Genomic DNA, 53,141 nt, shown 5'->3' with positions numbered 1-53,141 from the left:
TGACCCAAATTCGCGCCTTGCACTTCATCCCAAACGGGACTCGCTCGCACTCACGCCTATTTATGAAATGGGTTCTACTCAGGCCAGCCTGCTGGCTACGCGGCAAAGCCTTCCAGCACAATCTTCCCCTTCGCCTTGCCCGACTCCAGCAAGGCATGCGCACGCCGCAGGTTCTCCGCGCTGATGCGTCCGTAATGCTCCCCGGTAGTAGTACGCAACACGCCCTCATCCAGCAATTGCGACACTCGTTGCAGCAGCTCATGTTGACGGATCATGTCGGCGGTCTGGAACATCGAGCGGGTGAACATCAGCTCCCAATGCAGTGAAATACTCTTGCGCTTGAGCGGCACCGCATCCAGCGTGGCCGGGTCATCAATCAGCGCGAGCTGGCCTTGCGGGGCAAGCACGTCGATGATCTGCGCATAGTGCTCATCGGTGTGGGTCAGGCTGATGACGATATCGACCGCCGGGATGCCCAACTGCTCCAACTGCGGCTTGAAGGGCTGGCTGTGGTCGATCACGTGATGCGCGCCCAGCTCGCTCACCCATTGCGCCGTGTCCTTGCGCGAGGCGGTGCCGATCACGGTCAGTTGCGTGAGCTTGCGCGCCAGCTGGGTCAGGATCGAACCAACACCACCGGCCGCCCCGATGATGAGCAGGCGCCGTCCCTGCCCCGCTCCTTCGGCCACGCCCACGCGGTCGAACAACAGTTCCCAGGCGGTAATGGCGGTCAACGGGATGGCGGCGGCGTCAGCATGGTTCAGGCTGGCGGGCTTGCGGCCGACGATGCGTTCATCGACCACGTGCAATTCGCTGTTGGCGCCAGGACGGGTGATGTCGCCGGCATAGAAGACCTCATCGCCCGGCGCAAAGAGCGTAACCTTCGCACCGACCGCGCGCACCACGCCACTGACGTCCCAGCCCAGCACACGGGCTTGGCTGGCGCTGGCGCGGATCTTGGTATCGACCGGATTGACGGAGATGGCCTTGACCTCCACCAGCAGGTCATGCTCGCCGGGGACGGGATCGGGCAAGGTGGTCGCGGACAGGGAAGCAGGGTCGTTGATGGCCTGGGCTTGCGGGTTGGTGATGATGGCTTGCATGGAAAATCCTCTTAGATGAACCTAAAAAATGGGCACTGACTATGTACGCTGCTTTCAGCCTTTGCCATGACAGGGCGATATGAAGCTAGAACCCATTTCATCAATCTTAGGGACGAGTGTGCCAGCCAACCAGCCTTGGTCGGCAGAAAGAGTTTCATCGTGGAGACGAAAATACGGGATGTGTGCTGGCCTGCTCAGAAGCCAGCACACATCCCGAACATGGCGAACACTACGCAGTGCGCATATTGGCTCGGAATCAAGCTTGTTCTCTGTCTGGTCAAAGACCAAGCTCACTATGCGAGCCGAGTCGAACAAGCTGCAACGATTCCAGGTCCGGTTTTCGATAGATCAGTACCAAGTCCGGCTTGACGTGGCAATCGCGGTGGTCCCTCCAATCGCCCGTGAGGGCGTGATCATGATAGCGGGCGGCCAACGATTGATCTGTGGCGAGGGCTTTCACGACTGCCAACAGATCGACCTCGAGCGTCGCCCGATGCTGCCCCTTCACTTCGCGCTTGTAGTCCCGTTTGAACTGGCCAGTGCGCTCAATCCTCCGCATTCAGATCCGCCAGGAGTGAATCAAGGTTGTCGAAGCTCTTCAGGTTACCGGCCCGTGCTTCACGCATGGCGGCAATCGTCGTGTCATTCGGAACCAGAGGCTCAAACGGGAGGGCTTTCTCGCGAGCAATGCGAGTCAGCATGATGCGAAATGCGTCAGACACGGTGAGACCCATCGCGGCCAAGACGATAGATGCCTCTTCCTTGATGTGCCCGTCAATGCGAGCACGAACAACTGCGTTTTCAGCCATGATGTGCTTCTCCTGTTAATTGAGCTACATTGTAGCCCAAATGGGCCGCACGTACAGTCTCCATGCAGCCATCTTGGCGTTAGCAGCCGCCCCAACGTTCACGCAACGCCCGCCAAATGCGGCTTGATCACCGCCGCCAACTGGTCGAAGGCGCGCGCAATCTCATCATTGGGCACGCTCGCATAGCCCAGCAGCAATCCCCGCCGCGCTCCCCGTGCAGCCATGTAGTACCGCGACAGCGGACGCACGACGATGCCCGCCGCCAGCGCCTGTTCACAGATAAGCACATCGTCGCACTCCTGCGGCAAACCCAGCACCAGATGCAATCCGGCCTCGCCGCCGGTGATGGTCATCTTCTCGCCGAAATGACGATTGATGGCCTGCTGCAGCAGTTGCAGTCGCTCGGCATAGAGCACGCGCATCTTGCGGATGTGCGAAGCGAAGTGGCCCTCGGCCATGAAGTCGGCCAGCGTGGCCTGCAAAAATACCTGACCGTTGCGGTACAACTCCGCGATGCCGGTGGCAAACGCCTTGGCCAATGACTCCGGTACCACCAGAAAACCGATGCGCAGCCCCGGAAACATGATCTTGCTGAAGGTGCCCATGTACAGCACCCGGTCCTGCGTATCCATGCCCTGCAGCGAGGCCAGCGGACGGCCGCCGTATCGGAATTCGCTGTCGTAGTCATCCTCGATGATCCATACCTTGTGCGTGGCCGCGTACTCCAGCAGCATGCGCCGCCGCGACAGGCTCATCACCATGCCCAGCGGATACTGGTGCGAGGGGGTGGTGCAGATGAAGCGCGGAGGACGGCGCAGATTGGCCAGCCGCATGCGCATGCCCTCCTGATCCACCGCAATGGGCACCGACTGGATGCCCAGCGAATTGAGTACGCTGCGGGTGCCCCAGTAGCAAGGGTCTTCCACCCAGGCGGTATCACCATGCTCGCCCAGCAGCTTGACCACGATGTCGATGGACTGGTGGATGCCGGTGGTGATGAGCACCTGCGAGGGCGTGCAATTGACCGAGCGCGCCACGCGCAGGTACTCGGCGATCTGCTCGCGCAGGCCGGCATAACCGGCACCGGGGCCATAGGTCAGCAAGTCCGAACTGGAACGGCGCCAGTGCTTGTTCTGCAGGCGTCCCCAGATCTTGTGCGGCACACAGGTCACATCAGGCACGCCCGGCATGAAGGCGCCCCACTGGCGTTCGCCCACGCCGGCCTGGCGCGTGAGCAGGGCCCCGCGCGCCGAGAGTTCGGACTTGCCGGAAGGGTCGGTCAACGGCTCCTTGCGCTCCACCGCCTCGGGAATCTGGTCGGGTGCCGTATCGGCCACGAAGGTGCCGGACCCGGTGCGACTCTCCAGATACCCCTCGGCCAGCAACTGTTCATAGGCATAGGTCACCGTGTTGCGCGAGGTCCCCAGCTCCAGTGCCAGGTCACGCGAGGAGGGCAACTGCATCCCCGCAGGCAAGGTGTGGGCCAGGATGGCCTCACGGATCAACTGGTAGATCTGGCGATTGACGGGCATGCGTTCACTGCCGGATTTCCCGTTTTTAAGGGACTTCGCTGCGCCGCTTTCACGGCTGCTCGCGGCCTTGCCCTTGGCCGGTGCGGGCCTGACCGGCGAACGATTGATGCGCAGCAGCAGATAGTCGGACAAGGAGGCGAGTTTCAAGTGGCACCATCAGATATTTGAAATTGGCTCTATATTACAGTGCCACTGCGGTTTTATATTGTTTCCCGATTCAGCAATTTCCTGCCCATTTCTGCGCCCTGAGGCGCCATTCAACGAAGCAAGATCGGAGCAAGCCATGACCAGCAAGGCCACCAACCAAGCGCTGCAAGAACGAAAGAATGCCGCCACCCCGCGCGGCGTCGGCGTGATGTGCGACTTCTACGCCGAACGCGCGTCCAATGCCGAGCTGTGGGACGTGGAGGGCCGCCGCTTCATCGACTTCGCCGCCGGCATCGCCGTGCTCAACACCGGCCACCGCCATCCCAAGCTGCTCGACGCCATGCGCGCCCAGCTCGACAAGTTCACCCACACCGCCTACCAGATCGTGCCCTACGCCAGCTACGTGGAACTGGCCGAGCGCATCAACGCGGTGACCCCCGGCAACTATCCCAAGAAGACCGCCTTCTTCTCCACCGGCGCCGAGGCCGTGGAAAACGCCATCAAGATCGCCCGCGCCCACACCGGCCGCCCCGGCGTAATCGCCTTCGCCGGCGGTTTCCATGGCCGGACCATGATGGGCATGGCGCTCACCGGCAAGGTCGCGCCCTACAAACTGGGCTTCGGTCCCTTCCCCGGCGACGTCTTCCATGCCCCCTACCCCAGCGCCTTGCACGGCATCACCAGCGAGGATGCGCTGGAGGCCGTCAAGGGTCTCTTCAAGAGCGACATCGAAGCCAAACGCGTGGCCGCCATCATCCTGGAACCCGTGCAGGGCGAAGGTGGTTTCTATGCTGCCCCGGCCGACTTCATGCGCGGCCTGCGCGCCATCTGCGATGAGCACGGCATCCTCTTGATCGCTGATGAAGTGCAGTCCGGTTATGGCCGCACCGGCAAGCTGTTTGCGATGGAACATTACGATGTCCTGCCCGACCTGATGACCATGGCCAAGAGCCTGGCCGGTGGCATGCCGCTGTCGGCGGTGTGCGGTCGCGCCGAGATCATGGATGCACCCGCCGCCGGCGGCCTTGGCGGCACCTATGCGGGCAACCCGCTGGCCATTGCCTCGGCACTGGCGGTCTTGGATGTGATGGAAGAAGAAAAACTGGTGGCCCGTGGTCAGCGCCTGGGCGACAAGCTGCAGGAGCATCTGAAGGAACTGCGCTCGACCGTGCCGCAGATCGCCGAAGTGCGCGGCGTGGGTGCGATGGTGGCCGTGGAGTTTGCCGACCCCGCCACCGGAAAGCCGGATGCGGACTACACCAGGAAGGTCCAGCAGCATGCTCTGAACAATGGCTTGCTGCTGCTGTCCTGCGGCAGCTACGGCAACGTGATCCGCTTCTTGTTCCCGCTGACGATTCCCGATACCGTCATGGATGAGGCACTGGGCATCCTGTCCAAGGCGATCAAGCTGGCCTGAGTCTTGCATTGCAAGGCAGCTTTCAGCAGTGGGTTAGAAGGGCCGGACGAAGTATCCGGCCCTGAGGATAAGAGAGGATCGATGATGGCAGCTCATGCAATGAAGCAATCGGCGCAAGCACACGCGCCGGCCGCCGGCAGCGGCACTGACGTGCTGGTGCAGTTCTGCGGCGTGAAGAAAACCTACGATGGCGAAAACCTGATCGTCAAGAATCTGGATCTGGAGATTCGTCGCGGTGAATTCCTGACCCTGCTGGGCCCCTCCGGCTCCGGCAAGACCACCTGCCTGATGATGCTGGCCGGTTTCGAGTTCCCGACCGGCGGCGAGATCCGTCTCGATGGCCAGTTGCTCAACCGTGTGCCGCCCCACAAACGCAACATCGGCATGGTGTTCCAGAACTATGCGCTGTTCCCGCACATGACCATTGCACAGAACGTGGCCTATCCGCTGTCGGTGCGCAAGATGGACCGCGCCACCCGCGAAGCCAAGGTCAAGCAGGCGCTGGACATGGTGCAGATGGGCAAGTTCGGCGACCGCTATCCGACCCAGCTCTCCGGTGGCCAGCAGCAGCGCGTGGCGCTGGCGCGCACGCTGGTGTTCGATCCGCAACTGGTGTTGATGGACGAACCGCTGGGCGCGCTGGACAAGCAACTGCGCGAACACATGCAGCTCGAACTGAAGGCCCTGCACAAGCGCCTGGGCGTGACCTTCGTCTACGTCACCCACGACCAGAGCGAAGCACTCACCATGTCGGACCGCGTGGCCGTGTTCGACCAGGGCGTGATCCAGCAACTGGCCCCGGTGACCGAGCTCTACGAATATCCCGACAATCAGTTCGTCGCCAACTTCATCGGCGACAACAACCGCTTCACCGGCACCGTGGAATCCGTGCAGGGCGAACACTGCACGGTGCGCCTGGCCGATGGCACGGTGGTCACCGGACTGAACGTGCATCGCGCCCATGCCGGACAAACCATCGCCGCCTGCGTGCGTCCGGAACGCATCCGCCTGGCCGCCGGCGGCAGCGCCGAACCCAACAGCATTCGCGCCACCATCGCCGGGCTGATCTATTTTGGGGATCACGTGCGCGTGCGCTGCACGGTCACGGGGCAGGACGATTGCTTCGTCAAGCTCTCGCTGTCCGACCCGGCCCTGGCCGGACTGAGCGAAGGCAGCAGTGTGGTGCTGCACGTGGCGCAGGACCGTCTGCGCTGCTTCCTCTGATTTTCAGATACTCCCGTTTACTTAGTTTTTTGAGTTATTCCGTTTTTGTTCTTTTGTCGCACCTGATGTTCAGCAGTCCCGTTCGAAGAGCAAGGCAACCCAGAGTGCCGCTCGGTTTTTACCAAGTTCAACACCGTCAACACCGTCAACACAGTCAACACGCACGATAACCAACGAGGAACAACAATGAAACGCCTGACACCCGCCCTGCTGTCCCCGCTCTTCCTGGGCTTGCTGTTTTCCGGTACGGCTTCTGCCGCAGAACTGACCCTGGTCAACTTCGGTGGCGCCAATGGCAATGCGCAGAAGGTCGCCTACGTGGAGCCCTTCGAGAAGAGCACCGGCACCAAGGTCGTGACCGCCGAGTTCAACGGCGAACTGGCCAAGGTCAAGGCCATGGTCGAGACCAAGAAGGTCAGCTGGGACGTGGTGGAAATCGATGGCGGCGACTTGACCCGCGCCTGTGACGATGGCCTGATCGAAAAGCTGGACCTGGCCAAGACCATCAAGAAGAACGACTACATCCCCGAAGCCACCGTCAGCGAATGCGGCATGGGTGCCTTCGTCTGGTCCACCGTGCTGGCCTACAACGCCGACAAGCTCAAGACCGCGCCGACCAGCTGGGCCGATTTCTGGGATACCAAGAAATTCCCCGGCAAGCGCGGCATGAAGAAGAGCGCCCAGTACAACCTGGAGTTCGCGCTGATGGCCGATGGCGTGCCGGCCAAGGATGTCTACAAGGTGCTCTCCACCAAGGAAGGCGTGGATCGTGCCTTCAAGAAGCTGGACCAGTTGAAACCCAACATCCAGTGGTGGGATGCCGGCGCCCTGCCGGCGCAGTTCCTGGCCTCGGGTGACGTGGTCATGGCCAATGCCTACAACGGCCGTATCGACGCGGCCCAGCGCGAAGGCAAGAACCTCAAGGTGGTGTGGAACGGCAGCGTCTATACCCTGGATTACTGGGTGATCCCGAAGGGTTCGCCGAACAAGGCCCTGGCCGAGAAGTTCATCAGCTTTGCCAGCCAGCCGGAAAACCAGAAGGTCTACGCCGACAACATCGCCTACGGTCCCGTCAGCAAGGGGGCCTTGAAGCTGCTCGACGCCAAGACCCTGAGCAACCTGCCGACTTCTCCCAACAATGCCAAGGATGCGTTGAAACTGAGCCTGCAGTTCTGGACCGACCACGGCGAGGAACTTGAGCAGCGCTTCGCTTCCTGGATCGCGAAGTAAGCCTGCATGCTGCCCGACAGCGATCCCGCCTGCGCTGGCCGGATCGCTGTCTTGAATTCCGCTGCCACCGGACACCCGAGACATGACCACCATCGCCACCCGCTCCGCCGCCGCCATGCCCCTGGCCGAACCTGATCCGCAGCAACTCAAGCGCGACCTGCGCGCCGCCCAGACCCGCAAGCGCCTGGGCGCAATGGCCCTGATCGCACCGCTGGCGATCTTCCTGCTGCTGACCTTCGTGGCCCCCATCGTGGTCCTTCTGCAGCGCGCCATCGAGAATCCGGAAGTCGCCACCACCCTGCCACAGACCGTGGCGGTCCTGTCGAAGTGGGATCGACGCTCGGCCCTGCCCGACCAGGCCTATTCCGCCCTGGCAGAAGACCTGGCCCGTGCCAAGGAAGACACCACCGCCGGCAATCTGGCACGGCGCCTGAATATCGAATTTGCCGGTGCGCGCTCGCTGGTGATGGGTACGACACGTGCCATGCCGCTGCGCGATGCCGATGGCAAAGCCTTGAGCCCGGCTGCCGCGCGCGAGGCCATCATCGCCCTCAATGAACAGTGGGGCCAGCCCGAGGTATGGCGCGTGATTGCCCAGAACGGCTCGCTCTATTCTCCCTACTACCTGCTGGCTTCGCTGGACCTGCGCCAGAACGTCTTCGGTGATATCGAAGCTGTCGCCCCCGAATCGGCCATCTACCGCACCATCTTCGGCCGCACGCTGTGGATGAGCGCAGTGGTCACCATCATCACCCTGCTGCTGGCCTATCCGCTGGCCTACTGGCTCTCCACCATGCCGGAGCGCCGCGCCAACCTGCTGATGATCCTGGTGCTCATTCCCTTCTGGACCTCGATCCTGGTGCGCGTGGCCGCCTGGATCGTGCTGCTGCAATCGGAAGGACTGGTCAACAAGGCGCTGATGCTGACCGGTCTCACGCACTCGCCGCTGGAGCTGGTATTCAATCGCGTGGGGGTCTACATCTCGATGACCCACATCCTGCTGCCCTTCATGATCCTGCCGCTCTACAGCGTCATGAAGTCGGTGCCGCCCACCTATCTCAAGGCCGCCGTGTCGCTGGGCAGCCATCCCTTCGCCGCCTTCTGGCGCGTGTACGTGCCGCAGACCTATCCGGGCATCGGTGCGGGCGTGCTGCTGGTGTTCATCATGGCCGGTGGCTACTACATCACACCGGCGCTCCTGGGCGGACCGAATGAACAGATGGTGAGCTACTTCATCGCCTACTTCATCAACACCACCATCAACTGGGGCATGGCCTGTGCCCTGGGCAGCCTGTTGCTGGCGGCGACCCTGGTGCTGTACGGCGTCTATCGTCGCTTTGCCAAGGTCGATGTGGGCATGAGCTGAAGCCATTGAAGAATCCACCGAAGAATTCAGGAAATACACCATGAACAAACCCCCTCTGTTTCCGCCCTACACCTCGCTGGTGGAACGCGCCTGGTTCTTTGCCTCGCGCAGTTTCAACCTGCTGGTACTGCTGTTCCTGGTCTTGCCTATCCTGGTGATGATTCCGCTGTCCTTCTCCGACAGCAGTTTCCTGATGTATCCCATCCAGGGCTTCTCGCTGCGCTGGTACGAGAACCTGTTCACCTCCGACGAATGGGTGCGCGCCGCACAGAACAGCTTCATCGTCGCTCCGGCCGCGACCGTCATTGCCACCGTACTGGGCACGTTGGCGGCGGTCGGGCTGAACAAGGCCGATTTCCGTGGCAAGGGCATCGTCATGGCGATTCTGATTTCGCCCATGATCGTGCCGGTGGTCGTGGTGGGGGTGGGCGTGTATCTGTTCTTCGCGCGCATCGGTCTGGCCGACAGCTACCTCGGCCTGATCCTGGCCCATGCGGCGCTGGGCGCGCCCTTCGTGGTCACCACCGTGCTGGCCACGCTGCAGGGCTTCAATCACAACCTGGTACGCGCCAGCCTGAGCCTGGGGGCGAGCCCCTTGCGCACCTTCTTCCGCATCACCTTGCCGGTGATTGCGCCGGGCCTGATCTCGGGGGCTTTGTTCGCTTTTGCAACTTCCTTCGATGAAGTGGTTCTCACCCTGTTCGTGGCCGGGCCCGAGCAAGCCACCCTGCCGCGTCAGATGTTTGCCGGCATCAAGGACAATATCAGCCCGACCATCGCCGCCCTGGCGACGATCCTGATCGTGTTTTCGACCTGCCTGCTGCTGGCCCTGGAATGGCTGCGCGGGCGCAACAAGGCCGCAGCGCGCTTCTGAGCCCTGTACCTTCCCTGACGGAGAAACGACATGCTGCAACAACTCAACGATCCTTCCCTGCTGCGTCAGCAGGCCTATCTGAACGGCCAGTGGTGCGATGCCGACCAGGGTGCCAAGCTTGAGGTCCACAATCCGGCCAATGGCACCCTGCTGGGCAGCGTGCCCATGATGGGCGCGTCCGAAACCCGCCGCGCCATCGAAGCCGCCAACGCCGCCTGGCCGGCCTGGAAGAAGAAGACCGCCAAGGAGCGCAGCGCGATCCTGCGCCGCTGGTACGAACTGATGATGGCCAATGCCGACGACCTGGCCCTGATCATGACCGCCGAGCAAGGCAAGCCGCTGGCCGAGGCCAAGGGCGAGATCGGCTATGCCGCTTCCTTCATCGAGTGGTTTGCAGAAGAAGGCAAACGCACCTATGGCGATACCATTCCCTCGCCTTCGCCGTCCAATCGCATCGTCGTCATCAAGGAAGCCATCGGGGTCTGCGCGGCGATCACGCCGTGGAATTTCCCCGCTGCAATGATTACCCGCAAGGCCGGCCCGGCACTGGCCGCGGGTTGTCCGATGGTCTTGAAGCCCGCTGAAGCCACGCCCTTCTCCGCGTTGGCCCTGGCCGTGCTGGCCGAACGTGCCGGTGTGCCGGCGGGTGTGTTCAGCGTGGTCACCGGCACTCCCAAGGAGATCGGTGGCGAGATGACCTCCAACCCCATCGTGCGCAAGATCAGTTTCACCGGCTCCACGGGCGTGGGCAAGCTGCTGATGGAGCAAAGCGCATCGAGCATCAAGAAGCTCTCGCTGGAACTGGGCGGCAATGCGCCCTTCATCGTCTTTGACGATGCCGACCTGGATGCTGCCGTGGAAGGGGCGATTGCCTCCAAGTATCGCAACGCCGGTCAGACCTGCGTCTGTGCCAACCGGATTTACGTGCAGGATGGGGTGTATGACGCCTTCGCTGCCAAGCTGGTGGAAGCGGTCAAGAAACTGAAGGTCGGCGACGGCATGGAGAACGGTGTGACGCAAGGTCCGCTGATCAACGAGCAGGCCGTCAAGAAGGTGGAGCAGCACATCGCTGATGCAGTCGGCAAGGGCGCGCGCGTGCTGCTGGGCGGCAAGCGCCATGCGCTGGGCCACAGTTTCTTCGAGCCCACCGTGCTGGCCGATGTGACGCCGGCCATGCAGGTGGCCCGCGAAGAGACCTTTGGTCCGATGGCACCGCTGTTCCGTTTCAAGACCGATGAGGAAGCGGTGGCCCTGGCCAACGATACCGAATTCGGGCTGGCCAGCTATTTCTACTCACGCGACATCGGGCGCATCTGGCGTGTGGCCGAAGGACTGGAGTCGGGCATGGTGGGGATCAATACCGGGCTCATCTCCAATGAGGTCGCGCCGTTTGGCGGGGTCAAGCAGTCGGGATTGGGGCGTGAAGGGTCGCACTTCGGGATTGATGATTATCTGGTGGTGAAGTATTTGTGCATGGGGGGAATCTGAGCGGCCAGATGGCTCACCACATCCACTGACCCGCGCCGGTAGTTTTGCATTACCGGCTGCAAGCCGCCGCGCCGCTGTGACTGCAGCCGCGCGGCGCTTTTGTATCTGGCCTGTGCTCGCATAATCGGGAAAACTTGCGCAGCATTAAAGAGCAATATTGCTTTTTTAATGATAATGCGACCGGTTTGGCAGATAAAAGAGTGTTTTCACACTTTTAACTTGATTGCGGCATGAAAATTACGATAATAGAGCGATATCAAACGCTTAGGATGCACCATGAAAGTCACCTCGCCGCAAGAACTGGGCAGCGTATTGCGCGCCGTGCGGGTAGGCCTCAACGTGCCTCTGGCCGATCTGGCTGAGACATTGAACACCTCACAAACCTTGTTGCGACGGCAGGAGCAGGGCGAGGCGACGGTAGCCGTAGAAAAGCTGTTTTCAGCCATGCGAGAACTGGGCATTGAAGTGCACCTCTCGCTGCCTCCTCCGCTCGATGAACGCGCCATTGCTGCCTCAGCGCAGGATGGCAAGCGCAGGCGGGCACGCCCATGAATCGGCAGCTCGACGTCTTCATTGATGAGAAGCGGGTGGGCCAGCTTTTCGAGAACACGGGCGTGTGGTCCTTCCGATATGCGCAGGACTGGATCAACACCGGGCACGAACTCTCTCCCGGAATTCCGCTGACAGCCGGGCTGCATCAGGACGAAGGCACGATGCGTCCGGTGCAATGGTTCTTCGACAATCTACTGCCCGAAGAAGGCGCACGGCTGGAATTGATAGCCTTCATGAGGAAGGACGCCGCGCAGACGGTCGACGCCTGGTCCATGCTGGAACACTTCGGTGCCGAATCTGCCGGCGCAATCACCTTGCTGGCACCAGGTGCGACATTGCCGCCCTCGACACTGGTGCCGCTATCACACGAAGAGTTGGAAACGCGCATCCGTGCCATGCCGCGACAACCACTCTCGGCGACTGCACCGAAGAAAATGTCACTGGCCGGTGCCCAGCAGAAGATCGCGGTGGTGCTGCAGGAGGGCCAACTTTTCGAACCGACCGGCAGCCTGGCATCGACCCATATCCTCAAGCCCGATGTGCCGAGCGCCCACTATCCAAGCAGCGCGGTCAACGAATGGTTCTGTGCGAGGCTGGCGCAAGGACTGGGCTTGACGGTGCCGAAAGTTGAGCTGCGCTACGTCCCTTCACCCGTCTACATCGTGGAGCGCTTCGACCGCAAAATCGAGGCGGACCGGGTACGCCGCCTGCATACACTGGATGCGGCCCAGGTCCTGTCGCTCTCGGCCGCAGCCAAATACGCACATTCCGGCATAAGGGCACTGCTCGATATCCTGGAGAAATGCCGCACTCCGGCGACCGCTCGTACCGCATTGTTTCGGTGGACGCTCTTCAACATCCTGATCGGCAACAGCGATGCACACTTGAAGAATCTCTCGCTGTATGCCGGCACCGACGGCTACGAACTGGCACCGCATTACGATCTGCTCAGTATCGGCGCATGGGCGCGGCCGGAACTGCTAGGGCCGGGTGAAGCATGCTGGCCAGACATTCCGATGTCTTTCCCTGTGGCCGAAGCACGCCATTACAGCGAGCTCACGCTGACGCACTTGCAGACGTTCGCGCGGCAACTGGGCGTGGGCAACGTCAGCTTCCGGCGCGAAGTCTCGCGGATGATCAATCAGGTCGAAGCGACCTCGCTGGCATTGCAGGAAGAATTCGCCGCCCGCAGCGACGTTCCGGCACATCTTCGGGCGTCTCAGTTGCGCATGCTCGGCAGCATTCATCATCTGGCCATCAAGACCATGGCCAGGCAACTCGGGGCGGCGGCGCGCGGATAGTTGCGGCTTCTTCTGCGACGCTCATTCTGGTCGCGAAATCCCTGCACATGCGCAAGATTTAAGAAGGCCCGCTGCACAGAACACACATCGAAGGCCGCCGTCTTGGCGGCCCTTCTACCAGACGGTCTTGACATGCGGGTAGGCGCGAATTTTGTCATCCTTCGTGACAAGCGGGACCGAAAACTTTCGCGCCGTTGCCACGATCATCCGGTCAGCCGGATCCTTGTGAAATTCTCCTGGCAAGTTCACCGATTTCACGAGAATTTCCACATCCATCGGCACGATACGCACTGCATCGATTTCCGACACGGTATTCATCCAGCGCTCTACCTCCATGGACAGCACCAGTTTCTCGCGCTCCACGAGCATGGCGATTTCCCAGGCGGAAATAGCCGAGATGAGGATCTCGCCGTCCCCCATCTCCTTTTCAATCGTCTTGCGTGCTTTCCGGCTCAAGGTGGCATCGCCACTGACCCACCAGACCAAAGCATGCGTATCGAGAACGATCACTGGCCCGCCTCCCACGCCACATCGAGCGGCTCGGTAGGGTCTTCATAACGCAATACGGAGCCCGCCAGGATAGTCAGTGGCGCACGCTCGGCGTCCCGAAACGGACGGACTTCCACGGTGGGCTTGCCGTGGTCGGTCACCACTACGCTTTCCCCGGATGCTTCGACCTGGCGAAAATATTCCAGCGCTTTGGCCTTGAATTCCGTCTTGGATACCTGGTTGCCTTGCATGGATCACCTCTTCGTGAAACGACGATGGCCTGGATTAAGGACTTTTCACATCATGCAGCAAAAATGACTATCGTTACAAGTCATTTTGGTGGAAACATCGCTGTTCACAATGAGTGATCCCTGGCCGGCGCCGCACCCTCGTTCGCGTCTGTGGCTTTACGGGATGTTTACATCCCCACTCAAAAATACAACCCGCCGTTTACGTACCCCATCCTACATTGACGTCTCCTCCACTACGGACCGGCCGAAGCCCGTCCCCCGTTCATGAGACCGATCGCCATCCTCCAGCATGAAAGCACGCAGGGCCCTGGTGTCCTGCTCGATCATCTGGAACAACACGCCCTGCCCTATTGCCTGTTCCATCCCGCCGCCGAGGGCGATGCCCCGCGCGATGCCAGCCAGTTTTCCGGCATCGTCACGCTGGGCAGCGACCGTAGCGTCAATGAAGACCTGCCCTGGATTCATGCCGAACACGCCCTCCTGCAAGATGCTCTGGCCCGCGACGTGCCGGTGCTGGGCCACTGTTTCGGTGCCCAGCTGACGGCCCGCGCCATGGGCGCACGGGTCAGCCGCAACCTCTGCGCTAACATCGGCTGGAGCCCGGTCTGGGTCACGCCCCCGGCACAGCAACGTATGGGACTGGCACGTCAGGTGAGCATCTTCAACTGGCATTACGACACCTTCGAAATTCCCGTCGGCGCCGTGCGCACCATGTATGGCAGCCACTGCCTCAACAAGGGATTCATGCGCGGCAAGCAATGGGGTTTCCAGGGCCATCTCGAAGTGACCGAAGAGAGCGTGCGCAACTGGTGTGCGACCGGACGCGACGAACTGCTCTGTGCACACGGCCCGGCGGCACAAAGCCGGGAACAGATCCTCGATCAATTGCCGGAGCGCATCGCCGCCCTGCGCCTGGTCGCCGACCAGACCTACGCGGCATGGACGCGCCAACTGAACCGCCCCCTGCGTATTTCAGTGCGGGTACCAGCGTATTACGGATGAATCCCGCAGCGCTCAGTGGAACGCAGGATGCGCGCGCAGGCGGCTCACCGCCAGATCGATGAAGGCACGCACCTTGGCCGGGGAACGCCGCCCTTCCGGATAGAGCACGTGGATCGGCAGGGGCGGCTCTTCGAACTCGCTCATGACCCGCTGCAAGCGCCCGGCCTGGAGGTCGGCTGCCACCTGATAGGCCAGCACGCGCGTCAACCCCCAGCCCTGGCGGGCGGTGCTGATGGCGGCTTCATTGGTATTGGTCTGCAGGGCCGCGTCGATCACCACACGCTGGCCATCGGCAAAGCGCCATTCCGGCGAAGCCCAGGCGCTGGTGGACGTGACGATGCGATGTTGCTTCAGATCAGCGGGCGAGGTCGGCGTGCCATGCTGGCGCAGATAGTCGGGTGAGGCACAGATCACGCGGCTGACCGAACCGACCTGGATGGCCGTGAATCCGGAATCGGGCAGATGGCCGATACGCACCGCCACATCCATGCCCTCTTCCACGATGTTGACCGGACGATCCACGAAGAAAGTCCGCGCCCGCATGCCCGGATAGAGATCGAGGTATTCCGTGACGATGGGCAGCACATGCAGCTGCCCGAACAACAAGGCCGCCGTCACCGACAGCGTGCCCGAGGGCTGGTCGTAATGGCCGGCGGCGGCCGCTTCGGCTTCGGCGATTTCGGCCAGGATGCGGCGGCAGTCTTCCAGATAGCGAGCCCCGGCTTCGGTGGTCTTGACCGAGCGCGTGGTACGCACCAGCAGCCGTGCGCCGACCAGTTCTTCCAGTCCCGCCACGGTGCGGGTGACCACCGGCGCACTCAACTGCATCTGCCGCGCCGCCCTGGCGAAACTGGCGGTCTCGGCCACTTGCACGAAGATTCGCATTGCCAGCCATCGGTCCATGTGCCTTCCTTGCCTGCCTGTCGGAGAAGGTCGCATTATGCCCTCTTCAGCGGCATCCGGAGCGGGACTTTCCAAAGCCTTCATATCGCCCTCACAGCGCCAGCTCCAGGCGCTGCGCATCCGTGCCAGATGGCTTGGCCGGACGCGCACAGCACAGCAGCACCTCGCCTTCGCCCACGCTGGCCTGCGGCGGCTTGAGGTAAGTCACCTCGCCGGCCAGCAAACGGGTGCGGCAAGTACCGCAGTGGCCTTCGCGGCAACTGAACTCGGGCGACAGGCCGCGTGCTTCGGCCAGCTCCAGCAAGCTGCCAGAGTCAGGTGTCCAGCGGGCTTCCTTGAGGCTTTCCATGAAGATCACCGGGACGGCCGTGTCCGCCACCGGTGCCAGCGGCACCGCCGCCTCGACGGTGTTGCCGGTGCGGGTGAGCGAGGCCGGACCAAAGGCTTCGGCATGGATGCGCTCATCGCCGATGCCGAATCCGCGCAAGCCATCGTAGAGCCCCTGCATGAAGCCGCCCGGACCGCACAGGTAAAACTCGTAATCGCCAAACGGCAGGCTGCGCGAGAGCAGGTTCATGTCGATACGGCCAGCGGCGTCGAACGCGTCGCCCTCGCGGGCGCCGGTGGTATCGCTGAGCACGCGTACCAGCCTGACCGCGCCACGCGAGGCCGCCACCAGCTCGGCCAGCTCGGCGTCGAAGGCGCGCTCGCCCATTGTGCGTGCGGCGTAAAACAAGATGGCCGGGCGCATGCGCTGGCGGCGCAATCCTTCCTGGACCAGGTGGCGCAGCATGGCCATCATCGGCGTAATGCCCACGCCCGCGGCCAGCAGCACCATCGGCCTGTCGGTGGCGGTATCGAGCGTGAAATCCCCCGCCGGGGCGCGCGCCTCGATGCGGTCGCCCTCGCGCGACTGCGCATGCAGGTATTGCGATACCACGCCCTCGCGCTTGACGCTGATGCGGTAATGCCCCTCGTGCGGTGCCGAAGACAAGGTGTAGGTGCGGATCAACGGCGCGGCCCCGGCCTCGGTCTGCACCCGGATCGGCAGGTGCTGGCCCGGCAGCGCCGGCAGCAACCCGGCGCCATCGTCGGCCACCAGGTGGAAGGAGCGGATGGTCTCGCTTTCCTGCACGATGCGCGCCACCTTCAGGCTGCGCCACTGGCCCGAGAGGGCCTGGGCGCGCAGGCGCTCGGCGGCTTGCTGCCAGTCGCCCGTCATGAGCGCATAGGGCGAAAAGGCGTGTTCCTGGAACGCCCAGCGCAAGGCCAGTGCCGCACGGCGGCGCACGATGCGCTGCGGGCGGAAGGTCCACAGGCGCTCGGCACCCTCGAAGGCGGCGATCTCGGGGGAGTCGAGGATCACCTCAGCCTGCCCGGTCATCTGCAAGACATCGCCTGAGGCATAGTCCACAAAGAGCAAACCCGCATGGCCATTGAGCACGATGTTGCCCAGGGTCGAAAAGAACAGGTTGCCGTTGAAGTCCGGCACGGTCAGCATGCCCTCCTCATCGACCCGGACAAACCCCGGCTTGCCGCCCCGATGCGAGACATCCACCTGGCGCCGCCCTTCCAGGTCGGCATAGGTGGCCACGAAGAAGGCATCGGCGCCGGCGATCAGGGCACGGGCCGCTGCGTCCAGCGTGGACAGCATCTCGACCTGCCCGGTATGCGCCTCGGCGGGCTCACGGGCAAAGGAATAGTCGCGCAGCTGGATGTAGCGCGGGCAATTGCCGAAGCTCTGGTCCACCTGCACGCGCCATCCGTCGGCCAGCGGTGCGAGCACGCCATTCATGCGATTGCGGCGCCGCGTGTGCATCTCGATGCTCAGCAGGCCGACCGGCGCGCCTGCAGCCATGCCGGCGGCGGCCGGGTCGCCGGAGGCAGGACGGGCGTGCATGTCCAGCCGGGTCGGCGCAGGCGAGACCAGGAAGCCGGGATGGCCTTCGAGGAAGGTGGCCCACGCGTCGCCCGACGCATCGACACTGCCCAGCACGATGAAGGGCAGCTGGCCGTAGAAATCACGGTGCTGCTCGGGCATGAAGTCGCGCACCACGCGCTGCCCCACGGACTCCATCTTGTCGGCCACGCCGAGTTGCGCTTGCAGTTGCTTCTCACCGGCGTGCCAGGTCGGTAGCTTGGGGAAAGTGCTCATGACGGACCTCTCGAAAAGACAGTGCCAGCAATCGCCGTGACGGCGGCCTGGAAATGCGCCCGGACAATCAGGCCTGGGCAGCCCGCAGACCAGCGGCGGTGCGGGGGAAAGGCACGAAGCCCGGCAGGGCCTCGATGCGCTCCAGCAAGCCCAGCACGGCCGGATAGGCGCTGAGGTCGACGTTGCCCTCGGGCGCCCCGGCCAGGTAGCTGTAGACGGCCACATCGGCGATGGTCGGGTGATCGGCGGCCAGCCATTGGCGCGTGGCCAGGTGCTGCTCCATGCGGCCCAGCAGCAGGTGCGCGCGCTGGATCACTTCTTCCGGATTGAAACGGGCACCGAAGACGGTAATGAGGCGTGCGGCGGCCGGACCATAGGCCAGCTCACCGGCGGCCACCGACAGCCAGCGCTGCACGGCGGCGGCGCCCTGGGCATCCTCGGGCAGCCAGTCGGTGCGGCCGGCCTTCTTGGCCAGGTAGACCAGGATGGCGTTGGAGTCGGCGATGACGGCATCCCCATCTTCCAGCACCGGCACCTGACCAAAGGGATTCAAGGCGAGGAAGGCCGGCTGCTTGTGGGCGCCACCGGCCAGGTCCACGTGAATCAGCTCGGCCTCCAGGCCCAGCAGCGAAGCGAACAGGACGGCGCGATGAGCATGACCGGACAAGGGGAAATGATGGATCTTCATGGGAGGGCTCCTGGTGGATTGGGTCGGTCATGGAGTGTTCCTTGACCGTGACGCCAGTGTGGAGCCAAGCGCGGATGAAGAGAATCCGTGCCGTCGGCACTTCTTTATTGCACAGAGAGGAATAATGTGAAGAAAAATGTGAAGAAAAAAACGAGCCCTCAACGAGAATCCGGAAGCTTCGTTCAGTCTCGCCTTCACCAGCAACGTCGCTCATCCGCCCGGTAGCGCCCAGCTCGCTTGAAGAATCGCTGGCACGGGCGTTGGCGGCCCGCGCTTGCGAACGGGAAATGTTGCCTGACGGGATGTGTGAAGAAGCCTTCATTTCCTCCTGTACGCGCCCATGTCGCTTGGTTATGATCTTTCGCGGGGAGGGCCTGTTCAGGCCCTGAGGACAGGCGGATGGCAAAGCGCAAGGGGACGCTATGCATTATCAGATCGTGCACGCCTTCGGGGCTGGAGTGTATTGCGTCTTCATTGCGCTGTTCCTGCTGGCCGCGCGCATCCCGCGCACTCCTCCCGGTGCCAACTGGTTCGCTGCCGCCATCGGCTGTGCCCTGGTGGGACGACTGGCAGTGCTCTACCTGGCGCCACTGGGCGAGCGCGCCCTGGCCAGTCCGGTGTACGGGAGCTTCCTGATCCTGGAAAAAGTGTTGCTGGTGATCGGCTTCGTGCGCTTCTTCGATCTTGGGCATCGCACCCGGCTGGTACGGCTGGTCAGCCTGGCGGCCATCATCGCCGAACTGTGGATGCTGTGGTCAGACAACCAGCTGGCCCTGCCGCTCATCAAGAGCACCAGCTATGCCCTCTTCAACGTGTTTGCGCTGGGCAGCCTGTGCTGGATGATCCTGCGCGACGACCTCGACTGTCCGCCGCTCATGCGCCGCTGCATGGCCACCGCCGCCATCGCCCTGATGCTGCACTGGGCCTGCGGCGGACTGGTCGGATCGCTCTATGCCCCCTGGCTGCGCTATGGCTTTCTGCTGGGCACGGCGTTGGTGGCGCTGCTGTACATGAGCCTGCTCACGGCCATCCTGGCACTGTTCCACCGGCGCCTGATCCAGGCCGAGGAAAAGGCACTCAAGATGGCCTTCAAGGATCCACTCACTGGCCTCTACAACAAGCATTTCATGAACAACCTGTTCGACCAGGCGCTGCTGCTGGCCACCCGACCGCATCACCTGGTGGCGGTGTATTACATCGACCTGGACAACTTCAAACCCGTCAATGACCAGGCCGGTCATGCGGTCGGCGACAAGGTGCTCATGTGCGTGGCGCAGCGCTTGAAGGAAGCCGTGCGCAGCACCGACATCTGCGCGCGCCTGGGCGGCGATGAATTCACCGTGATCGCCACCCAACTGGAACGCCAGGACCAGGCCCCGGAAATCGCCAAGAAGCTGCTGGCCAAGCTGGCCGCCCCCATCGAGGTCGGGCAGCAGCAATTCGTGCTGGGGGCCAGCATCGGCATCAGCCTTTATCCCAGCCACGGGCAAGACCTGTCGCGACTCCTGGAGCAGGCCGATGCCGCCATGTATCACGTCAAGCACCGGGGCAAGAGCGGATATGAACTCTATACCGCCGGATAGGCGATGCAGGCTCGCCCGCAAGCCGGGGGGCAGACCGCTGGTGAAGATCCGTCCCCCCGACGTGGCAGGGCTGCGCGTCAGCGGGTGGGCAAGCCCTGGATGAACTGCCCCAGTTCGCGCGCATAGAAGCGCGCCATGCCGGTGGTACCGTGGCCGCGTGTCTCGGTACTGGCGGGGATGAGCAGCAATTGCGCACTCGGCACTTCCTTCAATGCGGCCTGCATGAGGCCGGTCTCGGGCGGGTTGCGTTCATCGTCGGCGGAATTGATGGCCAGCACCGGCACCTTGATCTTCGACAGGCCCGGCGCGGCGTTGTAATCGGCCGAGGAACCCCACTGGTAGATGAAGTCATTGGCGTCCGCCGTCACCGGCGCGGCCAGACGCTGATCGACCAGCTTGTCGGCCTGGGCATGTGTGCCGGCGCTGGCCTGGTAGGCCAGCGTGCCGCCATTGGTGGCAATGATGAACATGTTGTTGGCCAGGCGCAGCGAGGGCGGCTGGGTGGTGTAGTTGCCATTGTTCCAGGCCGGGTCCTGCTTGATGGATTCCACCAGCATGCGCCGCATCATCCAGTTGCGGCTGGCCATCTCGGTGGGCTGGGACGCCATCGGCACCAGAGCGTCGGCAAAGCCCGGATGGGTAGCGCCCCACAGCCAGGTCTGCATGCCGCCCATGGAATTGCCGATGATCAGGCGCAGGTGCGTAATGCCCATGCCCTCGGTCAGCATGCGGTATTGCGCCAGCACCATGTCGTCATAGTTGTATTGCGGGAAGGCCGCGCGCAGTCCGTCGGAAGGCTTGCTGGACTTGCCCACGCCGATGCCGTCCGGAATGATGATGAAATACTTGCCGGCGTCCAGCGGCTGGCCGGGACCAAACAGCTGGCCGCCGAAGTCCTTGGACAGCATCGCACCAGCGCTCTGGTAGGTACCATGCAGCACCAACACCGCCGGGTTGCTGCGTTCCCCCAGCGTGATGTAGTGCAGCCGCAGGTCCTCCAGCGTCTGGCCGGTATGGAACTGGAAGCGCGGTGCCACCCAGCTGCCTTCGACCGGTTTGAGCGGTTCGGCGGCATGCACGGGAGCGGCTCCCAGCAGGAGCACGGAAGAGGTGAGCAACAGGCGGGCCGCCCGGCGCAGGCTTGAGGTCAGGGTCATGAGGTCTCTCTGGTCTGGTTATTATGAAAAATACACGCCTGCTACCCCTCTTCCCAAGGGATGGTAGGACGCAGGCCAAAGTATGTAACAACTGTAAGAGAACGTGTTGCAACTCGAATCTTTTCGAGAACAAGCTGGTCTATTGCCTTGTCCGCTCGCCTTCGCCTGCCTCTCTGAGGCAGCCTGCGCGAGCCGGGCCCTCATTCAAAAAACTTCGGGAACCAGCCCAACTTTCGATCAGGAAAAAAATCATGAAAACACTGCACAAGATCGCTGCCATTTCCATCACTGCCATCGCGCTGACCGCCATGACCGGCTGCAGCAACATGAGCACCCGCGACAAGAACACTGCCATCGGCGCCACCGTAGGCGCCGTGGGCGGCGCCATCCTGACCGGTGGCAGCGGCATCGGTACTGCCGGCGGTGCGGCCGTGGGCGGCATCATCGGCCATCAGATCGGCCGTTGAGCCGACTCCGGACGGCTACCAGCCCCTTGCAAGGGCGGTCTTCGGGCCGCCCTTGTTGCGTCTGCAGGGCCTACGCCGCCAGGAAGCCGCCATCGACCGGCACCACTGCACCCGTGAGCATGGCGGCATCCGCCGAGAGCAACATGGCGATGCTGCGCGCCACGTCCTCGGCGCTGGCGAAGCGCTGTAGCGGATGGCGCACCATCATCGGTGCCGACTTGGCCGGATCGCTCCAGGCCGCCTCGGCCAGTTCGGTCAGGGTGATGGTCGGAGCCACCGCATTGACGCGGATGCCATAGGCCCCCAGTTCCTTGGCCAGGACCCGCGTCGCGCCTTCCAGACCGGCTTTGGAGGCGGCATAGCAAAGATGCTCGGCAAAGCCGCGATGACCTGCAATCGAGCTGATGTTGACGATGGCGCCGCCTCCCCCGGCGGCCATGCGCGCCCGCGCGAAGGCCTGACAGGTGATGAGGGCGGCGCGCAGATTCACCCCCAGAACGGCCTCGTAGGCTTCATCGCTCATCTCGGTACTGGATTGCAGCACGTTGATGCCGGCACTGTTGATGAGAAAATCCGCCGTGCCGGCCTGCGCCATGGCGCGCCGGGCGGCGGCAGGATCGGCCAGGTCGACCTGGATCGAACGAGCGCCGATTTCCTCGCGCAGGCTGGCCAGATCGCTGGCGGTGCGCGACAGGGCGATCACCTCGGCCCCTCGTTGTGCCATCAGCCGCGCGCAGGCGCGGCCTATACCCTTGCCGGCGCCGGTGATGATGACCGATGTTCCTGAAAATTCCATCCGGGTTTCCTTGTTCAATGCGCGGTGGCGGACTGCGCCGCCAGCAGCGGGGCCAGGCTGTCGCGCACCTCGCGCGCCAGTTGCTGGCTGTTGAGAAAGGCCTGATAACGCGCCTGGTGCAGTTGGCCGATGGCCTCCCCCACCGGGGCGTTGCGTCCGGCCACGCTGGACATGGCGGCCATGGCCGTCTTCAGGTCGGCATGGGTACCGGCAGCGACAGCGGCCAGCATGGCCGATCCCAGCAGCACCGGCTCCGGGCAGGCGGTGATTTCCACCGGCAGACCGGTGGCATCGGCCAGCAACTGGCGGGTGAGCGCATGCGTACCGGCGCCGCCCGAGACCGCGATGCTGGCAATGCGCACCCCACACGCCGCCTGCGCCTCGATGATCTGGCGCAAGCCGTAGCCCAGGCTGCACAAACCGGCCACGTAGAACGCCACCAGGCTGTCGATGTCGTGTTCCATGCCCAGCCCCAGCAACAGCGCGCGCGCCTGCGGATCAGCCAGCGGTGAACGGTTGCCGAGGAATTCCGGCACCACGTTGATCTGCCCGGCCAGCCAGACCGCCTGCGCCGGTTGTGCAACAGCGGCAAGCGCCCGCGCGGCCAGCCACTGCGGCAACTCCATGCCCTCGGCGGCGGCTTGCTGGCGCGCTTGCGGCGTGGCCGGATGCAGCCGCAACAGGTGATCAATGGCCGCACCCGCCGCGGACTGTCCACCTTCGTTCAGCCACATGCCGGGTGCCATGGCGTTGTAATACGGGCCCCACACGCCGGGCACGAAGACGGCCTCGGCATTGCTGGTCATGGTGCAGGACGAGGTTCCGAACACATAGGCCATGCAGGCTGCCGCATCCCCCGCACCGCCGCGCGCGGCCACCGTGCCCACACCACCGGCGTGCGCATCGATGAGTCCGGCAGCCACCGCAATACCGGGTCGCAACTGCAGTGCCTGCGCAGCCTGCCCGGACAAGCCGCCGCGCAATGCCGTACCGGGCCACACCACTTCCTGGCCGATGCGTGCAAACCCCTGGTCGGCCAGATCACCCAGGCCGATGCGACGGAAGTAGTCGGCATCCCAGCGCCCTTCATGGGCCAGATAAGTCCACTTGCAGGTGACGGTGCAGGATGAGCGCTGCAAGGATCCGGTCGCCTTCCATGTCAGGAAATCGGTGAGGTCGAAGAAATGCGCCGCCCCGTGATATACCGCCGGCAGGTGTTCCTTCAGCCACAGCAGCTTGGGTGTTTCCATCTCCGGCGAAATCACGCCGCCCACATAGGACAGCACCGCATACCCGCCAGCATTGATGCGCTGTGCCTGCTCCAGCGCGCGATGATCCATCCACACGATGACATCGCGCTCGGGATGGTCCGCATCGCCCACGCCCGCCGGTGCGCCTTGCACTACCAGCGAACAGGTGGCATCCACACCGATGCCGGTAACGCTGGCCGGATCGATGCCGGCCGTAGCGACCGCGGCGCGCACCGCATGACATACCGCGTCCCATATCTGGGCGCTGGATTGTTCGACGCGCGCACGGCGCTCGTCGCGGAAAAGATCGATGTCATGTCGGGCGCTGCCACACAACGTGCCGCTACGATCAAATACGCCGGCCCGGGCCGAACCGGTGCCGACATCGATGCCGATCAGATAGGTCTCCATCTTTCCTCGCTGGTTGCCTGAAGGGACCACCCTGCCGCGTGCATTGCACTCACACGCGGTCGAAATTGGTGGGCAGCACGAGCATATCGCGGATGGTCACGTTGCGATTGCGGGTCAGCATGTACTCCACCGCATCGGCCACTTCGGAAGGCTCGATCAGGCTGCCGGATTCCTTCGCCTTGCGCAGGTTCTCTTCGGGCCAGTCGGCCAGCAGGGCCGAGATCACCGGTCCCGGAGAAACCTGTCCCACCCGTATGCCATGCGGGATCATCTGGCGCCGCATGGTCTGCACGAAACAGGTGATGGCCCATTTGGAGCCCGCATAAACCGGCTCCCAGTAAGTCGGGAAATGCCCGGCCACCGAGCAGGTGACGATGATGTCGCCGCTCTTGCGCTCCATCATGTGCGGCGCCACCGCATGCACGTTCTTCATCACGGCATTGACGTTGAGGTTGAGCATCTTGTCGATGGCCTCGGGCGTGGTGTCCACCAGCTCGCCGCCGATATAGGTACCGGCATTGCAGTAGAGGATGTCGATGTGATCGACCTTCTTGAGGATCTCCGGCACCATCGCCGCGCAGCTGTCGGCATCCAGCAGATTGGTCACCTGCGGGATGGCCTTGGGACCGAGGCGTGCGGCCAGTGCTTCCAGGGCCTTGGCATTCCAGTCCACCATGACCACGGTCACGCCATTGGCCAGCAGTTTTTCGGTGGTGGCAAGGCCAATGCCGGAGGCGGCGCCCGTGATGACGGCGATCTTGCCGGCCAGGGATAGTGTCATGTTCTGTCTCCTTGTGAATGAAATCAAGTATGAATAAAAGGAATGGAATTGCTCAACGCCATTCCCTGGCGATATAGATCGCCAGCAGGATGATCACGCCGCGAATGATGTCCTGCAGGTAGGGATTGATGCCCATCAGGTTCAGGCCATTGTTGAGGATGCCCAGCAGCACCGCACCGATGAGCGTGCCCACCACCAGCCCGCGCCCACCGGCGATGGCCGTGCCGCCCAGCACCACGGCGGCAATCGCATCCAGTTCGAAACCCACGCCCGCATTGGGCTGGCCTGACATCAGGCGGCCCGTGAGGATGATGGCCGCCAGCCCCGAGGTGAAACCGGAAATCGCATACACCGCCAGCTTGATGCGCGTAGTCTTCACGCCTGACAAACGCGCTGCCATCTCATTGCCGCCGATGGCATATACATGGCGACCAAAGGGCGTGCGCTGCAACAGCACCCACGCCAGGGCATAGACCACCAGCATCAGGATCACCGGCACCGGGATCATGCCGATGCGCCCCACGCCGAACCACGAGATCCAGCCCGGCAGCCCCGAGATCGGATAGCCGCCCGAGTAGATCAGCCCGACCCCGCGTGCCACGCCCATGGTGGCCAGCGTGACGATGATGGCCGGCATGCGGCCCCAGGCCACCAGTGCGCCGTTGAGCAGGCCGATAGCCACCGCCAGCGCTACCCCGGCCAGCAGTGCCACCGGTGCGGGCAGGCCGCTGTTGACGATCAGCCCGGCCGACAAGGTACCGGCCAATGCCATGGCCGCACCGACCGACAGATCGATGCCGCCCGTGAGGATGACGAAAGTCATGCCCACGGCGAGGATGCCGACAATGGACACCTGGCGCAGCACGTTGAGCCAGTTGGAGACGGTAAAGAAACTGTCCGAGGCCAGCCCCATGAGTAGCGACACCACCACCAGCCCGGCCAGCGGCAGCGCCAGTGGTGAATGGATCAGGGCGCGCCAGCGCGCCCGGGAAGCGGCGTGCACGGGGGCGGCGCCGAGAGCGTTTGCGTCATGCTGCATGGTGAAGTCTCCCGCTGGTTGCATGGGTCATGATTTCCTCGGCGGTCACGGCATCGCCTTCGACGGTGGCCACGATGCCGCCGCCCTTGAAGACGCAGACCCGGTCTGCCATGCCGACCACCTCCGGCAACTCGGAAGAAATCATGATGATGGAATAGCCTTGCGCGGTGAATTCGCGCATGAGCTGGTAAATCTCGGCCTTGGCACCCACATCGATGCCGCGCGTCGGTTCATCGAAGATCAGCACCTGCATGTGGTGATTGATCCAGCGCGCGATCACCACCTTCTGCTGGTTGCCGCCGGACAGGGTATCGACCCGCGCATGCGCATCCGGTGCCTTCACCCGCACACGCTGCATGGCCGTGCGCGTGGCGTCGGCTTCACGTCGACGGTCGAGGAAGAGGCCACCACACCGATACTTGCCGTAGTTGTTCAGCGAGATGTTGTGCAGGATGGGGAAGCTGGTGATGAGTCCCTGCTCCTTGCGACTCTCCGGCAGCAAACCGATGCCGGCCTGCAGCGCTTGCGCCGGATCGGCAAAGCGCAGCGGCACACCGCGCATGGAGAGCTGGCACTGCACCGCCGGATGCGCGCCCAGCATGGCCAGCACGGTCTCGGTGCGTCCGGACCCGACCAGACCGGCAAAGCCCAGGATCTCGCCGCGTCGCAACTGGAAGCGCGACACCGGGCCATGGCGTTTCAACTGCAGTGCCTGGACCTCCAGCACCACATCGTCTTCGGGCGCGGCCGCAGGCTTGGGCGGAAAACAGTTCTCGATGCGCCGTCCGACCATCATCTCTACCAGCTGCGCCTGATCCACTTCGCTCACGGCGCAGGTGCCGATGTATGCACCATCGCGCAGCACGGTGATGCGGTCGCAGATCTCGAAGATTTCTTCCAGATGATGCGAGATGAAAATGATCGCCACCCCCTGTTCGCGCAAGCCGCGCATGACCTTGAAGAGGTGCGCGACCTCACCGGGGGTGAGGGTTGCGGTCGGTTCATCCAGCACCAGGATGCGGGCGTCGAGTGCCAGTGCCTTGGCGATCTCGACAAACTGTTGCTGCGCCACCGAGAGCCTGCACACGGGCACATCCAAAGCAATCTCCACGCCCAGTTGCGCGATGATCTGCGCCGCACGACGCTTCATGGCCGCGCGTTGCAGCAGGCCGAACCTACCGCGTAGTTCGCGGGCGAGGAACATGTTGTCCACCGCATCCAGATAGGGGATCAGTGAAAACTCCTGAAACACCACACCGACGCCCGCTGCGATGGCTTCGTGATAGCGGGCGAAGCGGCGCGGTTCACCATCGATGCGGATCTCGCCGCCGTCCGGCGCGACGATGCCGCAGAGGATCTTCATCAGCGTGGACTTGCCCGCGCCGTTCTCGCCCAGCAGCGCGTGGACTTCACCGGCGCGCACCTCCAGATCGACACCGCGCAGCACTGTCACGGGGCCAAAGTTCTTCTTGATACCAGTCAGTTGGAGCATGGCTGCCTCCATCGAGGGAAAGGAAGGTGCGGCAACGCATGGCTGCCGCACCGACGGCTTACCAGTTGAAGCCGGCCGCGTTCTTCTTGGTCACCGGCATGACGTCGATGGGCACTTCCTTGGGCACCACGCGCGCGCCCCATTTCTTGGCCAGGGCCATGGCCAGGCCCACGCGCACCTGGTCACGCGGGAACTGCGCGGTGGTCTCGATGAAGGGGCCGCCATCGGCAATGGCCTTGACCGCTTCCGGCGCACCATCCACCGAAGTGAGCTTGATATCCTTGCCGCTGCCCTGGATGGCCGCCAGTGCGCCCATGGCACCGCCGTCATTGACGGAGAAGATGCCCTTGAGGTTGGGGCGCGCCTGGATCATGTTCTCCACCACGCCCAGCGCCACCGAGCGGTCCTGACGGCCGTTCTGGGTGGCCACCAGCTTGATGTCCTTGTACTCGGCCAGGGCCTGCTTGCAACCTTCCACGCGCTGCAGGATGGGCACCACGGGGATGCCGTCGAGGATGGCCACCTCGCCCTTGCCGCCGATGGCATCGGCCAGTGCGCGACAGGACTGATACCCGGCATCCTTGTTCTTGGAACCGACGAACATGTCCACCGGGCCGGAGGCATTGGCGTCCACCGCCACAACGATCACGTTGCGCGCCTTGGCCGCTTTCACTGCCGCTTCCACGCCAGCGGAGTCGGTCGGGTTGATGAGCAGGATGTCGATGTTCTGTTGCAACATGTCTTCGATATCGGCGATCTGCTTGGCCACGTTGTGGGCAGCATCGGTGACGATGACCTTGGCGCCGAAGGACTTGGCGGCCTCATCGAGCGCCTTCTTCATCGAGACGAAATAGGGGTTGTTCATCTCCTGGAAGCTCATGCCGATCTTGAGCCTGGACAGTTCCTGCGCGCCTGCCGGTGCGGTGAAGGCCACCAGCGTGGCGGTGGACAGGGCCAGTGCGGTCAGTGCTTTCTTCATTGCAGTCTCCATTGTTGTTGGTCGTGTGCTTGATGACGGGATTGCCCGGCATGCTCGTTACGAAGTGACAGGCGACACCTGTCCTGTTCCGGAAAGCGGGGCTTTCCTGAATGCGGCTTCCCCGGATCAGGGAAATGATCTAAATGATTTCGCAGATTCCGCCGACGCTATCCGGTGGCGGCAAAGAGGCCATTGCTGGCAAAGGTATTGCGGAACTCCGAAGGCGACATGCCCTTGATCTTCTGGAAGTGCCGGTTGAAATTGGAGAGATTGGAAAACCCGGTCTCGTAGCAGATGTCGGTGATGCGCGCCTCCGGATTGTTGAGCAGGGCCAGGCAGGCCAGGTCCACGCGCAGCTGGTTCTTGTAGCGTACCAGCGTGGTCCCGGTGTGCCGCTTGAAGGCGCGCGAGAAGGTACTCAGGTTCTGCCCCACCATGTCGGCCAGGTCCTGTTCGCCGATGTCATCGGTGAGGTGCTCGCGCAGATAGGCGATGGCGCGATTGAGACCGCTGCTGTTCACGCCGGAGAGATCGAGCTTGTAGGAGAGACTGGCCAGCACTTCGGGTTCGGGCGAATTGGCCAGCACGTCGAGGATTTCCCAGAACAACGCCAGCCGTTTCAGGCCGCGCTGGTCGATCAGTCGCTGCATCAGCGGGCGCACCATATCGCTGGTGGCGGCATCGAAGAGCAGGCCGCGATGGCTGCGCTCCAGCAGCGGCATGATGGCGTCCATCTCGGGGATACTGGCCGCGCACTGGTCTACCAGTTGCTCGGGGAACTGGATCACCAGCGAGCGCACCGGCACCACTTCATCGCGGCCGATATTGGAAATCCAGTTCTGCGGCAGATTGGGACCGGTCATCACCAGCTGGCCGGGCGCGAAATCGCCGATGTGGTCACCAACATAGAAACGGCCCGAGGTCGCCACCACCAGGTGGATCTCGTATTCCGGATGGTAGTGCCAGCGCACGGTACGGAAGGGGTAGCCGTGCATCCATGCCGCAAAGGATTCCCCCTTGCGGATATGGACCAGTTCCAGGTCGGGCTGCATCATGTCTCCTCTCAATCGAGAGCATTTTCTTTGTGGAATCTGACAAATCGCTATTGTCAGTTTTCGCCATGTACTGCATCTTAGTGCCCGTCTGGCTGGGGCTTCTACATCACCAGCGAAGAGGGACTGATACTTTTTTGCATTTTTGAACAAAGAGAATGAAATACGATGCACGGCAGCAAAACGGCCCTCCGGGCTCCGTCTGCGCCCGATTTGTCATGCCCCTGTTGCATTGAAGGGGCATCATCGCGCACCATGGCGCAGCGCACACCGCGCGCCGTCCCCCTGAACGTACCGGAAGTCCCATGCAAATCCTGGCCAACATCAATCTCGATTCCCTGCTCGATACCTTCATCAGCCTCACCGCCGCCTTCGTGCTGGGTGGCCTGATCGGCCTGGAACGCCAGTACCGGCAGCGTACTGCCGGCCTGCGCACCAATGTGCTGGTGGCGCTGGGGGCGGCGGTCTTCGTGGACATGGCCAACCGCCTGGCCGGGCATGACGGCGCGGTCCATGTGGTGGCCTATGTGGTCTCGGGCGTCGGTTTTCTGGGCGCGGGCGTGATCATGCGCGAGGAAGGCAATGTGCGCGGCATCAACACCGCCGCCACCTTGTGGGGCTCGGCGGCGGTCGGTGCGGCAGCGGGCGCGGACCTGATCCTGGAAGCGATCCTGGCGACCCTCTTCGTGCTGGCCGCCAATACCCTGCTGCGCCCGGTGGTCAATACCATCAACCGCAAGCCGCTGGACGTGCCCTCGGTGGAAGTGACCAACACCCTCCACCTGATCGTGGAGAGCGCACACCAGAAACGTGTGCTGACCGCCGTGACCGACATGCTGGAGCAAAGCCGCCATCCTACGCACGACCTGGATGTACGCCCCTTTACCGATGATGAGGTGGAAATCGAAGCCACCCTGGCGGCCACTTCCGTGGATGGCGATGAGCTCGATGCGCTGGTCGAGCGGCTGCTGGCCTTGCCGGCCGTGAAACAGGCGTTCTGGAGTCCCAGTACGACCGATTGATCAATTAGTAGCGCTGAACTTGCCGCGCAACCACTTCACCGGCCCGCCGATGAGCGGCAATTTCTGCCACAGCTCTTCAGCCGCATCCCAGTAATCGCGGTGCTCGATGACCAACCCCGCTGTATCGAAGCGCAAATGCGTCGCTCCCAGCACCGTGTAGAACCGGCCCTTGAGCCGGAACTCGAAACGCCAGGTGGCAAAGCCCTGTGCGCCCTGCCCCATGCGCTCCAGGATCACGAAGCGTGGCTCTTCCGTGGTCTCGAACATGTGGGCAAAGATGGCACGGATGGAGCGCAGGCCCTTGATGTCATTGAAGGGGTCCTTGAACAGGGCCTCGGGCGCATAGAATTCGCCAATCCTGTCCAGGCTGCCGCGATCCAGCGCGCCATACCAGTCCAGCAAACGGTCCAGGTGCTGCATGGTCAGCTCAACAGAAAACGCTGGAACAGGACGAAGCGCAGCCGGAACGGCAGCAGCCGAAGGATCTTCAGCCAGGCCGTGAAGCGCCGCGGGAAGTGGATCTCGAAGCGGCCTTCGGAGATCCCGCGCCAGATGGCGGTGGCCGCCTGCTGCGGCGTCTGGATGGCCGGCATGGGAAAGTCGTTCTTGTCGGTCAGGTCGGTTTTCACGAAACCCGGATTGATCAGGTACACGTTCAATCCCTTGGGCCGCAAATCGCTATAAAGAATTTCCGCCAGATTGATCAGTGCGGCCTTGCCCGGACCATATACGGTCGCCCCCGGCAGCCCCACATAACCGGCCACGCTGGCCACCAGCGCAATGCCGCCGCTGCCGCGCGCCAGCATGTCGGGCAAGGCCGCACCCAATGCCGAATAGACGCTGGCGACGTTGGTGCGCAGGGTGTGTTCGGCCTCGTCTTCCTGGACTTCCCAACTGCGCTCGGGACGATACTTGGCCGCACAAAAGACCAGCAGATCGACACCGCCGAAGGCTTCCACGATGCGCGCATGCTGGTCGCGCCAGGCATCATGGCAGAGCACATCCAGCGGCGCGATGAAGGCATTCTTGTGGGCCGCCGCCACCTCTTGCAGCACATCGGCCCGGCGCGCCGAGAGTGCCACCCGGGCACCGGCCTGCAACGCCTGGCGGGCCAGCTCGGCGCCGATACCGCTGGAGGCGCCGACCAGCCAGATGCGCAGGCCGCGCAAGTCACTGACCGGTTGATTCATCGGACCAAACAACACGGCCGGGCGCGAGATCGGGGCGCGCTCGCCGGCGGCGCCGACAGCCTCCTTGGTCAAGGGCTTGGACTGGGTGTTCATACGCCCTCCTTGCGGAAGAACAGCGTGACCTGGCCCACTTCCACACCGAACTTGCTCATGCTGGTGCGGTTGATGAGGGTGCGCTCGTCCATCTGGTACATCCAGTCATCCATCTGGACTTCGTATTGCTTGTCATCGACCGGCAGCAGCAGCGTGTAATTCCAGTGCAGCGCATTGCCGGCCGTATGGCCGATGGCCTCGCCGATGACGTCACCGGCACGTCCACGCCAGCTGTTGTCGGGCTGGCGTACCAGGGTCCAGATGCGGGTCTGGGTCTGGCCATCGTCATAACGGAAACGCTCGTCCAGCGTGAGCGTATTGCCCTCCACGGTGCCGGTCACGACCACGTGAAAACGCCGCGCCACTTCGCCGCTGCGCTTCTGGAACATGCCCCAGGCTTCCGTGCGGCCCTTGAAGAAGACCGCCGGATCGAACACCGGTGTCTTGCCTGCATAGTCCGACAATTGTTGCGAGGCGCAACCACCCAGCAGCACTGCCAGCAGCGCCAGTCCCAACCAGGTCCACAGGCGCGCGGGCAGGTCCGGGCGCATCAGCTTGGCATCCATGACTCACTCCTTTTGCAAGAGGAATTGCACCACATCGGTCTGGCCTTCATCGAAGCCGACTTCGCAGAACACGTAATACAGCTGCCACAGGCGGCGGAAGCGCTCATCGAAACCTTGCGCGGCGATGGTCTCGCGCTCGGACTGGAAGGCATCGTTCCAGCGACGCAGGGTCTCGGCATAGTCACGGCCAAAATGGAAACGGTCACGCGTGGCCAGGCCGGCACGCTGGGCGCAGCGCGAGAAACGCTCATGACTGGGCAGCATGCCGCCCGGGAAGATGAATTCGCGGATGAAGTCGGCACTGTCGCGATAGCGCTCGAAGACGGCCTCATCGATGGTGATCGACTGGATCAGCGCACGACCGCCGGGTTTCAGGCGCGCCGAGACGGTATCGAAATAGGTCTGCCAGAAGCGCTCGCCGACTGCCTCGAACATCTCGATGGAGACGATGGCATCGTATTGGCCGTCCAGATCGCGGTAGTCGCACAGTTCGAGATGCGCCAGATGCTCCAGTTGCTGATGGCGCATGCGTTCCTGAGCGAAGGCCAGTTGCGAGGGCGAGATCGTCACGCCATGCACGCGGATGCCCAGGCGCGCTGCGTGTTCGGCAAAACCGCCCCAGCCGCAGCCGATTTCCAGGACGCGGTCCCCCGCGCGCAGCCCGAGCTGGTCGACGATGCGCTGGTACTTGGCGGCCTGGGCTGACACCAGGCTCTGGCCGGGCGCACTGAAGATGGCGGAGGAATAGGTCATCGTCGGGTCCAGCCACAGACGATAGAAATCATTGCCCAGGTCGTAGTGCGCATGGATGTTGCGACGGCTGCCGCTGCGTGTATTGGAGCGCAGCAGGTGGCGCAGACGGTACCACAGCGAGGCCAGGCGTCCGCCCTCGACGGCGCTGGAAAGCGCCGCGCGGTTGCGCATGGCCAGGCGCAGCAGTGCGGCCAGGTCGGGGGTATCCACCCAGCCGTTGCCGTAGGCTTCACCAAAGCCGATGTCGCCGGCACGCAGGATGGCACCGCAGGCGCGCCAGTCGAGGATGCGCAGTTGCGCGCTGGGTGGCTGGCGCAGATCGCCGAAGGTCAGCGTGGTGCCGTGGGGCGTGATCAGTTCCAGGTGGCCGTGGTTGAGACGCTCGAGCATCGCCAGGAACAGGCGAGCCGAAATCGGTCCGGCACGACGGCCGGTAGTCTGCAATGCGGGGCTGCGGTTCACGATAGGGTTTCCTTTCCAGAAGAAGGTCCTGCGGCGGCGGCGCGCTCAGGCTTGCTGAACCAGGGCACGCGCTTGCGCCACAACAGCAAGGCCTGCCAGTGGATACGGGCGACCACGCCCAGGGTAAGCAGTGGCTGTGCACACAGCGCACCGAAGGCTGTGGCCGCAGTCAGGGGGTGCAAACGGCCACCGATGGAGGTACGCATCAGGGGTTGCAGGCCGCGTGTAGTCTCCGCAGGTTGGCCGTGGTCGTAATAATCGATGCCAACGAAGGCGGTATCTCCGCCGGCATCCGGATGTCGCAATTGATCGCGGAAGCGGAAGCGATAGAAGCCGCGCACTTCGCAGAACGGCGAGACGTGCATCAGCTTGTTGCAGACCAAGCGCGTGTGTTCATCGATGACACCCTGTTCGGGTGCCGAGAGCAGGTAGTGCTGGGTCTCGCCGAAGGTGTTGTTGACCTCGGCCAGCACGGCGCGCAGATGGCCCTCACGGTCGTGGCACAGGAAAAAGCTGACCGGATTGAAAACGAAGCCGAACAGGCGCGGAAAGGTCTGCAACCAGATCGTCCCATCGTGCGGCAAGCCTGCTTGTTGTAGATGCGCGCGTACCCAGTGCGACAGATCGCTGCCATCACGGGGACCATAGTCGCGCGTACGCACGCACATCGGACGGCGGCGATTTACGCCGAACCAGGCATTGCCGGTCTCGTTGAGGCGCGCCAGATCGAGACGCACGCAGAACACCGGATAGACAAACTTGTGCGGCACCGGGCGCAGGCGCTGGTGCATCACCTGTCCGCTCAGCAACAGCGCGGGCGCGTCAGTGCGCGAGGTCAGCGAAATAGTCATGGGGACGCCCAATCCGGCGTTACGCCGAAATCCTTGATCACGCGCAGGGCCGATTTGAGGCCGTCTTCATGGAAGCCGTAACCCGTCCAGGCGCCGGCAAACCAGGCGCGATGCTTGCCCTGGATCTCGGGCAGGCGGCGCTGGGCATCGATGGCGGGCTGGTCGAAGACCGGATGCTCGTAATCGAAACGGCCCATCACGGTGGCCGGATGCGGTGGCTGCGGCGGGTTCAGCGTGAGCACGATGTCGGTCTTGCAGGGCAGGTCCTGCAGGCGATTCAACCAGTAGCTCACGCACACCGCACGGCTGCCATCGCCGTGACGCGAACCGAGGTAGTTCCAGGCCGACCAGACCTTGTCCAGGCGCGGCATGAGCGAGACGTCGCTGTGCAGCCAGGCGGTATTGGCCTGGTAGCGCACGGCCGCGAGCACCTGGTGCTCCTCGATGGTGGCATCCTGCAGCAGGGCCAGGGTCTGGGGCGCGTGGGTGGCGAAGACCACGGCATCGAACTGTTCTTCGCGGGGTTCGGCACCGCCACTGCGCACCAGCACACCCCGCTCGTTGCGGGTGACGCTGGCCAGACGACTGCCCAGGCGCACATCGTCCAGGGTGGCGGCGATGCGCCGCACGTACTCGCGCGAGCCGCCACGCACGGTACGCCAGCGCGGACGGTTGTTGACCTGCAGCAGGCCGTGATTGATGCAGAAGCGCAAAAAGGTCGCCGCCGGAAAATCCAGGATGTCCGCAGGCGAACTGGACCAGATCGCCGCGGCCATCGGAATCAGATAGGCATCACCGAACAGGGCACCATAACCGCCCTCCTTGAGCAGTTGGCGCAGGCTCACCGGTCGGCCTTCGCAGGCGGCCAGGTTGGTATGGGCCGCACGATTGAAGCGCAGGATGTCACGCAGCATGCCCAGGAAAGACGGCTGCAACAGGCGCTGGCGCTGGGCGAAGACGGTATCGAGGTTGGTGCCGGCCCATTCGAAGCGCCCTTCATCCATCGACACGCCGAAGGACATGTCGGTGTCGTAGGTCTCGACCTTGAGCTCCTCAAACAGCGCAATCAGGTTGGGATAGGTCCAGTCATTGAAGACCAGGAAGCCGGTATCGACCGGGAAAGGCACACCCTCCGGGGCGATCTCCACCGTATTGGCGTGACCGCCCAGCGTGGGCGCGGCCTCGTACAGCACCACCTGATGCTTGCGCGCCAGCAGGTAGGCGCTGGCCAGGCCGGAAATGCCGGCGCCGATGACGGCGATGCGCTGTCCTGTGCCCGGCGCGTTGGCTGCTACGTCTGGAGTCATGAAAACTTGCCCGCCTATGTCTTTGTTATTGAAGTTCCGCCGTTGCCAGTCCGTGGGAAACCTTCCCCGCCCTGCTGGCCCGTGCCGCTTTGGTGACCGGGGCGGCGCCTTGTGGCCGCCCTTTTTGGCCTGTCGCGCCGCTTATTTGCTATTCATCCTTGATTTAGGTGCTAAGATTACTACCAAAGAAAAATAAAATCTACTAATTAGTAACTTAAACTACCAATGAGTATTTTCGGCAAACTGAGCTTCAAGGACCAAGCCTTCAAATTACGGGAAAACGCCATCCTAGATGCGGCCACGTCGGTACTGGGCAGCAAGGGCTATGACCTGATGACCATGGACGATGTGGCTGGTGCGGTGGGTATCTCCAAACCCAGCCTGTACAAGCATTTCAAGTCCAAGGAAGAGCTGATCGGCGAGACCATGCTGCGCCTCATCGATGGTGCCATCGACCAGCTGGCGGAGCTCGAACACATCGCCAGCCCGCGCGGCAAGCTCGAAGCGATGCTGGAATGGGCGCTGCGGGTGCGGCTGGAGGGCGGACTGCCGTTCCTGCCGTCCACCAGCGCGCATGTGCGCGAGATGCTCATGCGCAACGTCAAGTACGTCATGCGCGTGCTCAAGCTCAACGGCCAGCTGGAAAAGCTGGTGAAGGAAGCGCAGAAGAATGGGGAGCTCGATGCCGCCCTGCCCAGCGACGTGGTGTTGTACAGCTACTACGCACGCACCTGTGACCCGGCGGTGGATTACCTGCAGAAGTTCAGCAAGATGAGCGATGACGAGATCGTGAAATACATGCTGCACGTGGCCTTCAACGGTTTCACGCGCTGACGTGCACAGCCGCCGTGCTCAAGGGCGGCTGTGCCCTTGCCTGACTTACAAGCCGTAGCAGCGCGCCGCCGTCGCGCCCCATAGCTGTTCGCTTTGCGCTTCCGACAGACGGGTGGCCGCCCACTCGCGCAGCACGCCGGCCACCGTGGCATAGGAAGCGGCCAGCAGGCACACCGGCCAGTCCGAGCCGAACATCAGGCGCTGCGGCCCGAAAGCTTCCAGCGCGGTATCCAGGCACAACACGATATTGTCGTAATCCTTCTGTCGCAATCCGCGCAGCCAATCCGCCTCGGTTACCAGCCCCGACAACTTGCAGGCCACATGCGGCATGGCGGCCAGTGCACGCAACTGGCGTTTCCAGTCACTGAAGGAAGCTTCATTTCGCCCGAAATCCGCCAGGGCCGGCTTGCCCAGGTGATCCAGCACCAGCCAGTGGCGGTCATGGCGTGCGCAGAAAGCCTGCACCTCCGGCATCTGCCTGGCGTGGACCAGCACGTCATAGACCAGTCCCTGCTGCTGCAACCATCGGATGCCGGCATTGAAGGCCGGGGCCTCGACGAAGGCCGTGACGTCGGCTTCATCCTGGATCTGGTGACGCAGTCCGACCAGCTTGTCCCGCCCCCACTGCGCCACATTGGCGGCCAGGTGGGGCGAAGAGATGTCTTCCCAGCCCACCACACCGGCAATGCGATGGTCGGCGCGCGCCAGATCCAGCAGGAAGCCGGTTTCTTCGCGTCCGGCGCGGGCCTGCACGGCAATCGAGCCCTGCAAGCCTTCGGCCGCCAGGACCGGATGCAGTTGCCCGGGCAGGCGATCACAGGCCAGCAGTTCCATGCCCTTGCCGATCCAGGGATAGTCGTCGGCGCGATAGCGCCAGAAATGCTGATGAGCGTCGATGCGGAGGGGTTTCATGATGCAGTCTCGGGAGGGGGAGGAGAATGAGGGCATCCACATTTCCCGGTTTTTTTCTGGCTGAAAAACGCGGGAACGGGAAATGAACAACGCGGGCGCCGCAAGCGCGCGGCGTCCCTGATCTCCCCGGACCCTGCCGGGGAAACCGGTGAACGCAAGATCCGATCAGTCGTACAGCACGGCCTTGATCTTGGGATCGTCGATGTTGCTCTTGTCGTACCAGTAGAAACCGGTATCGATGATCTTGGGCAGCTTCTCGCCCTTGATCGCCTTGACCGCCGCTTCCACGGTCTTGTAGCCGATGCCCACCGGGTTCTGGGTGATGGCGCCGGCCATGATGCCTTCGCGGATCGCATCCGTCTGCTGCTTGCCGGAGTCATAGCCGATGATGATGATCTTGCGCTTCATCTCCCTCACGCCATTGACCACGCCGATGGCCGAACCTTCGTTGGTACCGAAGATGCCCTTGATCTTGGGATAAGCCTGCAGGATGGACTTGGTCACTTCGGTGGACTTGAGCTGGTCGCCCGCGCCGTATTGCACGCTGACCACCTTGATCTTGGGATAGCTGGACTTGATGCGCTCCAGGAAGCCATCGCGGCGGTCCACACCGGTACGGCTGGTCTGGTCGTGCGCGACCACGGCGACTTCACCTTCCTTGCCGATGAGCTCGGCCATCTTGTCGGCGGCCAGGGCCGCGGCGGCGCGGTTGTCAGTGGTGGCGGTGGTGACGGGGATGTCGCTGTCCACGCCCGAGTCAAAGGCCACCACCGGGATCTTGGCGGCTTGTGCCTTCTTCAGCAGGGGGATGGCGGCCTTGCTGTCCAGGGCGGCAAAGCCGATGGCCTGCGGCTTCTTGGCCAGGGCGGCGGAGAGCATGTCGATCTGCTTGTCGACCATGGCTTCGGTTTCCGGACCTTCGAAGGTGACCTTCACCTTCAGGTCGCGGCCGGCCTGGTCGGCACCGGCTTTGACGGCCTGCCAGAACTGGTGCTGGAAGCCCTTGGAAATGAGCGGCACATAGATTTCCTGCGCCTGCGCAGCCGAAGTGCCGACGGCGAAGGCCAGACCCAGGGCAGCGGCCAGTAACTTGTTCTTGAACACGGTACGTCTCCTTTTGTTATCGATGATGGAGTGCCGGAAATGGCGCTTCCGGCGGGGCTTGCGTTGCTACGTTTAAATCATGTCATGCGCTTGCGCCCTGGCTCAGGCACGGCGGCGCCGCAGAATATCCAGATACACGGCCAGGATGATGATCACGCCGGTGACCACCGTCTGCCACTCCTGCGCCACCGACATGATGCGCAGGCCATTGACCAGCACGCTCATGATGAAGGCGCCGATGATGGTCCCCAGGATGGTGCCGGTACCGCCCGAGAGCGAAGTACCACCGATCACCACGGCGGCAATCGCATCGAGCTCGTAACCCTGGCCCAGAGCGGGCTGCGCCGAATTGAGGCGGGACGCGATGATGAGTCCGGCAATGCCGCAGATGGCCCCCGAGAAGGTGTAGACCGCCACCTTCCAGAAATCCACCTTCACGCCCGACAGGCGCAGCGCTTCCTCGTTGCTGCCCAGCGCAAAGGTATAGCGGCCGAAGACGGTCTTGTTGAGGATGATGGAGGCGCCGATGGCCACGATGAAGAGGATCAGCACGGCGTTGGGAATCGGCAGCGAAGGGATCAGGTCGCCGATGAGTGAATCCTGGGCGATGGACGAGAAGCCCTCGGTATCGTTGAAATAGATCGGACGGGTACCGGAAATCACCAGCGACAGACCCTTCAACAACATCATCATGCCCAGCGTGGCGATGAAGGGCGGCACCTTGAGCTTGGCGATCACCATGCCCGAGACCCAGCCCGAGAGTGCGCCGAAGAAGATGGCCGCTGCGATGCCCAGCGGCAGCGGCATGCCCCAGTTGGTCAGCACCACGCCGGCCATGACGGCGCAGAAGGTCATCATGGTCCCCACCGAGAGGTCGATGCCGGAGGTGATGATGACGTAGGTACAGGCAATGGCCAGCACACCGTTGACGGCGGTGGATTGCAGGATGCTGACCAGGTTGTCCACCTCCATGAAGTTGGGCGAGGCGAAGCTGAAGAACAGGATCATCAGCATCAGACTGGCAAAGGCCAGCAGTTTCTGGCGCGCCGCCGGGTTGAACAGGCGGGCGCGCAGGCCCGTGGGGGAAGCGTTGTTGGTCATGGTGGATGCGGAGGTGGCGGAGTGGATATTGTTTGCCATGATCGGTCTGTCTCTCTTGTAGGGTCTGGATGCGCGGCCGGTCTTGTTACGCCAGGGCCGACGCGCGCTGCGTGGCCAGCTGCATGATGTTTTCCTGCGTGGCCTCGGCGCGCGCGAGCTCACCGGTGATGCGGCCTTCGCACATGACCAGGATGCGGTGGCTCATGCGCAGCACCTCGGGCAGTTCGGAGGAAATCATCACGATGGCCTTGCCCTGTTCGGCCAGGGCATCGAGCAGTTTGTAGATCTCGCTCTTGGCGCCGATGTCGATGCCGCGTGTGGGCTCGTCGAAGAACAGGATGTCGCAGTCGCGCAGCAGCCACTTGGCGATCACGATCTTCTGCTGGTTGCCGCCCGAGAGCAGGCGCGCCTGCTGTTGCACCGAGGGTGTCTTGATGGCCAGCTGGCGCACATAGCCCTGCGCTGCGTCACGGATGGCACGCTGGTCCATGAAGCCCGCTCTGGTAAAACGGCCCATGCTGGAGAGCGCGATATTGGCCTGCACGTCCATGCCCACGGCCAGTCCGAAATGCTTGCGGTCTTCCGACAGATAACCGATGCCATGCGCGACCGCATCGGCGGGTTGGCGGATCACCGCCTTGCCGCCGTGGATGATGATCTCGCCCGACTCCAGCGGATCGGCGCCGAAGATGGCGCGCGCCACTTCCGTGCGGCCCGCGCCCATGAGTCCGGCGAACCCGAGGATCTCGCCCCGGCGCAGCTTGAAGCTGACGTCGCGGATGGCGCGACCACGATTCAAGCCGCGCACTTCCAGCACCACTTCATTGCCGGAAGTATCGGGCGGCATGCGCTGTTCGCCATCGAGGGCGCGGCCCACCATCATGGAGATGATGGTATCCATGGAGGTGCCCTGCATCGGCACGGTGGCGATGTACTTGCCATCGCGCATGACGCTGACGCGATCGGCGATCTGACGCAATTCGTCCATCTTGTGCGAGATGTAGACGATGCCCACGCCCTGCGCCTGCAGGTCGCGGATGATGCGGAAGAGCTCGGCGATCTCGGCATTGTTCAGAGCCGCCGTCGGTTCATCCATGATGAGCACGCGCGAATCGAAGGACAGCGCTTTGGCGATCTCCACCATCTGCTGGCGGGCCACGCTCAATTCGCCCACCGGCGTACGCGGGTCCATGTCCAGGCGCATGCGGGAGAAGATGGCGGCGGCCTGGCGGTTCAACTGGTCTTCATCGATGATGAGGCCGAAGCCCTTGCGCGGTTCGCGACCGATGAAGATGTTCTGGGCGGCGGAAAGGTGGTTCATCAGGTTCAGTTCCTGATGGATGATGCCGATGCCCAGGGCCTGGGCCTGGCGCGGTTCGCGGATGTCCACCGGCTTGCCGTCAAGCAGGATGTCGCCGCTGTCACGCTGATAGACGCCGGAGAGGATCTTCATCAATGTGGACTTGCCGGCGCCGTTCTCGCCCATCAGGGCGTGGACCTCGCCGGCCACCAGTTCGAACTGGCAATTATCCAGCGCCAGCACGCCCGGAAAGCGCTTGCTGACGTTGCGCAGGGCGATCACCGGTGTGGCCGATGCCGTCGCCGCTGCGCGGGCTTGTGTCTCGTGTTCTTGCTGCATGCTCACCTCGGATGTGGATGCACTGCTGGCCGGATTGGCTCCTGACCATCGTTTGCACGACTCTGCGGTCGCTGTTTTTCGGTGCTGCCTGAATGGCGTACTGCTTACTCTACCGTCTTGCGAAAAACCTGGAAAGCCATTGACTGGCCCTCACCGGACCTTGCCGTCGCGCACACTCAATCCTGCTGCGCGGCCAGGTCGAAGATGCGGGTCATCGGCACCCATTTCTCTCCGGCCGGGGTCCATGGCGTGGGCGCCTGGAAGCGCCACATCAGTTCTTCCCACGCGCGGACCCTGGGGTCGCTCTGGCTGGCTTGCGCCATGGCGGCGGCATCGAAGACGGCGTCATCGGTTTCCATCACCATCACCATGCGTGTACCCAGGCGATAGATTTCCATGCCGGTTACGCCCTGCTGGTGCAGATGCGTGGCGATCTCGGGCCAGATGCGGCGGTGATGCTGTTCATACTCGGCGATGAGCGCGGGGTCATCCTTGAGATCCAGGGCCAGAACGGTACGCATGGCGGCCTCAGGTCAGGGCGCGGTCGAGATGGGTATAGCCCCCATCGACGAAGACCCATTGCCCGGTGGTATGCGAGGAACGTCCCGAGAGCAGGAACACCGCCATGTCGGCCATTTCCTCAGAGGTGGTGAAACGCTTGCCCAGCGGGATCTTGCTGGTGATGGCATCGAGTTTCTCCTGGGGCTGCTCGAAGGTGGCGATCCATTTCTCGTAGAGCGGGGTCATCACTTCGGCAGGGATGAGGGCATTGACGCGCACGCCATCGTCGCGCAGAGCGGCGGCCCATTCGCGCGTGAGCGACAATTGCGCGCCCTTCGATGCGCAATAGCCGCTGGTATTGCCCTGCCCCGTGACGGCCGTCTTGGAGGAGACATTGAGGATGGCACCGCGCGTGGCCTTGAGGTGGGGCACGCAATAATGCGCCATCACGTAATAGTGGATCAGGTTACGCTCCAGCGAGGCGACAAATTCATTGCGCCCGGCATCCAGACCCACACTGTCGTTGACCCCGGCATTGTTGACCAGTCCATCGAGACGGCCGAAGCGCCGCACGGTCTCGGCAACGGCCTCGCCGCAGGCTGCCTCGTCCTGCAATTCCAGCCGGAACAGGGCGGCAAGCGACTGCAGACCGGTCAGGCGGCTCCAGAACTGCGGCTCCGGTGCGCTGCGCGCAAACACCACCGGAATGGCGCCCTCGGCCGCCAGCTGCAGGCTGATCGCTCCGCCGATGCCGGAGGCGCCACCGGTCACGATGACTACCTTCTCTTGCAGGTTCAAATCCACATCAGTCTCCGTTTTCGTTCTTTTCGTTCATCTTGCAATGGCAATGTCTGCCTTAATCCCGGAAGCGGTACTGCTCCAGTGAAGCAGGCTTCATTTCGATCGAAAACCCCGGCAAGGCGGGCGGCATGTAGGCCGCGTTGCGGATCACGCAGGGATCGACGAAGTGCTCGTGCAGGTGGTCCACGTATTCGGTCACGCGCCCGTCCTTGCTGCCGGAAATGCAGAGGTAGTCGATCATCGACAGGTGCTGCACATATTCGCACAGGCCCACGCCACCGGCATGCGGGCAGACGACCTTGCCGTACTTGGCGGCCATGAGCATGACGGCCAGGATTTCATTGACGCCGCCCAGGCGACAGGAGTCGATCTGCACCACATCGATGGCATCGCGCATGATGAACTGCTTGAAGAGCACGCGGTTCTGGCACATCTCGCCGGTAGCGACCTTGACCGCACCGATACCCGCGCGGATCTTGCGATGGCCTTCCACGTCATCCGGGCTGGTCGGTTCCTCGATGAACCACGGTTGCGCGAAGGCCAGTTGATTGACCCAGTCGATGGCCTGATCCACTTCCCAGACCTGATTGGCATCGATCATCAGATTGCGCTCCGGCCCCAACACTTCACGGGCGATGCGCACGCGCCGCTTGTCGTCTTCGAGATCGCGGCCAACCTTGAGCTTGACGTAGTTGAAGCCCTGGTCGACGGCTTCCTGGCACAGTCGCCGCAGCTTGGCGTCGTCATAGCCGAGCCATCCGGCCGAGGTGGTGTAGCAGGGATAGCCTTCCTGTTCCAGCGTGCGCAGGCGCTCGGCCTTGCCGGCCTCTTTTGCGCGCAGCAGCGCCAGCGCTTCGTCCGGGGTGATGCAATCGGTGATGTAGCGGAAGTCGATGGTGCGCACCAGCTCCTCGGGCGTCATGTCGGCCACCAGTTTCCACACCGGCTTGCCGACCGCCTTGGCCCACAGGTCCCAGGCGGCATTGACCACCGCGCCGGTAGCCAGGTGGATGGCCCCCTTGTCCGGACCGATCCAGCGCAGCTGACTGTCGGAGGTGACATGGCGCCAGAAGCGCCCCATGTCGGCGGCAATCCAGTCCAGCTCCAGGCCCACCACCAGGTGCTCCATGGCACGGATGGCGGCGCAGCAGATCTCGTTGCCACGGCCGATGGTGAAGGTCAGGCCGTGACCCTTGAGTTGTTCATTGTCGGTGTCGAGGATGACATAGGCGGCCGAATAATCCGGATCCGGATTCATCGCATCGGACCCATCCAGCGATTGCGAAGTAGGAAAGCGCACGTCCAGCACGCGCAGGGCAGTGATCTTGGTCATCAGTCTCTAACGTGGATGCCGGGGCGCCAAGGGGCTGCCGTCGGCCGGGCGGTCCGTGGCGGACGGCCCAGGGTGATCGTCTCCGGGGCCGGGCCCCTTTTTTTGATTTCTCTCACAAATAAAATTTCATTTCATCTGTGAGTGACAGAGCATAACCCTGATTATCCTCCCAATGCAGGGCTGGCCCGATGAAGTTTCCGCGCGGATCGATATCGATTTCGTGATGACGATGCCGCATCAAGAGGTCATTCATGAAAATTTATTTTACAAATAAAATGGTTTTTTCATCAAAATCCCCTACAATCCGGCCCCATCAACCGCCCGCTTTTGCGATCTTGCGACCATTGCACCAGAACGCCATGCCCAGAACCCGGAAACTCCATCCCGCCGAAGCCCCTGCCGTGCAGACCGCCACCGACCACGAGGAGGAAAGCGCCAGTGGCAAGACGCGCTACGCCGCGCCGGCGCTGGACAAGGGCCTGGACATCCTGGAGTTGCTGAGCCGCTCGGAGCAGATGCTGACCCTGAACCAGATTTCCCGGCAACTGGGGCGCAGCGTCAACGAGATCTTCCGCATGGTGGTCACGCTGGAACAGCGCGGCTATCTGGTGGCTGACAACGACCATTACCGGCTCTCGCTGAAACTGTTTGAACTGGCGCACCATCATCAACCGATCCGCTCGCTGGTCAGCACTGCCCTGCCCCACATGCGCGAGCTGGCCAATCGCTCGATGCAGTCGACCCATCTGACGGTCTATGAAGCCGGTCGGGTGATCGTGGTGGCACAGGTCGACAGTCCCGAGCGCTGGGCCTTCGGGCTGAAGGTCGGTGCGCTAGTGAGCCTGACCGATACCGCCTCGGGCCATGTGCTGCTGGCGTTTCGCGACCAGGCCGAGCGCGCCAGCATGCTGGCTGCGCACGTGCGCATGGATGGTGAACAGGAAATCGAGACGGCGCAGTTGATGCGCCAGATCGAGGACACGCGCAAACGCGGTCACTCGCGCATGGAAAGCCGCCAGATCCGGGGGGTGATCAACCTGTCCTATCCGGTCATGGGCGCCAACGACCGCATGCTGGCGGCACTGAACGTGCCCTATATCGAACGCATCGACAAGAAGGTCAATCCCAGCCTGGACGAGGTGCAAGGGATCGTCCAGGAAATCTCGGCGCGGCTGTCGCGGCTGATGGGGGATTCAAGTTTCGGGTCCTGAGGACGGACCCGAGGCAAGGCCTCAGCCGGCGAAGCGCACTTCCGGCAGGCCGCGCACACCAGGCAACGGCACGCTGAACAAGGCACCGGCCAGCTTGTCTTGGGCGCGTTGTCCGGCGCTCATGCCTTCGTGGGCGGTGGTCACGAACAGGGTAGCAAAGTCGGCACCGCCGAACGCCACGCAGGACGGCTGTGCGGTGGGCACATCGATGATGCGGTCGATCCTGCCGTCAGGGGCAAACCGCACCACGCGCGCGCCACCCCACTGGGCGTTCCAGACGTAACCATCGGCGTCGACGGTGGAACCATCGGGGCCACCCGGCTGCCCGGACAGATCGGCGAAGAGGCGCGCATTGGAGACGGCGCCGCTGTCGGTGTCGTAGTCACACACCATGATCTTGCCGGCCATGGAGTCGCAGTGATACATCAGCCTGCCATCGAGGCTGAAGCAGATGCTGTTGGAAATGGCGATGCCGGGCAGGGCCAGGCGTTCCAGACTCAGGTCGGCATTCAAGCGATAGAAGCTGGCGATGGGCGCGCGGCCGGCGTCTTCATTCAAGGTCCCGAAAACGAAACGGCCCTGGCGGTCGCAGCGGCCATCGTTGAGGCGCGTGGTCGGCAGATCGCCTTCGATGCGGCAGATCGGACTGATGCTGCCGGTGTTCAGGTCGAAGAAGGCCAGGCGCGATTCCAGTCCGATCAGAAGACGCTGCGCTTCGGCCGTGAAGGCAAAGCAGCACAGGCGTTCCGGCATGCCCCAGCTGCGCGTGGCACCACTGGCCGGATCATGGTTCCACAAGCGGGATGCGTGGATATCGGTCCAGAAGACCGTCTGCGAGCGCTCGCACCAGAGCACTCCTTCGCCCAGTTCATGATGTCCGTCAACCAGCAATTGCGCATTCATCGGGGTTCCGCCTGCAAATCAAATAAATGAAAAAATGAAAAAATGAAAAAATGAAAAAATGAAAAAAAAATGAAAAAAAATGAAATAAATTAAATAAACAATATAGATAGTTTGAATGGCGCAATCAACCATGCACCACCAAGACAAAAAAGGGTGGGCTTGCGCCCACCCTCAACTACATCAAGACCACCTCAGGAAGGATTACAGATACTGCTGTTCGTTACATCAGAACGAGTGGGCGATACCGAAGTAACCACCAGTCTGCTTCAAGCCGGAAACGCCGTTGTCGGCACCATTTTCCAGGACGTGACCAGCGCCAGTGCCGTTACGCACGGTGCCCACGTCGACGTACAGCAGGGTACGCTTGGACAGGAAGTAGTTCACGCCAGCCATGTACAGGTTGGCCGTGCCGCCGCCATTGCCCACGCCGGAAGAACTGACCGAAGCGTTGTTGGCATTGACGTGGAACCAGGAAGCGACCAGTTGCAGTTGCGAGGTCACGTCATAGTTGGCGCCGATCCAGTACTGGTTGGCACGGCTCGGGGCACCTGCCGCGGCATTGGGCGCACGCAGGTTTTCGTAGCCGACGAACATCTTGAGCTTGTCGATCTTGTAGGTACCGCCCAGGATCAGTTCCTTGGAGTGGCTCCAGACGTTGGTGTAGTCACCGTTGGAATCACGGATCACGTCATAGATGGCGCGCAGTTCCAGGCCGTTCTTCTGGTAGGCCACCGAGATGCCGTCCTTGCGACCATCGCTGTTGCCAGTGTTGGTCACGCCGCCGTTGAACGAACCGGCCTTTTCACCCAGGCTGGTCTGCAGATTGACGGTGAAACCAGCCATGTCGGGGCTGTTGTACTCGATGATGTTGGAAGCACCCGGCCAGTTGCGGCCGTTGACCAGGGTCACGGTACCGATGGCTTGCTGGCCGGTCGGATCCAGATACCAGATGTCATTGTTGATGAACAGGTTCTTGCCGAACTTGATGGAACCGGCGGTGGCCGAGGACAGACCGACGTAGGAACGACGGTTGAACAGGGCATTGTTGCTGGTGTCGGTGCCGTTGAGGGCGCCCTTGGTCGAATTGAAACCGGATTCGATCAGGAAGAAGGCATTGTTACCGCCGCCCAGGTCTTCCGTGCCCTTGAAGCCGATCATGCTGGTGCCCCATTGATTGTTGGCGGCGCTCCACTTGGAACCTTGACCGTTGGTACCGGCATTGGTCTGGAAGTCGACACCGGCCACGACACGGCCGTAAATGGTGACACTGCTTTGCGCCTGCGCCTGTGCCGAGAACGCTCCCATGAGCGCCAGCGCGCACAGGGTCTTTGCTCCAATAAAGGATGGCTTCACTTGCTTCATGAATAGTCTCCGTGGATATTGCCGTTTAAAATTTTTTTCGTCGGTGGGCTTGGCCGTGCAGCGTTGCACTTCAGACCCCTGGGTCCTGACGGACCCCTGACAGTCTCCCAACTTGTTGTTTTGATGCTGCCCGACCGTCTTCTCTTTCATCCCGTAGCTGCGCTGGTTGTCTCCTGTACAGCCCGGAATGTGGCTAGATACTAAGTATTCAGTTCATGTCTTTCCAATGAAATCTTTAGCAATTCCGATATGCGATTTGATATCATCAATTCCTAATAAAAAACGATTGATAAAATTTAGAACCCATTTCGTAAATGGGCGTGAGTGCCTATTTACGAAATGGGTTCTAAAAACCGTCCCCGGAGACTTATGAAAAACAGTGACCCGAACTGGTTTCTGCGGGCGCGATTGAAGACCCGTCAGCTGCTTCTGCTGATCGCTCTCGACGACACCCGCAACATCCACCGCGCCGCCAGCGAGCTGAACATGACGCAGCCGGCTGCTTCCAAGCAACTCAAGGACCTCGAGGACATGCTGGGCGTGTCCCTGTTCGAGCGCCTGCCGCGCGGCATGCGGCCCACCATCTATGGCGAGGCCATGATCCGCCATGCGCGCATGGCCCTGACCAGCCTGTCCAAGGCGCATGAAGACATCGTGGCCCTGAAATCGGGCCTCTCCGGCCAGGTCGACGTGGGCGTGATCCTCTCGCCGGGCATGGCTCTGCTGCCTCCGGCCATCGCACGGGTCAAGGAACAGGCGCCGATGTTGCGCATCGGCGTAGAGGTGGAAAGCAGCAACATCCTGCTCTCGCGCCTGCTGCACGGGGAGCTGGACTTCATCATCGGTCGCATCCTGGACGAAGAAGCCCGTGGCGGCCTGCTCTATGAAGAGCTGGCCGACGAGCCGGTGTGCGCCGTGGCCCGCGTGGGCCATCCCTTCCACACCCGTACCGACCTGAGCCTGGCTGACCTGGCCAGCGAAGCCTGGATCATGGCGCCCAAGGGCAGCATCCTGCGGGCACGCTGCGACCAGATGTTCCGTGAGCAAGGCCTGGCGCCGCCCTCCAACGTGGTCGACACCACCGCCATCCTCTTCATCACCAGCCTGTTGCAGCAGACCGATTTCATCTACGCGATGCCCACCGAAGTGGCACGCTACTACACCCAGGCACGCCTGATGGATATCCTGCCCATCGAACTGCCCTGCCGCATGGCCGGCTTCGGCATCATCACGCGCCAGGACAACCTGCTCTCGCCCGGGGCCAACCTGGTCCTGCAGGCCATCCGCGAAGTGGCGAAAATGATTTACTGATTCCCCGCCTGCCCGGGCATGTGCCATGCCGGGGTCGGTTTTCTGCGCCGAGTTTTATTAAGAAATGTAAGGTAACGTAAGACTCTCTGAAATCGGGCGACAACGCGGCACCAAAAACAAAATCACACCGCAAAAAAACTTTAAAAAACGCGGCTAAAAAACAACACCCCACGCGCGCAAAAAACTAAGTTTTTTCAAGCTGTCATACAGCTTTTTCCGGAAACTCTCCAGGTTACCTCCCGCTTCCAAACTCTTTTAGCGTTTGCGCAAAATTTGCGCAAAAAAAAGAGTCGCCATTGGGCGACTCTTTCTGGTCCGCAGCGCAGGCGCGCTTCGTCAAACCTGTCACACCCAACCGGCGTCGACGATGAATTCCTGCGCGGTGCACATGGCGCTATCGTCGGCGGCCAGGAACAGCACCATGCGCGCCAGGTGCCAGGGCAGCAGATCGCCCTGCAGGCACTGGTTGCGGGCGATCGCCTTCTTGCCCTCTTCATCCAGCCACAGCTTGATCTGGCGTTCGGTCATGACCCAGCCCGGTGTCACGGTATTGACGCGGATCTTGTGCGGACCGAGGTCGCGCGCCAGGCCGCGTGTCAGGCCCAGAGTCGAGGCCTTGGCCGTGGTGTAGACCGGGAAGCCGCCACTGGACTGATGCCAGCTGATGGAGCTGAAGTTGATGATGGAACCGCCGCCACGGCGCTTCATGCCTTCCACCACCGACTGCACCGCAAAGAAGGACGGACGCTGGTTGATGGCGATGCGATCGTTCCAGTACTCCAGCGTCACTTCTTCCAGCGTGTGACGCTGGTCATTGGCGGCATTGTTGACCAGCACGTCGAAGTCGCCCAGTTGCGCTTGCAGCTCGGCGATGGTGGCCTGGAAGGCCGGGATGTCACGCAGGTCGCATTGACGGAACAGCGGCTTGGGGTGACCGGCCGCCGCCACGTCATTGCACAGCGCTTCGCTGGCCTCGGTGGCGATATCGACGAAGGCCACGTGCGCACCTTGTTGCGCAAACGCTTCGACAATGGCCGCACCGATGCCGGTGCCGCCGCCGGTGATGAAGACGCGCTTGCCCTTCAGGCTGGGGAAGTGCGCCAGTTGTACGTTCTGGGGAGTAGTGCTCATGAAGTGTCCTTGCTGGCCGGTGCGCGCACAAGGCGCGACACCGGCATCACGATGAGGGGAGGAAGATCAGTGCGAATGCTTGGGCACGGCAGCACCACGGCAGCCGACCAGGAAGTCGAAGTCGCAACCTTCGTCAGCCTGCAGCACGCGGTCCACATACAGGGACTGGTAGCCGCCGACCATCTCGGGCTTGCGTTCGGCCAGCAGCTTGGCGCGCTCAGCCAGGCGGCGCTGCATCTCTTCCTCGCTGATGTCCAGCTGCAGCTTGCCTGCGTAGGCATCCAGCTCGATGAAGTCGCCATCCTGGACGATGCCCAGCGGGCCGCCGGCAGCGGCTTCCGGTGCCACGTGCAGGATCACGGTGCCATAGGCGGTGCCGCTCATGCGCGCGTCCGAAATGCGGACCATATCCTTCACGCCGGTGGCCAGCACTTTGGGCGGCAAGCCCATGTTGCCCACTTCGGCCATGCCGGGGTAACCCTTGGGACCGACGTTCTTCATCACCAGCACGCAGCTGGCATCGACGTCCAGATCGGGATCGTTGATGCGTTCCTTGTAATGAGCGAAGTCCTCGAAGACCACCGCACGGCCGCGATGCTTCATCAGTTCAGGGGTGGCTGCCGAGGGCTTCAGGACCGCACCGCGCGGCGCCAGGTTGCCGCGCAGGATGCAGATTCCGCCGTCTTCGATGAGTGGCTTGGCCAGCGGGCGCACCACTTCATCGTTGTAGATCGGGGCGTCCTTGACGTTGTCCCACATGGTCTGGCCGTTGACGGTCAGGGCATCCTTGTGCGGCAGCAGGTCGGCTTCGCCCAGGCGGCGCAACACGGCAGGCAGGCCGCCGGCATAGTAGAACTCTTCCATCAGGTAGCGACCGGAGGGTTGCAGATCGACGATGGTCGGGGTGCCACGTCCGATGCGGGTCCAGTCTTCCAGTTCCAGATCCACGCCAATGCGGCCGGCGATGGCCTTGAGGTGGATCACCGCATTGGTGGAGCCGCCGATGGCGGCATTGGTGCGGATGGCATTCTCGAAAGCCTTGCGGGTCAGGATCTTGGACAGGGTCAGGCCTTCCCAGACCATGTCGACGATGCGCATGCCGGAGAGGTGCGCGAGAACATAGCGGCGCGCATCGACGGCGGGGATCGCCGCATTGTGCGGCAGCGACACGCCCAGCGACTCGGCCATGCAGGCCATGGTCGAGGCGGTGCCCATGGTGTTGCAGGTACCCGCCGAACGCGACATGCCCGCTTCGGCGGCCATGAAATCGTGGATGGTGATTTCACCGGCCTTGACCTGTTCCGACAACTGCCAGACCACGGTGCCCGACCCGATGTCACGGCCCTGGTGCTTGCCGTTCAACATCGGACCACCGGTCACGACGATGGCCGGCACGTCACAGCTGGCCGCGCCCATCAGCAGGGCCGGGGTGGTCTTGTCGCAGCCGGTCAGCAGCACCACGGCGTCGATGGGATTGCCACGGATCGACTCTTCCACGTCCATGCTGGCCAGGTTGCGGGTCAGCATGGCGGTGGGGCGCAGGTTGGATTCGCCGTTGGAGAACACCGGGAACTCCACCGGGAAGCCACCGGCCTCGATGATGCCGCGGCGCACATGTTCGGCGATCTTGCGGAAGTGGGCATTGCAGGGCGTCAGTTCCGACCAGGTGTTGCAGATGCCGATGACTGGCTTGCCCTGGAACTCGTGGTCGGGGATGCCCTGGTTCTTCATCCAGCTGCGGTACATGAAACCGTTCTTGTCGGCGGTACCGAACCAGCCGGCCGAGCGCAGGGTGCGGCTCTTGTCTTTTTTGTCGCTACTCATTGTTGAATTCCTGAATGACAGAAAACGAAGGATCTGGAAAACCGCTTGCTGCCGAATGCAAAAGGCGGGCGCCAGGCCCGCCTTGCTTGATCCGGATTACTTGTTCTTGTTGTAGACGTCGAAGCACACGGCCATCAGCAGGACCAGGCCCTTGATCATCTGCTGGTAGTCGATGCCGATGCCCATGATGGACATGCCGTTGTTCATCACGCCCATGATGAAGGCGCCGATGACTGCGCCCATGACCTTGCCCACGCCGCCCGAGGCCGATGCGCCGCCAATGAAGCAGGCCGCGATCACGTCCAGCTCGAAGCCCAGGCCAGCCTTGGGAGTGGCGGTGTTCAGACGTGCCGCGAAGATCAGACCGGCCAGTGCCGCCAGCACGCCCATGTTGACGAAGGTGAAGAAGGACACGCGTTCGGTCTTGATACCCGACAGCTTGGCCGCCTTTTCATTGCCGCCCACGGCATAGACGCGACGGCCCAGGGTGGTGCGGCTGGTGACGAAGGTGTAGAAGACCATCAGCGCGAACATGATGATGAGCACGTTGGGCATGCCGCGATAGGTCGACAGCAGATAGCTGAAGGCGATGATGGCCGCAGCAAAGACGCCATTCTTGAGCAGGAAGAATGCCGCCGGTTCATCTTCCATACCGTGCTTGGTCTGTTTGCGGCGGCCATGCAGCTTGACCAGGATCAGCACCACGGCCGCGACCACGCCCACCACCAGCGAGGTGGTACGGAAGGTGGTGCTGCCGGTCAGCTCGGGAATGAAGCCCGAGGACAGCATCTGGAAGGTCTGCGGGAAGGGGCCCAGGGATTGACCCTGCAGCAGCGCCAGTGCCATGCCCTTGAAGACCAGCATGCCGGCCAGGGTGACGATGAAGGACGGAATCTTGAAGTAGGCGATCCAGTAACCCTGCGCCGCGCCGATCAGGCCACCGGCGATCAGGCAGACGATGGAGGCCGGCACGAAGCCCCAGCCGTAGTTCACCATCAGCACCGCAGCCAGTGCGCCGATCAGACCCACCACCGAGCCCACCGACAGGTCGATGTGGCCGGCCACGATCACCATCAGCATGCCCAGCGCCATGATGACGATGTAGCTGTTCTGCAGGACCAGATTGGTCAGGTTCAGCGGACGCATCAGCGTGCCGTCGGTCATGATCTGGAAGAAGGCCATGATGGCCACCAGTGACATCAGCATGCCGTATTCGCGCATGTTGTTCTTCAGGAAGCTGCCGTAGTCCTTCTTCTCGACGGCGCCGCTGGCGACGGCCGGTTTCTTGCTCATGTCAATGCTCTCCATTGTCTTGCTCCTCGGGTGCTCTCTGGTCTTGATGGACTTTATGGGTGTTGCCGCCGGTTTGGCTCCGGCTTGATGGTTTGCGTT

The 53,141-nt window shown here is 62.7% G+C and carries 52 protein-coding genes (1 of these 52 running past the window's edge); 15 read left to right on the top strand and 37 right to left on the bottom strand.

What is annotated here, in order from left to right:
• Positions 1 to 95: 95 nt before the first annotated feature.
• The 4 genes from HWE01_RS15485 to pdxR form a co-directional block, all read right to left on the bottom strand.
• The gene (locus tag HWE01_RS15485) at positions 96 to 1,103 is read right to left on the bottom strand and encodes a zinc-binding alcohol dehydrogenase family protein (protein WP_241822271.1); all 1,008 of its coding nucleotides are present in this window, start codon (positions 1,101 to 1,103) and stop codon (positions 96 to 98) included.
• Between the two features lie 277 nt (positions 1,104 to 1,380).
• Positions 1,381 to 1,662 (bottom strand): type II toxin-antitoxin system YafQ family toxin, encoded by a 282-nt coding sequence (locus HWE01_RS15480; protein ID WP_241822270.1) that lies wholly within the window; start codon positions 1,660 to 1,662, stop codon positions 1,381 to 1,383.
• Entirely contained in the window at positions 1,649 to 1,912 is a 264-nt protein-coding gene (locus HWE01_RS15475; protein ID WP_241822269.1) for a type II toxin-antitoxin system RelB/DinJ family antitoxin, read from the bottom strand. Before HWE01_RS15475 ends, HWE01_RS15480 begins: the two co-directional genes overlap by 14 nt.
• Positions 1,913 to 2,010: 98 nt before the next feature.
• Positions 2,011 to 3,591 carry a MocR-like pyridoxine biosynthesis transcription factor PdxR gene (gene pdxR / locus HWE01_RS15470; protein WP_241822268.1) on the bottom strand — a complete coding sequence of 527 codons (1,581 nt, stop codon included), beginning with the start codon at positions 3,589 to 3,591 and terminating at the stop codon, positions 2,011 to 2,013.
• Between the two features lie 136 nt (positions 3,592 to 3,727).
• Here pdxR and HWE01_RS15465 point away from each other — a divergent pair, with 136 nt between their 5' ends.
• The 8 genes from HWE01_RS15465 (at position 3,728) to HWE01_RS15430 (ending at position 13,043) form a co-directional block, all read left to right on the top strand.
• Complete coding sequence (locus tag HWE01_RS15465; RefSeq protein WP_008326189.1) at positions 3,728 to 5,008, top strand: 4-aminobutyrate--2-oxoglutarate transaminase; 1,281 nt, start codon at positions 3,728 to 3,730, stop codon at positions 5,006 to 5,008.
• 99 nt (positions 5,009 to 5,107) lie between these two features.
• Positions 5,108 to 6,232: an ABC transporter ATP-binding protein gene (locus HWE01_RS15460; RefSeq protein ID WP_192811552.1), complete on the top strand. Its 1,125-nt coding sequence runs from the start codon at positions 5,108 to 5,110 to the stop codon at positions 6,230 to 6,232.
• Positions 6,233 to 6,418: 186 nt separating this feature from the next.
• Positions 6,419 to 7,462, top strand: a complete 1,044-nt coding sequence (locus HWE01_RS15455) for an ABC transporter substrate-binding protein (protein WP_175342801.1) — start codon at positions 6,419 to 6,421, stop codon at positions 7,460 to 7,462.
• 82 nt (positions 7,463 to 7,544) lie between these two features.
• Positions 7,545 to 8,828, top strand: coding sequence for an ABC transporter permease (locus HWE01_RS15450; RefSeq protein WP_008326186.1), 1,284 nt, complete (start codon positions 7,545 to 7,547; stop codon positions 8,826 to 8,828).
• 40 nt (positions 8,829 to 8,868) lie between these two features.
• Positions 8,869 to 9,702 (top strand): ABC transporter permease, encoded by an 834-nt coding sequence (locus HWE01_RS15445; protein WP_008326185.1) that lies wholly within the window; start codon positions 8,869 to 8,871, stop codon positions 9,700 to 9,702.
• Between the two features lie 30 nt (positions 9,703 to 9,732).
• The gene (gene gabD / locus HWE01_RS15440) at positions 9,733 to 11,190 is read left to right on the top strand and encodes an NADP-dependent succinate-semialdehyde dehydrogenase (protein ID WP_241822267.1); all 1,458 of its coding nucleotides are present in this window, start codon (positions 9,733 to 9,735) and stop codon (positions 11,188 to 11,190) included.
• 276 nt (positions 11,191 to 11,466) lie between these two features.
• On the top strand, positions 11,467 to 11,742 hold the full coding sequence (locus HWE01_RS15435) for a helix-turn-helix domain-containing protein (protein ID WP_241822266.1): 276 nt from the start codon (positions 11,467 to 11,469) through the stop codon (positions 11,740 to 11,742).
• The gene (locus HWE01_RS15430; protein WP_241822265.1) at positions 11,739 to 13,043 is read left to right on the top strand and encodes a HipA domain-containing protein; all 1,305 of its coding nucleotides are present in this window, start codon (positions 11,739 to 11,741) and stop codon (positions 13,041 to 13,043) included. Before HWE01_RS15435 ends, HWE01_RS15430 begins: the two co-directional genes overlap by 4 nt.
• A gap of 114 nt (positions 13,044 to 13,157) precedes the next feature.
• Here HWE01_RS15430 and HWE01_RS15425 read toward each other — a convergent pair whose 3' ends face one another.
• Together HWE01_RS15425 and HWE01_RS15420 are read right to left on the bottom strand one after the other, a co-directional pair.
• Positions 13,158 to 13,553, bottom strand: a complete 396-nt coding sequence (locus tag HWE01_RS15425) for a type II toxin-antitoxin system VapC family toxin (RefSeq protein WP_008326180.1) — start codon at positions 13,551 to 13,553, stop codon at positions 13,158 to 13,160.
• The gene (locus HWE01_RS15420; protein WP_008326179.1) at positions 13,550 to 13,783 is read right to left on the bottom strand and encodes a type II toxin-antitoxin system Phd/YefM family antitoxin; all 234 of its coding nucleotides are present in this window, start codon (positions 13,781 to 13,783) and stop codon (positions 13,550 to 13,552) included. The genes HWE01_RS15425 and HWE01_RS15420 overlap by 4 nt, the downstream gene beginning before the upstream one ends.
• A gap of 264 nt (positions 13,784 to 14,047) precedes the next feature.
• On the opposite strand from HWE01_RS15420, the gene HWE01_RS15415 reads away from it, so the two are divergent.
• Positions 14,048 to 14,785, top strand: coding sequence for a type 1 glutamine amidotransferase (locus tag HWE01_RS15415; protein ID WP_241822264.1), 738 nt, complete (start codon positions 14,048 to 14,050; stop codon positions 14,783 to 14,785).
• Positions 14,786 to 14,797: 12 nt separating this feature from the next.
• Here HWE01_RS15415 and HWE01_RS15410 read toward each other — a convergent pair whose 3' ends face one another.
• The 3 genes from HWE01_RS15410 to HWE01_RS15400 form a co-directional block, all read right to left on the bottom strand.
• On the bottom strand, positions 14,798 to 15,688 hold the full coding sequence (locus HWE01_RS15410) for a LysR family transcriptional regulator (protein ID WP_008326177.1): 891 nt from the start codon (positions 15,686 to 15,688) through the stop codon (positions 14,798 to 14,800).
• Between the two features lie 91 nt (positions 15,689 to 15,779).
• Entirely contained in the window at positions 15,780 to 17,843 is a 2,064-nt protein-coding gene (locus tag HWE01_RS15405) for a 2Fe-2S iron-sulfur cluster-binding protein (protein ID WP_241822263.1), read from the bottom strand.
• 67 nt (positions 17,844 to 17,910) lie between these two features.
• Positions 17,911 to 18,531, bottom strand: coding sequence for a glutathione S-transferase family protein (locus HWE01_RS15400; RefSeq protein WP_241822262.1), 621 nt, complete (start codon positions 18,529 to 18,531; stop codon positions 17,911 to 17,913).
• 422 nt (positions 18,532 to 18,953) lie between these two features.
• Between HWE01_RS15400 and HWE01_RS15395 the strand changes: the two genes are divergently transcribed.
• A complete protein-coding gene (locus HWE01_RS15395; RefSeq protein WP_241822261.1) occupies positions 18,954 to 20,114 on the top strand; it encodes a GGDEF domain-containing protein in 1,161 nt (386 codons plus the stop codon).
• A 77-nt stretch (positions 20,115 to 20,191) separates the two neighbouring features.
• Here HWE01_RS15395 and HWE01_RS15390 read toward each other — a convergent pair whose 3' ends face one another.
• The gene (locus HWE01_RS15390; protein ID WP_241822260.1) at positions 20,192 to 21,271 is read right to left on the bottom strand and encodes an alpha/beta fold hydrolase; all 1,080 of its coding nucleotides are present in this window, start codon (positions 21,269 to 21,271) and stop codon (positions 20,192 to 20,194) included.
• Positions 21,272 to 21,522: 251 nt separating this feature from the next.
• On the opposite strand from HWE01_RS15390, the gene HWE01_RS15385 reads away from it, so the two are divergent.
• Positions 21,523 to 21,738 (top strand): YMGG-like glycine zipper-containing protein, encoded by a 216-nt coding sequence (locus HWE01_RS15385; protein ID WP_008326171.1) that lies wholly within the window; start codon positions 21,523 to 21,525, stop codon positions 21,736 to 21,738.
• Positions 21,739 to 21,808: 70 nt separating this feature from the next.
• Here the strand turns inward: HWE01_RS15385 and HWE01_RS15380 are convergent, their stop codons facing one another.
• From HWE01_RS15380 to HWE01_RS15350, 7 genes are all read right to left on the bottom strand, one after another.
• Positions 21,809 to 22,534: an SDR family oxidoreductase gene (locus HWE01_RS15380; RefSeq protein ID WP_008326170.1), complete on the bottom strand. Its 726-nt coding sequence runs from the start codon at positions 22,532 to 22,534 to the stop codon at positions 21,809 to 21,811.
• 14 nt (positions 22,535 to 22,548) lie between these two features.
• A complete protein-coding gene (locus HWE01_RS15375) occupies positions 22,549 to 24,195 on the bottom strand; it encodes an FGGY-family carbohydrate kinase (protein WP_241822259.1) in 1,647 nt (548 codons plus the stop codon).
• Positions 24,196 to 24,244: 49 nt separating this feature from the next.
• Positions 24,245 to 24,976, bottom strand: a complete 732-nt coding sequence (locus tag HWE01_RS15370) for an SDR family oxidoreductase (protein ID WP_241822258.1) — start codon at positions 24,974 to 24,976, stop codon at positions 24,245 to 24,247.
• A 52-nt stretch (positions 24,977 to 25,028) separates the two neighbouring features.
• Entirely contained in the window at positions 25,029 to 26,015 is a 987-nt protein-coding gene (locus tag HWE01_RS15365; RefSeq protein ID WP_034349824.1) for an ABC transporter permease, read from the bottom strand.
• Positions 26,005 to 27,507, bottom strand: a complete 1,503-nt coding sequence (locus HWE01_RS15360) for a sugar ABC transporter ATP-binding protein (protein WP_241822257.1) — start codon at positions 27,505 to 27,507, stop codon at positions 26,005 to 26,007. Before HWE01_RS15360 ends, HWE01_RS15365 begins: the two co-directional genes overlap by 11 nt.
• A 58-nt stretch (positions 27,508 to 27,565) precedes the next feature.
• A complete protein-coding gene (locus HWE01_RS15355; protein ID WP_241822256.1) occupies positions 27,566 to 28,486 on the bottom strand; it encodes an ABC transporter substrate-binding protein in 921 nt (306 codons plus the stop codon).
• 167 nt (positions 28,487 to 28,653) lie between these two features.
• Complete coding sequence (locus tag HWE01_RS15350) at positions 28,654 to 29,541, bottom strand: AraC family transcriptional regulator (RefSeq protein ID WP_237713505.1); 888 nt, start codon at positions 29,539 to 29,541, stop codon at positions 28,654 to 28,656.
• 302 nt (positions 29,542 to 29,843) lie between these two features.
• Here HWE01_RS15350 and HWE01_RS15345 point away from each other — a divergent pair, with 302 nt between their 5' ends.
• A complete protein-coding gene (locus HWE01_RS15345) occupies positions 29,844 to 30,560 on the top strand; it encodes an MgtC/SapB family protein (protein WP_241822255.1) in 717 nt (238 codons plus the stop codon).
• Here HWE01_RS15345 and HWE01_RS15340 read toward each other — a convergent pair whose 3' ends face one another.
• From HWE01_RS15340 to HWE01_RS15315, 6 genes are read right to left on the bottom strand one after another with little or no spacing between them, the layout of a single operon-like run.
• Positions 30,561 to 30,980 carry a nuclear transport factor 2 family protein gene (locus tag HWE01_RS15340; RefSeq protein ID WP_241822254.1) on the bottom strand — a complete coding sequence of 140 codons (420 nt, stop codon included), beginning with the start codon at positions 30,978 to 30,980 and terminating at the stop codon, positions 30,561 to 30,563. It abuts the gene before it with no gap.
• Positions 30,981 to 30,982: 2 nt separating this feature from the next.
• A complete protein-coding gene (locus tag HWE01_RS15335; RefSeq protein ID WP_008326160.1) occupies positions 30,983 to 31,843 on the bottom strand; it encodes an SDR family NAD(P)-dependent oxidoreductase in 861 nt (286 codons plus the stop codon).
• Positions 31,840 to 32,409, bottom strand: a complete 570-nt coding sequence (locus tag HWE01_RS15330) for a DUF3833 domain-containing protein (protein WP_008326159.1) — start codon at positions 32,407 to 32,409, stop codon at positions 31,840 to 31,842. The genes HWE01_RS15335 and HWE01_RS15330 overlap by 4 nt, the downstream gene beginning before the upstream one ends.
• Positions 32,410 to 32,412: 3 nt before the next feature.
• Positions 32,413 to 33,624, bottom strand: coding sequence for an SAM-dependent methyltransferase (locus HWE01_RS15325; RefSeq protein WP_008326158.1), 1,212 nt, complete (start codon positions 33,622 to 33,624; stop codon positions 32,413 to 32,415).
• Positions 33,621 to 34,475, bottom strand: a complete 855-nt coding sequence (locus HWE01_RS15320) for a DUF1365 domain-containing protein (RefSeq protein ID WP_241822253.1) — start codon at positions 34,473 to 34,475, stop codon at positions 33,621 to 33,623. Before HWE01_RS15320 ends, HWE01_RS15325 begins: the two co-directional genes overlap by 4 nt.
• Positions 34,472 to 35,782, bottom strand: coding sequence for an NAD(P)/FAD-dependent oxidoreductase (locus HWE01_RS15315; RefSeq protein WP_241822252.1), 1,311 nt, complete (start codon positions 35,780 to 35,782; stop codon positions 34,472 to 34,474). Before HWE01_RS15315 ends, HWE01_RS15320 begins: the two co-directional genes overlap by 4 nt.
• Before the next feature lie 225 nt (positions 35,783 to 36,007).
• Here HWE01_RS15315 and HWE01_RS15310 point away from each other — a divergent pair, with 225 nt between their 5' ends.
• On the top strand, positions 36,008 to 36,616 hold the full coding sequence (locus tag HWE01_RS15310; protein ID WP_008326155.1) for a TetR/AcrR family transcriptional regulator: 609 nt from the start codon (positions 36,008 to 36,010) through the stop codon (positions 36,614 to 36,616).
• Positions 36,617 to 36,661: 45 nt separating this feature from the next.
• Here HWE01_RS15310 and HWE01_RS15305 read toward each other — a convergent pair whose 3' ends face one another.
• From HWE01_RS15305 to HWE01_RS15270, 8 genes are all read right to left on the bottom strand, one after another.
• Positions 36,662 to 37,528 (bottom strand): L-fucono-1,5-lactonase, encoded by an 867-nt coding sequence (locus HWE01_RS15305; RefSeq protein WP_241822251.1) that lies wholly within the window; start codon positions 37,526 to 37,528, stop codon positions 36,662 to 36,664.
• A gap of 165 nt (positions 37,529 to 37,693) precedes the next feature.
• Positions 37,694 to 38,632, bottom strand: coding sequence for an ABC transporter substrate-binding protein (locus HWE01_RS15300; protein WP_008326152.1), 939 nt, complete (start codon positions 38,630 to 38,632; stop codon positions 37,694 to 37,696).
• A 102-nt stretch (positions 38,633 to 38,734) separates the two neighbouring features.
• On the bottom strand, positions 38,735 to 39,733 hold the full coding sequence (locus tag HWE01_RS15295; protein WP_369770080.1) for an ABC transporter permease: 999 nt from the start codon (positions 39,731 to 39,733) through the stop codon (positions 38,735 to 38,737).
• 85 nt (positions 39,734 to 39,818) lie between these two features.
• Entirely contained in the window at positions 39,819 to 41,372 is a 1,554-nt protein-coding gene (locus tag HWE01_RS15290; protein WP_241822250.1) for a sugar ABC transporter ATP-binding protein, read from the bottom strand.
• A gap of 176 nt (positions 41,373 to 41,548) precedes the next feature.
• Complete coding sequence (locus HWE01_RS15285; RefSeq protein ID WP_008326131.1) at positions 41,549 to 41,893, bottom strand: L-rhamnose mutarotase; 345 nt, start codon at positions 41,891 to 41,893, stop codon at positions 41,549 to 41,551.
• 7 nt (positions 41,894 to 41,900) lie between these two features.
• The gene (locus tag HWE01_RS15280) at positions 41,901 to 42,677 is read right to left on the bottom strand and encodes an SDR family oxidoreductase (protein ID WP_241822249.1); all 777 of its coding nucleotides are present in this window, start codon (positions 42,675 to 42,677) and stop codon (positions 41,901 to 41,903) included.
• A gap of 52 nt (positions 42,678 to 42,729) precedes the next feature.
• Positions 42,730 to 44,007 carry an L-fuconate dehydratase gene (locus tag HWE01_RS15275; RefSeq protein WP_241822248.1) on the bottom strand — a complete coding sequence of 426 codons (1,278 nt, stop codon included), beginning with the start codon at positions 44,005 to 44,007 and terminating at the stop codon, positions 42,730 to 42,732.
• A gap of 112 nt (positions 44,008 to 44,119) precedes the next feature.
• Positions 44,120 to 44,260 carry a hypothetical protein gene (locus tag HWE01_RS15270; RefSeq protein WP_241822247.1) on the bottom strand — a complete coding sequence of 47 codons (141 nt, stop codon included), beginning with the start codon at positions 44,258 to 44,260 and terminating at the stop codon, positions 44,120 to 44,122.
• 106 nt (positions 44,261 to 44,366) lie between these two features.
• Here HWE01_RS15270 and HWE01_RS15265 point away from each other — a divergent pair, with 106 nt between their 5' ends.
• Positions 44,367 to 45,218: an IclR family transcriptional regulator gene (locus tag HWE01_RS15265; RefSeq protein ID WP_241822246.1), complete on the top strand. Its 852-nt coding sequence runs from the start codon at positions 44,367 to 44,369 to the stop codon at positions 45,216 to 45,218.
• 21 nt (positions 45,219 to 45,239) lie between these two features.
• On the opposite strand, the gene HWE01_RS15260 is transcribed toward HWE01_RS15265, so the two are convergent.
• Entirely contained in the window at positions 45,240 to 46,121 is an 882-nt protein-coding gene (locus HWE01_RS15260; protein WP_241822245.1) for an SMP-30/gluconolactonase/LRE family protein, read from the bottom strand.
• Positions 46,122 to 46,346: 225 nt separating this feature from the next.
• Positions 46,347 to 47,483, bottom strand: a complete 1,137-nt coding sequence (locus tag HWE01_RS15255) for a porin (protein WP_241822244.1) — start codon at positions 47,481 to 47,483, stop codon at positions 46,347 to 46,349.
• A gap of 369 nt (positions 47,484 to 47,852) precedes the next feature.
• On the opposite strand from HWE01_RS15255, the gene HWE01_RS15250 reads away from it, so the two are divergent.
• Complete coding sequence (locus tag HWE01_RS15250) at positions 47,853 to 48,794, top strand: LysR family transcriptional regulator (protein ID WP_008326088.1); 942 nt, start codon at positions 47,853 to 47,855, stop codon at positions 48,792 to 48,794.
• Positions 48,795 to 49,139: 345 nt separating this feature from the next.
• On the opposite strand, the gene HWE01_RS15245 is transcribed toward HWE01_RS15250, so the two are convergent.
• The 4 genes from HWE01_RS15245 to mmsA form a co-directional block, all read right to left on the bottom strand.
• The gene (locus HWE01_RS15245; RefSeq protein ID WP_175342779.1) at positions 49,140 to 49,925 is read right to left on the bottom strand and encodes an SDR family NAD(P)-dependent oxidoreductase; all 786 of its coding nucleotides are present in this window, start codon (positions 49,923 to 49,925) and stop codon (positions 49,140 to 49,142) included.
• 66 nt (positions 49,926 to 49,991) lie between these two features.
• Positions 49,992 to 51,749 carry an IlvD/Edd family dehydratase gene (locus tag HWE01_RS15240; RefSeq protein WP_008326085.1) on the bottom strand — a complete coding sequence of 586 codons (1,758 nt, stop codon included), beginning with the start codon at positions 51,747 to 51,749 and terminating at the stop codon, positions 49,992 to 49,994.
• 96 nt (positions 51,750 to 51,845) lie between these two features.
• Positions 51,846 to 53,057, bottom strand: a complete 1,212-nt coding sequence (gene mmsB, locus HWE01_RS15235) for a multiple monosaccharide ABC transporter permease (RefSeq protein WP_008326082.1) — start codon at positions 53,055 to 53,057, stop codon at positions 51,846 to 51,848.
• Between the two features lie 83 nt (positions 53,058 to 53,140).
• Position 53,141, bottom strand: a 1-nt sliver of a protein-coding gene (gene mmsA / locus HWE01_RS15230; protein ID WP_249791672.1) for a multiple monosaccharide ABC transporter ATP-binding protein. Its footprint extends 1,556 nt past the window's final position; a 1-nt sliver of its 1,557-nt coding sequence is all that appears in the window; its start codon lies off the right edge, out of view; its stop codon straddles the right edge of the window (only 1 of its three bases is visible, at position 53,141).

It is taken from the genome of Herbaspirillum sp. C7C8 (assembly GCF_022627875.1).
In the GTDB taxonomy this organism is placed as follows: domain Bacteria; phylum Pseudomonadota; class Gammaproteobacteria; order Burkholderiales; family Burkholderiaceae_D; genus Herbaspirillum.
Note: the sequence above shows the minus strand (reverse complement) of the source record. Positions and strands in the feature narration are given on the sequence as shown.

Bases quoted from the DNA above. Each gene is read 5' to 3' on its own strand.
- HWE01_RS15485 (WP_241822271.1), bottom strand. From the start codon at position 1,103: ATGCAAGCCATCATCACCAACCCGCAAGCCCAGGCCATCAACGACCCT.
- HWE01_RS15480 (WP_241822270.1), bottom strand. From the start codon at position 1,662: ATGCGGAGGATTGAGCGCACTGGCCAGTTCAAACGGGACTACAAGCGC.
- HWE01_RS15475 (WP_241822269.1), bottom strand. From the start codon at position 1,912: ATGGCTGAAAACGCAGTTGTTCGTGCTCGCATTGACGGGCACATCAAG.
- HWE01_RS15465 (WP_008326189.1), top strand. From the start codon at position 3,728: ATGACCAGCAAGGCCACCAACCAAGCGCTGCAAGAACGAAAGAATGCC.
- HWE01_RS15460 (WP_192811552.1), top strand. From the start codon at position 5,108: ATGAAGCAATCGGCGCAAGCACACGCGCCGGCCGCCGGCAGCGGCACT.
- HWE01_RS15455 (WP_175342801.1), top strand. From the start codon at position 6,419: ATGAAACGCCTGACACCCGCCCTGCTGTCCCCGCTCTTCCTGGGCTTG.
- HWE01_RS15450 (WP_008326186.1), top strand. From the start codon at position 7,545: ATGACCACCATCGCCACCCGCTCCGCCGCCGCCATGCCCCTGGCCGAA.
- HWE01_RS15445 (WP_008326185.1), top strand. From the start codon at position 8,869: ATGAACAAACCCCCTCTGTTTCCGCCCTACACCTCGCTGGTGGAACGC.
- gabD (WP_241822267.1), top strand. From the start codon at position 9,733: ATGCTGCAACAACTCAACGATCCTTCCCTGCTGCGTCAGCAGGCCTAT.
- HWE01_RS15435 (WP_241822266.1), top strand. From the start codon at position 11,467: ATGAAAGTCACCTCGCCGCAAGAACTGGGCAGCGTATTGCGCGCCGTG.
- HWE01_RS15430 (WP_241822265.1), top strand. From the start codon at position 11,739: ATGAATCGGCAGCTCGACGTCTTCATTGATGAGAAGCGGGTGGGCCAG.
- HWE01_RS15420 (WP_008326179.1), bottom strand. From the start codon at position 13,783: ATGCAAGGCAACCAGGTATCCAAGACGGAATTCAAGGCCAAAGCGCTG.
- HWE01_RS15415 (WP_241822264.1), top strand. From the start codon at position 14,048: ATGAGACCGATCGCCATCCTCCAGCATGAAAGCACGCAGGGCCCTGGT.
- HWE01_RS15410 (WP_008326177.1), bottom strand. From the start codon at position 15,688: ATGGACCGATGGCTGGCAATGCGAATCTTCGTGCAAGTGGCCGAGACC.
- HWE01_RS15405 (WP_241822263.1), bottom strand. From the start codon at position 17,843: ATGAGCACTTTCCCCAAGCTACCGACCTGGCACGCCGGTGAGAAGCAA.
- HWE01_RS15400 (WP_241822262.1), bottom strand. From the start codon at position 18,531: ATGAAGATCCATCATTTCCCCTTGTCCGGTCATGCTCATCGCGCCGTC.
- HWE01_RS15395 (WP_241822261.1), top strand. From the start codon at position 18,954: ATGCATTATCAGATCGTGCACGCCTTCGGGGCTGGAGTGTATTGCGTC.
- HWE01_RS15390 (WP_241822260.1), bottom strand. From the start codon at position 21,271: ATGACCCTGACCTCAAGCCTGCGCCGGGCGGCCCGCCTGTTGCTCACC.
- HWE01_RS15385 (WP_008326171.1), top strand. From the start codon at position 21,523: ATGAAAACACTGCACAAGATCGCTGCCATTTCCATCACTGCCATCGCG.
- HWE01_RS15380 (WP_008326170.1), bottom strand. From the start codon at position 22,534: ATGGAATTTTCAGGAACATCGGTCATCATCACCGGCGCCGGCAAGGGT.
- HWE01_RS15375 (WP_241822259.1), bottom strand. From the start codon at position 24,195: ATGGAGACCTATCTGATCGGCATCGATGTCGGCACCGGTTCGGCCCGG.
- HWE01_RS15370 (WP_241822258.1), bottom strand. From the start codon at position 24,976: ATGACACTATCCCTGGCCGGCAAGATCGCCGTCATCACGGGCGCCGCC.
- HWE01_RS15365 (WP_034349824.1), bottom strand. From the start codon at position 26,015: ATGCAGCATGACGCAAACGCTCTCGGCGCCGCCCCCGTGCACGCCGCT.
- HWE01_RS15360 (WP_241822257.1), bottom strand. From the start codon at position 27,507: ATGCTCCAACTGACTGGTATCAAGAAGAACTTTGGCCCCGTGACAGTG.
- HWE01_RS15355 (WP_241822256.1), bottom strand. From the start codon at position 28,486: ATGAAGAAAGCACTGACCGCACTGGCCCTGTCCACCGCCACGCTGGTG.
- HWE01_RS15350 (WP_237713505.1), bottom strand. From the start codon at position 29,541: ATGATGCAGCCCGACCTGGAACTGGTCCATATCCGCAAGGGGGAATCC.
- HWE01_RS15345 (WP_241822255.1), top strand. From the start codon at position 29,844: ATGCAAATCCTGGCCAACATCAATCTCGATTCCCTGCTCGATACCTTC.
- HWE01_RS15340 (WP_241822254.1), bottom strand. From the start codon at position 30,980: ATGCAGCACCTGGACCGTTTGCTGGACTGGTATGGCGCGCTGGATCGC.
- HWE01_RS15335 (WP_008326160.1), bottom strand. From the start codon at position 31,843: ATGAACACCCAGTCCAAGCCCTTGACCAAGGAGGCTGTCGGCGCCGCC.
- HWE01_RS15330 (WP_008326159.1), bottom strand. From the start codon at position 32,409: ATGGATGCCAAGCTGATGCGCCCGGACCTGCCCGCGCGCCTGTGGACC.
- HWE01_RS15320 (WP_241822253.1), bottom strand. From the start codon at position 34,475: ATGACTATTTCGCTGACCTCGCGCACTGACGCGCCCGCGCTGTTGCTG.
- HWE01_RS15315 (WP_241822252.1), bottom strand. From the start codon at position 35,782: ATGACTCCAGACGTAGCAGCCAACGCGCCGGGCACAGGACAGCGCATC.
- HWE01_RS15310 (WP_008326155.1), top strand. From the start codon at position 36,008: ATGAGTATTTTCGGCAAACTGAGCTTCAAGGACCAAGCCTTCAAATTA.
- HWE01_RS15305 (WP_241822251.1), bottom strand. From the start codon at position 37,528: ATGAAACCCCTCCGCATCGACGCTCATCAGCATTTCTGGCGCTATCGC.
- HWE01_RS15295 (WP_369770080.1), bottom strand. From the start codon at position 39,733: ATGACCAACAACGCTTCCCCCACGGGCCTGCGCGCCCGCCTGTTCAAC.
- HWE01_RS15290 (WP_241822250.1), bottom strand. From the start codon at position 41,372: ATGCAGCAAGAACACGAGACACAAGCCCGCGCAGCGGCGACGGCATCG.
- HWE01_RS15285 (WP_008326131.1), bottom strand. From the start codon at position 41,893: ATGCGTACCGTTCTGGCCCTGGATCTCAAGGATGACCCCGCGCTCATC.
- HWE01_RS15275 (WP_241822248.1), bottom strand. From the start codon at position 44,007: ATGACCAAGATCACTGCCCTGCGCGTGCTGGACGTGCGCTTTCCTACT.
- HWE01_RS15270 (WP_241822247.1), bottom strand. From the start codon at position 44,260: ATGAATGACCTCTTGATGCGGCATCGTCATCACGAAATCGATATCGAT.
- HWE01_RS15265 (WP_241822246.1), top strand. From the start codon at position 44,367: ATGCCCAGAACCCGGAAACTCCATCCCGCCGAAGCCCCTGCCGTGCAG.
- HWE01_RS15260 (WP_241822245.1), bottom strand. From the start codon at position 46,121: ATGAATGCGCAATTGCTGGTTGACGGACATCATGAACTGGGCGAAGGA.
- HWE01_RS15255 (WP_241822244.1), bottom strand. From the start codon at position 47,483: ATGAAGCAAGTGAAGCCATCCTTTATTGGAGCAAAGACCCTGTGCGCG.
- HWE01_RS15250 (WP_008326088.1), top strand. From the start codon at position 47,853: ATGAAAAACAGTGACCCGAACTGGTTTCTGCGGGCGCGATTGAAGACC.
- HWE01_RS15245 (WP_175342779.1), bottom strand. From the start codon at position 49,925: ATGAGCACTACTCCCCAGAACGTACAACTGGCGCACTTCCCCAGCCTG.
- HWE01_RS15240 (WP_008326085.1), bottom strand. From the start codon at position 51,749: ATGAGTAGCGACAAAAAAGACAAGAGCCGCACCCTGCGCTCGGCCGGC.
- mmsB (WP_008326082.1), bottom strand. From the start codon at position 53,057: ATGGAGAGCATTGACATGAGCAAGAAACCGGCCGTCGCCAGCGGCGCC.